Raw genomic sequence first — 57,523 nt, 5'->3', positions numbered from 1 at the left:
GCGGATGCAGGAAGACCGCACCGACGATGATCGCCACGCCCAGGTAGAACCAGGGAGTGACTTCGTGCTGCTCGCGCAGCAGCAGTACCGCCAGCAGCACCGCATACACCGGTTCCAGGTTGGTCACCAGCTGCACGGTGTAGGCGCTGAGGTGGCGCAGCGCGACCAGGGCGAGGGCGAACGGCAGCAGGGTGCAGATACCCGCCAGTACCAGCAGCAGGATGCCGTCGTGCAGGTCCGGCACTACCCACAGCGGGCTGGCCAGGGCCGGCAGCAGGTAGGGCATCAGCGGCGCAAGCAGGGTCAGCGTCAGGGTGCCGGCCCCCAGTTCAAGCGCAGTCACCGTCAACGGATCGGCGTGGCTGACCATGCGCTTGTTGAGCGAGCCGAACACCGCCACCAGCAGTGCAGACAGCGCGCCAACCAGAACCCCCAGCCGCATGCCATCCGGCACGCCCCCCACCACCAGCGCCACGCCCGGCAGAACTGCCAATCCGAAGGCCAGTTCGCGCAGCTGGAACGGACGCTTGGCCACCCACGGCTCGATGATCGAGGTGAACACCGGTGCCAGCGCGATGCAGGTCGCCGCCACCGAGGCATTGGCCAGTTTCACCGCACCATAGAACGTCAGCCAGTGCAGGGCAACCAGCGCACCGATGCCGGCGTATCCGGCCACCACCCGCAACGGCAGCGTGCGCAGGCCGCGCCACACCCGTGGCAGCAGTGCCAGCATCGCCGTCACCAGCAGCATGCGCCACCACACCAGCGGCAGCGCCGGCAAGGTGATCAGCTTGCCCAGGATGGCCGTGACGCCCCACAACAGGACACAGAAGTGGATCTGCCAAAGTGCTTTGCGGGTGTCGGGCGTGCTCATCCGCCTATTGTGCGGCAAGGCGGTGACCGCTGGGCGTCGGCAGCTCGATCCTGGCCGCGTTTACCGCCCCTGAGACCCGAGCAGGTCGTCCAGCCGCCGCTGCAGGGCCATCGCCGCGGCCGGATTGCGTGCCTTGCCGGCACCGATGCAGAGCAGGTACACCTCTCGTGGCGTCGATGGAGCGGATCCGGCAAGGCATGGCAGGTCGTCGACCGGCTCGCCGACGGCCCAGCGCCGGGCGCGTTCGGCCCAGCGCTGCTGCGTGGCGGCAGGCAGCCCCTGCAGCAGACGGGCCTGGCTGCGCTTGATGCGCGCGTAGACGAAGCTGGCGGTGACGTCGCCGTGCAGCGGGGCTTCGTCGCTGTCTTCGATGACCAACGCCACCCCGTGCCTGCGCGCGGCAGTGACCAGGGATGCGCTGTGCACCTGCGGATTGCGGATTTCAACAGCGTGCTGCAGCGCCACGCCATCGAGCTGCTTCGGCAGCTGGGCCATCAGCGCGTCCAGTGCCCCGGCATCGGCAGGATGGCGGGGATCGAACTGCCACAGCAGCGGCCCGAGGCGGTCGCCCAGGGCGATCGCTGCCTGCAGGAACGGCGCGGCGGCCTCGACGGTGCCGGACAGGTCGCGACGCTGCACCAGATAGCGGGGTGCCTTCAGGGAGAAGCGGAAGCCGGCCGGAGTCTGCGACGCCCACTGCGCGCACTGGGCCGGGGTCGGGGTGCGATAGAAGGTGCCGTTGATCTCGATGCAGCGCAGGGCACGGCTGGCGTGCGCCAGTTCCTCACGCTGCGGCAGGCCGGGCGGATAGAACATGCCGCCGCGCCATTCCGGGAACACCCAGCCGCCGATGCCGCAGCGGATGGGGGCGGGTGCCGGCGCGGTCACTGGCGGTGGTCCGCGCGCCAGGGATCGTAGCTGCCGAACCACCACACGTAGCCTTCCGGATCGGCACAGGCGTAGCCACGGCCGCCATACGCCTGGTCGGCAATGTCGATCACGATGCGCGCGCCGGCCGCCTTGGCCCGCGCATAGTGCGCGTCGGCGTCGCTGACGATCACGCAGGCGCTCTGGGTCTGGCGGCCCCCTGTTTCGTCAGGCATCACCGCCAGCTTCGACCACGCGCTGTCGTTGCTGGTCGAACCCAGCATGATCATGCCGTGCCCGAACACCAGCTGCGCGTGGAACACCACGTCGCCATCGGCGTACACCGCCTGCGCCTGGAAGCCGAACGCGCGCTGCAGCCAGTCGATCGCCGCCAGCGCGTCGCGGTAGCGCAGGCATGGAATGATGGTGGATCCACTGCTTGATCGGCCGTTCTCGTCCATGGCACCCCTCCTATGGCACAGGGCACGATGCGCCGGCGACCGTTACCATCCCGCGAAACCCCGGTGATGGCCTGCACATGGCCGCGACCCCTGCTCGGAGATGGTTCTGGATGAATACCTGGATTGGAGGAGCCGTGCTGCTGGCCTGCACGACCATGGCGAATGCTGCAACGCCCCCGCAGCTGCAGGATCTGGATGCGACCGTCGAGCGCGTGCGTGCGCAGTTCGACGTGCCGGGCATCGCCGTTGCCGTGGTCAAGGACGGCAAGGTGGTGCTGGAACGCGGCTGGGGCGTGCGTGAGCAGGGCAGGCCGGATCCTGTGCAGGCCGATACCCTGTTCGCGATCGCCTCCAATACCAAAGCGTTCACCGCCACCTCGCTGAACCTGCTGGCCGAGGACGGCAAGCTGAAGATGGACGACAAGGTGATTGACCACCTGCCGTCGTTCCGCATGTCCGATCCGTTCGTGACCGGGCAGATGACGATCCGTGACCTGCTCTCGCATCGCAGCGGCCTCAGCCTGGGCGCGGGCGACCTGCTGTTCTGGCCGGCCACCGCCTACAGCAATGCCGAAGTGGTGGAGCGGCTGGGCAAGGTGCCGTTGAAAGGGGGATTCCGCGAGAGCTATGCCTACGACAACATCCTGTACGCCGTCGCCCAGCAGGTGATCGAGCACGTTTCCGGCATGAGCTACCAGCAGTTCCTGCAGACCCGCATCTTCGACAAGGTGGGCATGGCGGGCACGCGCTACAACGCCGACCACCTGCGGCCCGGCGACAAGGCGGCCGTCGGACACGCCAAGTACGATTTCAAGGATCTGCGCACCGTCGCACCGCTGACCTGGTCGAACAATGCCGGGGCCGGCGGCATCTATTCCAGCGCGCACGACATGGCGCGCTGGATGCAGGTGCAGCTGGCCGAGGGCGCGCTGGCCGATGGCAGCCCGCTGTTCACCGCGAAGAGCCAGCAGCAGATGTGGCGCATGATCACGCCGCAGTCGATTCCGGCGCCGAGCGTGCCGGAGCTGGCACCGGCGCGGCAGAACTTCGCCGGTTACGGCGAAGGCTGGAGCCTGAGCGATTACCGCGGGCAGAAGCTGGTCTGGCACACCGGTGGCTGGCCGGGCATGGTCTCGCGGCTGACGCTGGTGCCGGGCGAGAAGCTGGGGGTCGTGGTGCTGACCAACCAGGAAGTGGGCGCTGCATTCAACGCGATCACGCTGAGCGTGCTCGATGCCTATCTGGGTGCGGAGAAGCACGACTGGGTGGACGCCTATGCCAAGGCCGTGGCCAAGGGCCAGGACAAGGCCGATGAGGCCTGGGCCAAGCACCAGGCAGCGCGTGTCAGGGGCAGCACTCCCTCGCTGCCGCTGGCCGGTTACACCGGCACCTTCCGCGACCGCTGGTATGGCGACATGCAGATCAGCACGGAAGGCAAGGGGCTGCGCCTGCGCTTCATGAAGACCGCGCAGCTGAGCGGCCGGCTGGAGCACTGGCAGCACGACACCTTCATCGTGCGCTGGGACGACCGTTCGCTCAATGCCGATGCCTTCGTGAACATCAGTCTCGACCCGGATGGCAAGGTGCGCGAGGTGCGCATGCAGCCGATCTCCGACCTGACCGATTTCAGCTTCGACTTCCAGGACCTGCTGTTCACCCCGGTCAACTGACGCCGCATGATCGGTAGCGCCGGGCCATGCCCGGCGAACACGGGCCGGCGCTACCGGCACCGCGCATCGTCGGTTGGCGTACACATCCGGCATGGGATACTCCGTCGGTTGCAAGAGGCGAGGGAATGCGATGTTCCGTTGGTTTGAATCCCTGATTCCGGTGTTCCCGCCCGTGGACGGGCGGATGCCGCCGCGCAGGGTGCTGCCGTTCTACCTGCACTACCTCCGGCCGGTGTGGCCGGTGCTCTTGGCCACGCTGATCGCTGGCCTGCTGCTGGCGCTGGTGGAAGTGGCGATGTTCGATTACCTGGGCCGCATCGTCGACATGGTCGCCGAGCAGCCCGGCGCCGGCTTTTTCAAACGTCACGCCAATGAGCTGGGCTGGATGCTGTTCATCACCGTGATCGCGCGCCCGGTGCTGGTCGGCCTGCACAACCTGCTGGTCAACCAGGCCATCGTGCCAGGCCTGAGCAATCGTTCGCGCTGGTTGATGCACAACTACGTGGTACGGCAGAGCCTGAGCTTCTTCCAGAACGACTTCGCAGGCAGCGTCGCCAACCGGGTGATGCAGACCGGCACGTCGCTGCGCGAATCGGCCGTGCAGATGGTCGACTCGCTCTGGTACATCGTGGTCTATACCGGCACCGCGCTGTATCTGTTCGCACAGGCCGACTGGCGATTGATGATGCCGTTGCTGCTGTGGCTGATCGCCTATGCGGTGATCATGGTCTACTTCGTGCCGCGCGCGAAGGAGCGGGCATGGATCGCCTCGGAAGCACGCTCCAAGGCGATGGGGCGCATCGTCGATGGCTACACCAACATTCCTACGCTGAAGCTGTTCGCCCATGGCGGCCGCGAGCAGGCCTACGTGGCCGAGTCGATCCAGGAGCTGGCGGTCAAGCACCGCGCGCAGACCCGGGTGACGACCGGCATGGACCTGGCCATCGCCATCGTCAACGGCTTCCTGATCGCCGGGACCTGTGGCCTGGCACTGTGGCTGTGGAACGGTGGCCACATCACCGTCGGCGCGATCACCTTGGCGACCGGCCTGGTCATCCGCATCCACAACATGTCGGGCTGGATCATGTGGACCATCAACGGCATCTTCGAGGACATCGGTACGGTGCAGGACGGCATCACCACCATCGCCCAGCCGCTGACCGTGCAGGACCGTGAGGACGCCGTGCCGCTGCAGGTCACCCAGGGCGGCGTGCACTTCCAGGATGTCCATTTCCACTACGGCAAGAAGGGCGGCGTGATCGCCGGCCTGGACCTGGTGGTGAAGCCGGGCGAGAAGATCGGCCTGGTCGGGCCCTCCGGTGCCGGCAAGTCGACCCTGGTCAATGTGCTGCTGCGGCTGTATGACCTGGAAAGCGGCCGCATCCTGATCGACGGCCAGGACATCGCGCATGTCACACAGGAGAGCCTGCGCCAACAGATCGGCGTAGTGACCCAGGACACCTCGCTGCTGCACCGCTCGATCCGCGACAACCTGCTGTACGGGCGCCCGGATGCCACCGATGATCAGTTGCGTGCTGCGGTCGCCAAGGCGCGTGCGGAAGCGTTCATCGACACGCTGGTGGACGGGCAGGGGCGCCGTGGCTACGACGCACATGTCGGCGAGCGTGGGGTGAAGCTGTCCGGCGGCCAGCGCCAGCGAATCGCCATTGCCCGGGTGCTGCTGAAGGACGCGCCGATCCTGGTGCTGGACGAGGCGACGTCGGCGCTGGATTCGGAAGTGGAAGCCGCGATCCAGGACAGCCTGGACGAACTGATGGGAGGCAAGACGGTGATCGCGATCGCGCATCGGCTGTCGACCATCGCGCGCATGGACCGTCTGGTGGTCATGGACCAGGGCCGGATCGTGGAAACCGGCAGCCATGCCGAGCTGATCGCGGCCGGTGGTCTGTATGCGCGGCTGTGGGCACGGCAGACCGGCGGGTTCGTGGCGGCCGACCAGTAGCCGTTTCGGCTGCGGCCGTTCCGCGCAGGGCGTGGATGCGGCGCAAAGAAGAACGGCCCGGTTGCCCGGGCCGTTCATCATCCACATCCAGCGCAGCCGCTTACTCGATCGGCTGGTCCAGCATCAGCTGGCGGGCGAAGCGCACCGGCGGTGCGCCGTAGGACAGCATCTGGTCGTGGTAGGCCTTCAGGTTGAACGTGTCGCCCAGCTTGTCCTGCATTGCCTTGCGGGTGTCGAAGTGCTCCTGCGCGCCCACGAAGTAGGTCGGCAGCTGCGCCGAGGTCAGCTGCGCGCGCACCCACTTGCCGGCCGCTTCGCTCTCCTGCTGGAACGCGTCGTGGGTCATCAGGTGCATCGCCTTCTCGCGATCCCAGTTGTCCACGTGCACGCCCTGGTCGAGGATGGCGTTGGAGATCGTGCGCAGGTAGAACTTCAGCTGCACCAGGTGGAACAGCGGATCGTTGTCGAGGTAACCCTGCTCCTGCATCATGCGCTCGGTGTAGACCGCCCAGCCTTCGGCGAACAGGCCCGACCGCAGTACTGCGCGCAGGGTGGAGGGGAACTTGGCCGAATGCCAGCCTTCCAGGTAATGGCCCGGCGTGCCCTCATGGATGCTCAGCAGGTGGATCATGCGCGAGTTGTACTCACGCAGGAAGGAATCGACCTGCTTGTCGTTCCAGTCGTCGGGAATCGGCGACACCGCGTAGAAGGTCTTCAGGTTCTTGTCCAGCGGGCCCGGCGAATCGCAGTAGGCCACGGCCACGCCACGCTGGAATTCCGGCATCAGGATGATGTCCACCGGCGCATCCGGCAGCGTCATCAGGTCGTGCTCGCGCACGAACGCGGTGGACTGGTCCAGCGCGGCCTTGGCGTCGTCGACCACCTTGTCACGTGCCGGCTTGTCGGCGTAGGCCAGTTCCAGCGCGGCCTCGATGGCCTTCTGCTGCTGCTCGTCGGTCGGCTGCGCCGGCATCTCCGGCGCGCCCGGCTTGTCCTTCAGCACCGTCTGCGCGATGCCGTACATGTCTTCGCGCACGCGCTTGAGCTCGGCACGCGCGCGCTCACCGATCTCCTGCCGCGACAGCGAAGAACTGAGGGCGAACTTGAGCTTCTGGTCGTACTTCTCCGCACCGATGCGGAAATCACCCTTCGCGTTCGGCACGAGGGTCTTGTCCAGCCAGGTCTGCTGCTCGTCCACGGCCTTCTTCAGGCCATCGATGGCGGCCTGCAGGCGCTGCTGGTCGGCCTGCGGCAGTTCGCCGATATGCGGGGTGATGAAGGTATCGACGATGCTGAGAATGCCCTTGTTCTGCTTGGCCACCGTCTCGGCATGGATCTTCGGCACACGCGCCGGATCGAGGTTCTCGCGGGCCTGGGCGAAGATCGCCGGCAGCTTTTCCATGCGCGCGGTGGCCGACTTCAGCCGTTCCGGCAGCGGCGCGAACTCGCGTGCCATCAGGCCGTAGATCGCGCTGCCGGCGATGCCGTTGTACAGCTGCGGATCCCACTTGCCGGACTGCAGCACTTCGGCGTTCCAGATTTCCGACTGCAGCTGGTTGCGCAGGATGGCGGCATCGACCTGGTTCTCCCGGCCCAGCTTGGCCACGTCGATCCTGTCCAGCTCGCCCAGCAATGCCTTGTAGGCGGCGACAGTCTTCTGCTGGCCGGCCGCACTCAGGTCGTCGATCTCGCTGTCGTAGCGGTGGTCGCCGATCTGGGTGGCGCTGACCGGGGACAACTGCATCCAGGTGTCCAGGGCGCGCTTGGACAGATCGGCAAAGGCCGCATCGGCTGCCGCGTCACCGGCCTGCTGGCTGGCGGCGGAGGTGGAACCGGCGGTCGGGGCGTCGGCCTGCTGGCAGCCGGCGAGGGCGGCGACCAGGGCGAGGGCAAGAAGATGCGGGCGCATCGGCATTCCTGTACGGGGTCAAACCCCGAGCATAGGCCGCCAGGGCTGCTTTGTCCCCGTGCCATAGGATTACCATTGGCACCTACACGGACCCGCCAGCGGAGAAAAGGACATGGAATACCAGGGAAGCTGCCATTGCGGCAGGATCGCATTCACGGTGCAGGCCGAGGCCCCGATCAGCGACGTCATCGACTGCAACTGCTCGATGTGCCGCCGCCGCGGCAGCCTGCTGTGGTTTGCGCCACGCGAGGCATTCCAGCTGCAGACCGATCCAGCCGATGTGGCCACCTACCAGTTCAACAGGCACCACATCGACCACCACCATTGCCGCGAGTGCGGCACTGCACCGTACAGCGAGGCCGTGGATCCGCGCAGCGGTGCGGCCATGGTGGCGGTCAACGTACGCTGCCTGCCGCAGGTCGACCTGGCCGGCCTGTCGGTGACCTCCTACGACGGAGCCGCAGCGTGACGGTCCGGCATGGATGGGTGGGCGCATTGACCGTGCCGGCACTCGTGCTGGCCCTGGCGGCCTGCGCGAAGGTGGAGCACGCGGCCGGCGGCGGTGGTGCCACAGCCGAAGCCGTGGCGTCGCCCGAAGGCGCCTTCCTGGCCTATGAACACGACGTACAGGTACAGCTGGACGCGGAAGCGATCGCGCCGCGCATCCAGCAGGTCGCGCAGGCCTGCCAGAGTGCGAAGTTCGGCGACTGTGCGGTGCTGCAGGTGGACCAGCGCAGTGGCGATTCGCCCAGCGGCGAGGTCCGGGTGCGCATCGCGCCGAAGGGCGTGGAGCCCCTGATCGGCCTGGCGGGCGAGGGCGGCACACTGCAGTCGCGCACCACCCGCGCCGAGGATCTTGCACAGCAGGTGGCCGATACCGCGTTGACCAAGGCACGGTTGGAGAAGGAACACGCACGCCTGCTCGCCTACCAGGACCGTGGCGGTCTGAAGATCGAGGATCTGCTGGCGATCAGCACGCGCCTGTCGGAGATCGAGGCGGGGGTGGAGCAGGCCAGCAAGGACGCCGCGCAGCAGCGTCGCCGCATCGATACGCAGCTGCTGACGCTGGACTTCGGTACCACCTCCGGCGAGCGCGGCCGCAGCGAGATCGGCGATGCGCTGAGCGAGTCGGGCAGCATCCTCAGTACCAGTATCGCCTTCCTGATCCGTGCGGCGGCTGCATTGCTGCCGGTCGCGGTACTGGCATTGATCGCAGGATGGGGTGTGAGGGCGGGGTTGCGTCGCCGCCGTCGGACGCCGTAACGCGCGGGTTCGCCGGGCCACGCCCGGCGTGCTCAGCCTTCGTCGGTCTCGTATTCGACGAACACGTCCAGCTCCAGCGCAAGCTCCTGCACCGCGTCACGAACCTTCTGCGCGGTGCTTTCGTTGCCCACCTCCACCTCCAGTTCGTGGATGCCCGGACCGATGTCATCGGACAGTCCTGCCGAACTGGAATCATCGTCGTCCATGTGTGGCATCAGATCGTCGGTTTCCTCGACATGTTCGATGCCTTCCAGGCCCAGCAGCAGGTCGCTGATCGCACGGGCGTCGTCTTCGGTTCCAGTAATGCGCATTCGCAGCAGGGCCATGGCAGATGCAGGTCGTTGTGGAGGTATCCGCAGCGTAGCCAGCGATGGGCAAAGACCGGGTGAGGGCCTGGTCAGCCGGGCGTGGGCGCGCGGCCGAGCAGACTGTCGGGCAGTGCCGGGATCGGTGTGCGGTCGTCCTGTGCCTGGGCCAGCAGCCAATCGATGAACAGGCGTGCGGCCGGGCTGGGCGGCTGGCCTTCGGCATGCACCACGTAATACGCATAGCGGGCCTTCAGGGCGGGCCCAGGCAGCCGCACCACCTCGTAGCGCTGCAGGTAGGGTTGGGCGATGTGGGTGCGCGCCAGCACCGCGCCCATGCCATACACCGCGGCCCGCATCGCATCGGTGCTGTCGGCGAAGGTGTGCATCGGCGGCAGCGGCGAGGGCGGGCGTACGCCCGCATGACGGAACCAGTCGCGCCAGCCCTGCGGCGAGAGATCGGTCAGCAGCGGCAGCTCGGCGATGCGCGCCGGATCGTGCAGGGCTTCCACGCCCGGCAGCGCCGGCGAGGCGACCGGGAACAGGCTGTCGTCCATCAGGTGTTGCGCGTGCAGCCCCGGCCACTGGCCCAGGCCATAGCGGATGCCCACCTCCGGTCCGTTGTCGTCGTAGCGGTCCAGGCCGCTGCCGGTGTGCAGTTCCACCCGGATGTGCGGATGCGCCTGGGTGAAGCGCGGCAGGCGTGGCAGCAGCCAGCAGTACGACAGCGAGCGCAGGGTGGTGATGCGCAGCGGCACGCTGTCCGCATCCGGATGCAGGTTGTGGGCGACGGCGGCGACATCGGTGAACGCCGCACTGGCGGCGTCGGCCAGCTGCCGGCCTTCGGCGGTCAGCCGCACGCCGCGGGCATGGCGCAGGAACAGGCGGGTTTCCAGCACCTCTTCCAGGCGGCGGACATGGTGGCTGACCGCGCTGGCGGTCAGGTGCAGTTCCTGCGCGGCCTGGGCGAAGTTCTGGTGGCGCGCGGCGACCGCGAACACGGCCAGGGCAGGGAGCAGGGAAGGGCGTAGCTGCATGTCCAGCCTCAAACCATATTTGTGGCTGGCAGCGATACTACGCGCTTGTGCGGCGGGCGTCTGCGTCTGATCCTGTTGCACCAACCGAGGAGTGGATGATGGACGGAGGCAGGGCATGAATGCGGTCCCACAGGCGGCCGAGCGCGACTGGCGCACGCCGCTGGAGTTGACCCTGCTGGGCGCCATCTGGGGGTGCTCGTTCCTTTTCATGCGGGTGGCGGTGCCATCGTTCGGCCCGTTCGCCCTGGTCGAGGTGCGTCTGCTGCTGGGGGCACTGGTACTGCTGCCGTTCCTGTGGCGCGCGCGGGCGCAGTTCCCGCCGCGGCGCTGGCTGTGGCTGGCGCCGATCGGCCTGGTCAACTCGGCGTTGCCGTTCGTGCTGTTCGCCTACGCCGCCGAGCACGCACCGGCGGCGATCGGTGCGATCTGCAATGCGATGACGGTCCTGTTCGCCGCGCTCATCGCCTTCCTGTTCTTCGGCGAGAAGATCGGTGTGCGTCGCGCGGGTGCGTTGCTGGTCGGCTTTGCCGGCGTGGTGGTGCTGGCGACGGCCAAGGTCTCGGGCCTGGGCATCGGCACGGCCGTGCTGGCCGGCGCCGCGGCATCGCTGCTGTACGGACTGGGGGTGAACCTGGTGAAGCGGCACATGGCGGGCCTGCCGTCTGCTGCCGCGGCGGCGGCGACGCTGTCCTGCGCCTCGCTGTGGATGCTGCCGATGGCGGTGAGCCATTGGCCGCAGGCCGCGATTCCGCTCAAGGCGTGGGGCGCGGCGATTGCCTTGGGCGTGGCCTGCACCGGGCTGGCGTTCCTGATGTTCTACCGTCTGATCGGCCGCATCGGCCCGTCGCGTGCATCCACGGTGACCTACCTGATTCCACTGTTCGGTGCGGCGTTCGCGTGGTTGTTCCTGGGTGAGCCGGTGACGCTGCAGATGCTGATTGCGGGTGCGTTGATTCTGGGTAGCGTGGCGGTGAGTCAGAAGGGCTGAGCGGTTTCGCGCGTGACGCTTGCTGAAGGTGCTTCACTGTTCATGGGCGTTACTTTTCTTTGTACGCAAAGAAAAGTAACCAAAAGAAACGTTCCGCCGACCGCGAGCCGATGCGCGTTGCGCATCGGTACCCTGCGCTCCTCGGCCCGTCGAGGGACGGCGCGGGAACTCGCTGTGCTCAAACACCCGCGCCTCTTCGCCCTCGCCGGACCTGCGGTGCTCGGCTCGCTCAAGGCGGACCCAAGATCAAAGGCAAAAGCGGTCGCTTCGCTCGCCGGGCCCGGCCCGGCACTACCAAACATCGTCGTGCAGCTGTGGCTCTTGACCTTGAGTCCGCCTTGAGCGAGCCGAGCATCGCAGGGGAATCAGGGGCGAAGAGGTGCCGATGTCTGAGCGGAGCGAGTTCGGCACCGTCCCCTGATTCACCGAGAAGCGCAGGGGACCGACGTGCGAAGCACGGCGGCTCGCGGCTTGGCGGCGCGTTTCTTTTGGTTACTTTTCTTTTCGCGCGAAAAGAAAAGTAACGCCCATGAACAGTGAAGCACCTTCAGCACGCGTCACGTGCAGGAACCCATCACCGCACCGGCACCGGAACATTGCACAGATCGATATGCCCCGCCGGACGCTTGTAGAAATCATCCACGCGATTGCGCCGCGCCTCCACCGTATCGGCGAAAGTCTTCGAATCAGTACGCAACACCTGGATCGGCGTGCGTTCGGCGGCCGCCACGTCGCTGGCACGGCGGATCGAAATGATTGGCGTGCGCAGCTTCGGGTCTTCATAGAAGCCCATCGGCGCCGGGCCGCGCGGGATCGCGCTGAGCAGTTCCATGCCCTTCAGGACGCGACCGACCAGGGTGATGTTGCGGTCCAGCTGACGTGGCGACTGCCCGGTCACCACGTACAGTTCGGCACCGATGCTGCTGTCCTCGTCGTTGTTGCGACCGGCCCCCAGCATGCCGTAGCAGTGCGCCAGCCAGGCCTTGCCGGCCTGCGGATCCTGTCCGACCGGGAAGCCATCGACGAAACCGGTCTGCGCCGCCCAGCCATCGCGGTCCGGCAGCACGCTCACCTTCAGGCCGGCGCTGGCACGCTCGAACTCGGCCGGCAGCTTGCGCGCGGCACTGCCGAACGGCCTGGCCTTGGCCGGGTCATCGGCGTCGGCATCGCCGAACTGCACGACGAAGTTGTCCTGGGAACGGTAGATGCTGGTGCCGTCCCAGAAGTGCTCGTGGGCGAACGTCTGGATGTTGGCGACATGGCGTGGTGCGAACTGGGGCGCCAGTTCGATGATCACCCGGCCGGCAGGCAGATCCATGTACAGCAGGTTGGCCGGGTCGGGGGTGCGCCAATCGCTGGCGGCCGAGGCGTCAAGGATCTGCTGCGGGCTGCGGTAGGGCGTCGCTGCGCTGGCCAGCGAGGGCAACAGGCAGGCCAGGGCGAGGGCGGTCAGGGCAAGGCGACGACGGTGCGGCATGGAAACCCCGGAACATGAACGAGCCCTCGATTCTGCGCGAGCCGCAGGGCCACGCCAACCGGCAGGATGACTAACGACACATTCGCTATACCGAACTTCGCACTACTGTGGACTTCAACGTAGTGGAGGGCCGGGCATGTCGGAAGACGACATCCACCTGAAGAAGTTCCAGAAGGAGCTCAGCGCCGGAACCGTGTCGCTGGCCCTGCTGGCGGTGCTGGCCCGTACCGGCGAGCCGCTGTACGGGTACCTCATCGCCAAGGAGCTGGAGCGCGTGGGCGAGGGCGTGCTGAGTGGCAAGCAGAGCGCGCTGTACCCGGTGCTGCGCAACCTGGAGAGCGGCGGCCTGCTGGAGAGCCATGTCGAGCCCTCCAGCAGCGGGCCGCCCCGGCGCTACTACCGCATCAATGACCGTGGCCGCGAAGTGCTGGCGCAGTGGCGCCAGGCCTGGCAGGCCACCCGTGATTCCGTCGATTCCGTGTTGGAGGGGGTACCGCAATGAACGACCCGAGCCTGGCAGGCCGCGCCCTGCCGACCACCATCCCGCAGTACCTGGCGCAGCTGCGCGAGGCGCTGCAGGGCGCCGATCCGGCGATGGTGCAGGACGCGCTGTATGACGCCGAGGAATACCTGCGTTCCGAGCTGGCCGCCCAGCCCGGTCGCAGCGAGGCGGAGGTGATTGCCGATGTGGCCGGCAGCTACGGTGCGCCGGATGAAGTGGCGGAGATCTACCGCGAAACGGAAGTCACCGTGAACCGCGCATTGCGCACGCCGCGCGCCGACACCGCGCCGGTGCTGCGTGTGGCAGCCGAGGCCAGTGGTGTGGAACCGGCCGCGGCACCGCCGGTGCCGGTGCCGCGCTCGCTGCTGTCTCGCTTCTTTGGCGTGGTGGCCGATCCGCACACCTATGGCGCGCTGTTCTACATGCTGCTGTCGCTGGCCACCGGCATCTTCTTCTTCACCTGGGTGGTGACCGGCCTGTCGCTGTCGCTCGGCCTGCTGATCCTGATCATCGGCGTGCCGTTGACCGTGCTGTTCTTCGGTTCGGTGCGCGGGCTGGCACTGCTGGAGGGGCGCCTGGTCGAGGCGCTGCTGGGCGAGCGCATGCCGCGGCGGCCGCGCTACACCGACCGCAGCCGCAGCTGGCTGCAGCGTATCGGCGACATGTTCACGGACGGCCGCACCTGGCTGACGCTGTTGTACTTCGTGCTGATGCTGCCCTTGGGCATTGTCTACTTCACCATCGCGGTGACGCTGCTGTCGCTGTCGCTGGGACTGATCTGGGCGCCGGTGGCAGCGATCTTCAGCGGGGAAATCCCGGGCGTGTACGTTGATGGCGTGAACGTGCTGCCGATGGCTGCCTCGCCGCTGGTCGGGATCGTGGTCGCCGCGGCGGGTGCCCTGCTGCTGCTGCTGACGCTGCACCTGGCACGCGGCATCGGCAAGCTGCATGGCCTGATCGCCAAGAACCTGCTGGTGCGCCTGTAAGCGACGAGGGGTCGGATCCCTGTTCGCAGAACAGGGCTCTGACTCCGTTCGAGCGGGGTGCCGGGGTCAGAGCCCTTTCTGTTGGAAAGGGATCCGAACCCCGCCGCAGGGTCAGCCCGCCTTGCGGCGCAGCGGGGTGACGTTGCTCTTCTTCTTCGCTTTTGCCGCCGGCGCTTCTGCGTGCGCCGCGAAGAAGTCGCGTACCTTCGGGTACACCACCTCGCGCCAGCGGCGGCCGCTGAAGATGCCGTAATGGCCGGCACCTTCGACGATGAAATGCTCGCGGCGCTCGGCCGGGATGCCCGTACACAGCGCCTGCGCAGCTTCGGTCTGGCCGAGGCCCGCGATATCGTCCAGTTCGCCTTCGATGCTCAGCAGCGCGGTATCGCGGATCGCCGAAGGGTCGACCTTTTCGCCGTTGACCACCCACTCTCCGCGCGGCAGCAGGAAGTCCTGGAAGACCACGCGGATGGTGTCCAGGTAGTACCTGGCAGGCATGTCCAGCACCGCGTTGTACTCATCATAGAAGCGGCGGTGCGCATCGGCGTCTTCCAGATCGCCCTTGACCAGGTCGGCGTAGAAGTCCCAGTGCGAGCTGAAATGGCGGCTGGGATTCATCGACAGGAAACCGGCGTGCTGCAGGAAACCCGGGTACACGCGACGGCCTGCACCGGGGTAGCCGGCCGGCACGCTGTGGATGACGTTGTTCTCGAACCAGGACAGCGGGTTCTGGGTCGCCAGATTGTTCACCGCGGTGGGGCTGCAGCGTGCGTCGATCGGACCGCCCATCATCACCAGCGTGCGCGGGGTGGGCTCGCCACGGCTGGCCATCAGTGACACCGCAGCCAGCACCGGTACGGTCGGCTGGCAGACGCTGACCACGTGCAGGCGCTCGACGCCAAGGTGGCGGATGAACTCCTGGATGTAGGCGATGTAGTCGTCCAGGCCGAAATCACCTTCGCTGGCCGCAACCATGCGCGCATCGACCCAGTCGGTGACGTAGACGCGATGGTCGCGCAGCAGCGTGCGCACGGTATCGCGCAGCAGCGTGGCGTGATGGCCGGACAGTGGCGCCACCACCAGCACAAAGGGCTGGTTGAGCATGGTGTGCAGCTGGTCGGCTTCGTTGCTGTGACGCTTGAAGCGCAGCAGCTTGCAGAACGGCTTGCTCACTTCCTCGTGCACGACGATCGGCACGCGTTCGCCTTCGACCTCGATTTCGTTGATGCCCCACTCGGGCTTCTCGTAATCCTTGCCGATGCGATGGAACAGTTCGTTGACCGCCGCCAGGCGTTCGGCACCCGGCATCTGCGACCACCAGTGGCCGGGATTGGCGAAGAACTTGGCGTTGGCCTGGGCCTGGTGCACCCAGGGGGCGAGCAGGTTGCGGGTCAGTTCGTGCAGTTGATAGAGCATGACGACCGAATATGTATGGTCATATGTTGCCGCGCAGCATATCCCATCCGGGTGTCCCGCAGGTTAAGTTGACTGAAAATAATGAATCCGGATTCACATCCGTTCCAGCGCGGCCGCATCGCCTGCCAGGGCGGGGCCGAGCCAGCAGTGCGACCCTGCCGGCTGCAGGCCGTGCCGGGCCAGCGTCCGGCGATACCAGGCTGCCGGGCGGGACTGGAAGCCCTCATGGTCGCCCTCGAACGCGTCCTCGGCGGCGAAGGTCTCCAGGAAGGCGATGCCGCCGGTCAGCTCGGCCACGCCCGCCAGGCCGGCGCGCAGCTCGCGGTCGGGCACGTAATGCATCACGTCCGAGCAGACCAGCAGGTCCACCGGCGCGCACGGCCGCAGCCAGGCGAAGTCGCCGAAGCGGGCCAGATGCAGGTTGCGGGTCCGGCCATAGCGACGCACAGCGTACTCGCTGCTGTCGAAGCCCAGATACTCGACCTTCGGACGCAGTTTCCGCAACGGCGCGCGCCAGGCCCCCTCGCCGCAGCCGATGTCCAGCACGCTGCGGATCGGCCGCTCCAGGTAGTACTCGGCAGTGGCCACCGCCAATGCCACCTTGCGGGCGAGGCGGGCGCTGCCGCCGATGTCGGCCTGGCGGTACCAGCGCTGGAAGTAGGCGGCGTCGTAGGTCTTGTCCACGCAGAAGGAGGTTTCGTTGAAAACGGCGCCTATCGTACGGCGTTGCCGCTCGCCATGCGTCGATCGGTCGCGCCGACCGCAGCCGGTACACCCGCACGCCATGCGAGAATGGCCGCCACCTACGCCAGCCGCTGGAGCGAGCGCATGCAGAGCTACTACTGGGTCAAGACCTTCCACATCGTGTTCGTGGTGGCGTGGATGGCGACGGTGTTCTATCTGCCGCGCATCCTGGTGAACCTGGCCGAGGCGGCGGGACAACCCGCAGTGGTCGAGCGCCTGCAGCTGATGGGCCTGCGTCTGTACCGTTTCGGCCACTCGATGTTCGGCCTGGCCTTCGTCCTGGGACTGGTGTTGTGGCTGGGCTACCGGGTCATTCCGGACTTCCCCACGATGGTCGCGCCGGGCGGTGCCGGCTGGCTGCATGCCAAGCTCGGCCTGGTGGTGCTGCTGCTGGTCTACTTCGGCTGGACCGGCCGCCTGCTCAAGGGCGTCGCCAAGGGCCGGCCTCTGCCGTCCTCGCGCGCGCTGCGCTGGATCAACGAAATCCCGCTGCTGGCCTTCATTCCGATCGTCTGGCTGGTGCTGGCCAAACCCTTCTGAGCCGGCGCACATCGCGCACCTCCAGATGAATCGCCGCGTAACCTGACAAGCGGCGCGGCGCGCCTTGCAACAAATTGCATGGGCCCCGCCCGTGCGTCTCCAGATACTGCGCGCCTTCGACACAGCGGCTGCCTGCAGCAGTCCCGTCATCGCTCCGCGTGGGCATGGATGGGAATGCCAGGTACTGCACGCACGCTGTGCCGCTCACGTGCCCCCTCTGGAGATCCATCATGAAACATGCCCATCGTTCCGCCGCAGGCGGGCGTTCCCTTGCCCTGCGTCCGCTCTCGCAATGCCTGCTGCTGGCACTGGCCCTGCCGTTGGCCCAGCACGCGTTGGCCGGCAACCTCAACGGCGAGGACCACGAGGTGGTACAGGGTGACCCTACCGAAGCATGGCGGGCGAACAATGGCTCCACTCTTACGGTGTCCAACGCCAGCACCTACGGCATCCAGGTGTTCTATGGCTCCAATGCCTTCCTCACGCGTGCGGATGTGCTGGTCCGCAATGCCCGTGAGAACATTCACGTGCAGTCCGGCTCCCGGCTGGTCGCGCGGGACAGCCGTTTCGATCTGGGCATGACCCAGTTCAACGTTTCGATCGATTCGTCTGCCAGGCTCTACAACACGCAGATCAACTCTGTCGGTGGTGCCATCGCCTTGTACCCGGCAATCTACGGTGGACAGGGCGACGTGTACCTTCTGATGGACAACTCCCACCTGGCGGTGGCACACCGCGACAGCACTGCCTGGAACCACAACGTCGGTCTGAGTATGGGCGCGGGCAGGGCTGACATCGTCAACGGTTCGACGATCCGGGCCAGCCGCAACGGCGCCGTCATGTACTTCGAATATCGGGGTGCGGACAACCTGGTATTGAACGTCGACAATTCCACCCTGGAGTCGCAGACCGGCCCGGCGATCTGGGTCAATCCCGATGTCGACTGGGGCAGTCCCGATGCCGACGTCGACGGCGAATCCGCCGAGATCACCATCCGCAACGGTGCGCGCCTGATTGCCGGCGATGGCACGCTGTTGCTGGTCAAGCATGGCGAGGAGGGGCAGGTCGGCAACGTTGCTGTGCGCTTCAACGTGGAGAACGCGGCGCTGACCGGCGACATCATTGCCGATCGCACCTCCTACACGGGCCAGCTGGATGTCTCGCTGCGCAACCGCGCCACGCTGATCGGCCGCATCGTCGATGCGAGCTCGGTGGCGGTGGGGGAGCAGAGCACCTGGCAGCTGACCGGCGACAGCAGTGTCGGCCGTCTGCAGCTGGATGCGGGCAGCATGGTCAAGCTGGGCGACGGCGCGGGCGGCTTCAACACGCTGTCCCTGGACGAGTTCGTCGGTAACGGCGGCACGCTGGTATTCAACACGGTGCTTGGCGAGGACGACTCGCAGACCGACCGCCTGGTGATCGCCGGTGATGCGACCGGGCAGGCCAATGTGCGGGTGCTCAACGCCAGCGGCCAGGGCGCGCAGACCGACAAGGGCATCGAGCTGATCGAGATCAACGGCGCGTCCGACGCGCAGTTCGACCTGGTCGGCCGTGCGGTCGGCGGGCAGTACGAGTACTTCCTGTTCAAGGATGAGGCCGACGGCAACTGGTACCTGCGTTCGGAACTGCCGGTGACGCCGCCGGATCCCTGTGACCTGGATCCGTCGCTGCCCGACTGCGACCCGACCGGTCCGATCAATCCGGATCCGAAGCCGGTGCTGCGCCCGGAGACCGGCGCGTACCTGGCCAACCAGTACGCCGCAGGGCAGTTGTTCCGCCTGCAGCGCAGTGATCGCGACGGCAATGCGGCCGTTGCCGAGGGTGTGCACGGCTGGGCACGCGTGGACAGCCAGCAGGCGCGCCTGGGGGCCATGCAGGAGCAGCTGGATCTGCGCACGCAGCGCCATGTGGTGCAGGTGGGCGCAGACGTGGGGCTGTTCGATGAAGGGCGTGGCCGCCTGGGCGTGATGCTCGGTAGTGGGCGTGCTGACAGCACCAGCACCTCGGCGCTGACCGGCTTTGCGGCACGCGGCAAGGTCGCCGGCGTGGCCGCAGGGGTGTACGGCAGCTGGAACACTGGTCGTGCCTATGTGGACAGCTGGGTGCAGCACGGCCGCTTCAACAACCGGGTGGAAGGCGATGGCCTGGCCGCGGAGCGCTACGACAGCGACCTGTGGCAGGGTTCGCTGGAGGCGGGTTACCGCTTCGGCGTCGGCACGCTGGGCGACAGCAGGGTCAGCCTGCAGCCGGAGCTGCAGCTGGTCTACACCAACGTCAGCACGGATCGACATACCGAGCAGAACGGCACCGTGGTGCGTGGCCTGGGCGAAAGTGGCCTGTCCGGCCGCCTCGGCCTGCGCCTGGAAGCGGAATCGACCAGCACGCATGGCGCCGTGGTGACCCCGTACCTGACCGCCAACTGGTATCGCGACGCCCGCACGGGTGGCATGGCGTTCGATGACGTGGCCATGGACAGCGACGCGCCGCGCAACCGCTACGCGCTGGGTGCAGGCGCGCGGGTGGAATTCACCAAGGGCTGGACGGGCTGGGGCGGTCTGGACGTGAGCCGCGGTGACTCCGGCTACCGCGAAGTCAGCGCCACGCTGGGCATGTCCTACAACTGGTAAGCAGATCGGCGTACGGCGGGCCCGTACGCGCAGGAACAGGGACGTATCGCCACACGGATGTGGCACTGAAGCCGGGCATTGCCCGGCTTCAGGCGTTACCGTGCAGCGGAAGCAGCGATTACGCCGCCTCGTAGGTGCCGTAGCTGCGCAGGCGCTTGTAGCGCTGCTCCAGCAGTTCCCCGGTGGACAGCTTGTCCAGCGCGTCCAGCTCGTTCAGCAGCACGGCCTTCAGGCGCCGGGCCATCTGCGTCGGGTTGCGGTGGGCGCCGCCGGTCGGCTCGCGCACGACCTTGTCGACCAGGCCCAGGCTCTTCAGGCGCGGGGCGGTCAGGCCCAGCTGTTCGGCCGCGTCCTTGGCCTTGCCGGCGTCCTTCCACAGGATCGAGGCGCAGCCTTCCGGGGTAATGGTCGAATACACCGCGTACTCCAGCATCACGGTGCGGTCGCCCACGCCCAGTGCCAGCGCGCCGCCCGAGCCGCCTTCGCCGATCACGGTGCAGATCACCGGCACCTTCAGTTCGGCCATTTCCATCAGGTTGCGCGCGATCGCTTCGGACTGGCCGCGCGATTCGGCGTCGATGCCCGGCCAGGCGCCGGCGGTGTCGATCAGGGTCAGCACCGGCAGGCCGAAACGCTCGGCCATCTTCATCAGGCGCAGCGCCTTGCGGTAGCCCTCGGGCTTGGGCATGCCGAAGTTGCGCTTGATCTTCTCCTTGGTGTCGCGGCCCTTCTGGTGGCCGATGACCATCACCGCGCGGCCATTGATGCGGGCCAGGCCGCCCATGATGGCCTTGTCGTCGGCAAAGGCGCGATCACCGGCCAGTTCCTGGAACTCATCGAAGATGATGCGGATGTAATCGGCGGTGTAGGGCCGCGACGGGTGGCGGGCCAGCTGCAGCACCTGCCAGGAGGTCAGGTTGCGGAAGATCTGTGCGGTACGCATGCGCAGCTTGTCCTGCAGCGCGTGCACTTCGGCCTCGACATTGACCGCCGGACCGGCACTGGCGTTGCGCAGCTCCTGGATCTTCGCTTCCAGGTCGGCGATGGGTTGCTCGAAGTCGAGGTAGTTCGGATTCATCGGAAGCCGTCGTGTAAAGAAGGAGGAAAGTGTAGCCGAACCCGGTGAAATTCCCCGTACGCCCCTGTCTGGAGCGTACGGAGGGGCTGGCCGGCAGGCAGCGCGCTGCCTTGGCCGCGCCGGCTGGACGCGGGACCTGGCGGGGCGGGATCAGCTGGCCCAGGGCGGGCTGTAGCGCACCTTCAGGGTGCGCACGGCCGGGTCGGCGCGCAGCGCTTCCATCAGCTTCGAGTCGATGCGCACGGCGCTCTGTCCGGACACGTCGAGCATGCCGGCGATACCGCCGTGCGGGCCCTTCAGCAGCAGGTCCAGGCGCAGGGGCGTGCGGCCGGGGCGATGGCGGTCGAGCAGGGCATCGATGCGCTCCCACACCGGCCGCTGCTGGCGCAGGTCCAGCCGCAGCGACAGGCGCGTAGCGTAGTTGGCGCAGACCTCATCGAAATCCCAGCACTGGCGGATGCGCAGGGCGTAGCCACCGTTGAATTCGTCTTCACGCAGGCCGCCCTTGACCACCAGGATGCGGTCCTTGGTCATCAGGTGGCCGAACTCGGCCAGGGTGTCGGAGAACGCGCTGCACTCCACGCGTCCACGCCCGTCCTCGAGCTGGATGAAGATCTGGCTTTCGCCCTTGCGGCGCACGCCGACCACCTGGCCGGCCAGCACGGTCTGCACTTCCGGGCGCCAGCGCTTCTCACCGCCACCACCACCACCGCCGCTGTTGGCGCTCCAGATCTTTTCCACCGCGCCCAGATCGTTGCCGACCAGATCGCGCACGTCGTCGCGCCACGGATCGAATGGATGGCCGCTGAGGTAGAAGCCCAGCGTGTCGCGCTCGCCGTTCAGGCGCTGCAGCAGGGGCCACTCTTCGGCCTCCGGCAGGTCCAGCTGGATCGTCGTCGCGCTCGGGTCCGGCCCACCGAACAGCGAGTTCTGCCCGGAGGCGCGCTCGCGTGCCATCTGCTCGGTGGCCTTGATCACTTCCGGCAGCTGCAGCATCAGCGAGGCGCGGTTGCGGCCCAGCTCATCCAGTGCGCCGCAGTTGATCATCGCTTCCAGGGTGCGCCGGTTGAGCTTGGCCGAGCCGACGCGGGTACAGAAATCGAGCAGGTCGGTGTAGTTTCCACCCCGCAGCCGCTCGTCCACCACCGCTTCGCAGGCACCCTGGCCGACACCCTTGATCGCACCCAGGCCGTACTGGATGGTGTCCGGCGTGGCAGCCTCGAACATGAAGGCGGACTGGTTCACCTTCGGCGGCAGCACGGTCAGGCCGAGGTTGCGCACCTCGTCGAGGAAGCCGACCACCTTGTCGGTGTTGTCCATGTCCGAAGACAGCGTGGCCGCCATGAACTCGGCCGGGTAATGGCGCTTGAGCCACGCGGTCTGGTAACTGACCAGCGCGTAGGCCGCGGCGTGCGACTTGTTGAAGCCGTAGCCGGCGAACTTCTCCATCAGGTCGAAGATCTCGTCGGCCTTGGGGCCGTCGACGCCGCCCTTGGCCGCACCCTCGCGGAAGATCTCGCGGTGCTTGGCCATTTCGGCCGGCACCTTCTTGCCCATCGCACGACGCAGCAGGTCGGCGCCGCCCAGCGAGTAGCCGCCGACGATCTGCGCCATCTGCATCACCTGCTCCTGGTACACCATGATGCCGTAGGTGTCCTTGAGGATGGCTTCGGTGCGCGGATCGGGATAGATGATCTCTTCCTGCCCGTGCTTGCGCGCGTTGAAGGACGGAATCAGGTCCATCGGGCCGGGGCGGTACAGCGACACCAGCGCGATCAGGTCTTCGAAACGGTCGGGGCGTGCGTCCTTCAGCAGGCGGCGCATGCCGGAGGATTCGAACTGGAAGACCGCACCGGTGTTGCCGTTGGCGAAGATGTCCTTGTAGGTCGGCGCGTCGTCCAGCGGGATCGCCGCGATGTCCACCGGCGGAATGCCGGCGCGCGCGTGGCGCTTGTTGATCGCCTTCACTGCCCAGTCGATGATGGTCAGCGTGCGCAGGCCAAGGAAGTCGAACTTCACCAGGCCCACTTCTTCGACGTCGTTCTTGTCGAACTGGGTGACCGGGTTCTTGCCGATGCCGTTCTCGTCGTGTTCGGCGTACAGCGGGCAGAACTCGCTCAGCGGCTCGGGGCCGATCACCACGCCACCGGCGTGCTTGCCGGCGTTGCGGGTGAGGTCTTCCAGCTGCAGCGCCAGATCGATCAGGTCACGGACATCGTCTTCGGTTTCGTAACGCTGGATCAGCTCGGCCGATGCCATCTCCGAGCCCGGGCCTTCCTTGCCCTTGCCGAGCGCATCCTTCAGGTGGATGCCGAGGATGTTCGGGATCAGCTTGGAGACGCCGTCAACCAGGCCATAGGGGAAACCGAGCACACGGCCGGAATCGCGCACCACGGCCTTGGCGGCCATGGTGCCGTAGGTGATGATCTGGCTGACGCGTTCGCGCCCGTATTTGCGCGCGACGTAGTCGATCACTTCGTCGCGGCGGTCCATGCAGAAATCGATGTCGAAGTCGGGCATCGACACGCGTTCCGGATTCAGGAACCGCTCGAACAGCAGGTTGTAGGGCAGCGGATCCAGGTCGGTGATCTTCAGCGCCCACGCCACCAGCGAACCGGCACCGGAACCACGGCCCGGGCCGATCGGGATGCCCTGGTTCTTGCCCCACTGGATGAAGTCGGCCACGATCAGGAAGTAGCCGGGGAAACCCATCTTGATGATGGTATCGAGCTCGAATTCGAGGCGCTCGAAGTACTCCTCGCGGGTCTTGCCCGGCGCCAGCGGATTCTTCTGCAGGCGTTCTTCCAGGCCGTCGCGCGACATCTTCTGGATCCAGGTATCCAGGGTCTCGTCGTCCGGCACCGGGTAGTTGGGCAGGAAGTAGGTGCCCAGCCGCATCTCGATGTTGCAGCGCTCGGCCAGCGCCAGCGTGTTGTCGATCGCATCGGGGATGTCGGCGAACAGCGCGCACATCTCCTCGGCCGACTTCAGGTACTGCTGGTCACTGTACTCGCGCGGCCGCTTGGGATCGTCCAGCACGCGGCCGGTCGAGATGCACACACGTGCCTCATGCGCGCTGAAGTCCGACGGTGCAAGGAAGCGCACATCGTTGCTGGCCACCACCGGCAGGCCGCGCTGGCCGGCGGCCATCAGCGCGAAGCGGTTGAAGGCCTCCTCGCCATCGCGGCCGGTGCGGGTCAGCTCCAGGTGCAGGCCATCGCCGAACACCCGCTGCCAGTCGGCCAGATGCTGCTCGGCAAGGTCGTGCTTGCCGTCCAGCGCCAGGCGCCCGGCCAGGCTCTCGCGCCCGGCCAGCGCGAACAGGTTGGCGTTGCCCGCCTTCAACCAGTCCGGATGCACGGCGACGCCGCCTTCCGGACGATGGCCCTCCATCCAGGCACGGGTCAGCAGCCGTGACAGGCTCAGGTAGCCTTCGCGGTCGCGGCACAGCAGGGTCATCCGCCACGGGTCCTGGCCCTCCTCGGCGATCATCACGTCGGCGCCGGCGATCGGCTTGATGCCCACGCCTTCGGCTGCCTTGTAGAACTTGATCAGGGCGAACAGATTGTTGAGGTCGGTCACCGCCAGCGCGGGCAGGCCCAGCTCGACCGAGCGTGACAGCAGGTTGGCCTGCTTGGCCTTCTTCGGGTCGGCCTGGTCCGGCTTGGCCGGCACACGGATGGTCGAGTCCGCCAGCGAGAACTCGGTGTGGACGTGGAGATGTACGAAACGGGAGTTGGACATGCCGGACCAGGTTGGAGCGCGGGGGCCCCGGGTGCCGACGGGAGTTCGTCGCCGGGGTCGGGAAGCGCTGGAATGCCCGGTCAGGGTAGCGAGGGCAGGGGGAGGCGACAAGCTCTTGACGGCACGTCGATTGCGCGAACAGGCCGCCGGGCATGGCCCGGCGCTACCACGGCAATGTGGGCGCACGATGCCCGGCGGCGGTTGTTCAGGCGATGGCCGCGGCCGCCGGGTTTTCCAGGCATTCACGCACCGGGGCGAAACTGCGCCGGTGCTCGCCACAGGGGCCGTGTTCACGCAGTGCCGCCAGGTGGGCCGGAGTGCCGTAGCCCTTGTGCTGGTCGAAACCGTAGTGCGGATGCCGCACGTGCAGGTCCTGCATGTACCGGTCGCGCGACACCTTGGCCAGGATCGACGCCGCCATGATCGCGCGGTCGATGCCATCGCCACCAACCAGCGCCTGCGCCGGCAGTACCAGCCCCTTCGGAACCACGTTGCCGTCGATGCGGGCGAAGCCGGCCACATGGGCCACGGCCGCCACCACGTCGCGCATGCCCTGCAGGGTGGCCTGGTAGATGTTCAGGCGGTCGATCGCTGCTACGTCCACCAGCACCACATGCCAGGCCAGGGCGCGATCGATGATGCGGTCGTACAGCTGCTCGCGGCGCGCGGCGGTGAGCTGCTTGGAGTCATCCAGGCCGTTGATGCGCGGGCGGGCAGGATCGAATACCCCCGCCGCGACGGCGACCGGCCCGGCCAGCGGGCCACGGCCGGCCTCATCGACACCGGCGACCAGGCGGTCCGGTTCAACCCGCAGTGAACCGTCGAACAGGGCCAGGCTGGCTGCGGCGGCGTGGCGGCGGCTCATGCCTTGTCCAGCTCGCGTACCAGCAGCTCGCCGACAGCGTCGGCGGCGCGTGCCGAGGCATTGCGGCGCAGGCGTTCATGCAGGCGCGAATAGGTTCCCTGCAGGTCGGCGGCCCGTTGCGGATGGTCGAACCACTGCTGGATGGCGGCGGCCAGCTTGTCCGGCGTGCAGTCGTGCTGCATCAGCTCCGGTGCCAGGTCCTGGCCGGCCAGGATGTTGGGCAGGGCGAAGCGGTCGACCTTGATCAGGCCCAGCGCCTTGACCAGGCGGTAGGTCAGTTCGTTGACGCGATAGCCGACCACCATCGGCCGCTTCACCAGCATGGCTTCCAGGGTCGCGGTACCGGAGGCGAGCACCACCACGTCGGCGGCGATCATGGCGTCGCGGGCCTGGCCATCAAGCACATGCGAGTAGGCGACCGGCAGCGCCGAACGCGACAGCTGTTCCTCGATCAGGCGACGGCAGGCGGCATTGGCGGCAGGCACCACGACGTGCAGCCCCGGAATCCGCTCGGAAACCTGCCACGCAGCCTCGAAGAACGGCTCGCCCAGACGCGAGATCTCGCCCAGGCGGCTGCCCGGCAGTACCGCCAGCACCTTGGCCGTGGCCGGCAGGCCCAGCGCGGCACGGGCTTCGTCGCGGTTGCCCTGCAGCGGAATGTCATCGGCCATCGGATGACCGACAAAGCGCGCGTCGATTCCGTGCCGGGCGTAGATGGGGGGTTCCATCGGGAACAGGCACAGCACGAGGTCGGCACTGTTGCCGATCTTCTCGGCGCGCTTCTCGCGCCACGCCCAGACCGAAGGGCTGACGTAATGCACGGTGCGCACGCCACGCTGCTTCAGCCAGCGCTCGATGCCCAGGTTGAAGTCCGGCGCATCGATGCCGATGAACACGTCCGGCTGCCACTCGAGCGCGCGCTGGCGGAAGGCCGAGCGCAGCTTCAGCAGGCGCGGCAGGTGGCGCAGGACTTCGGTCAGCCCCATCACCGCCAGTTCGCTGGCGTCGTGCCAGGTCTGGCAACCGGCATTGCGCATGGCATCGCCGCCGATGCCGGCGAACTCGGCGTTCGGGAAGCGGGCCTTCAACTCGCGCACCAGGCCGGCACCGAGCAGGTCGCCGGAGGCCTCACCGGCCACCAGTGCGATCCGCAGCGGCCGCTCGCTGAGCACCCGCTGTGCAGGCACGCTGCCGGCCAGGGAGGCCAGCGGAATGACAGCGGCGCCGGCCGGCGCCTGGCCGGACGTGCTGCTCATCGCAGCAGGGGCCTCTCTGCGTGTTCGATGAACTCCAGCATGGACTTCACGTCCTCGCTGTCGCGCGCCTGTTCCACCAGCTGCTGCTTGGCTTCGGCCAGCGGCAGGCCGGCCACGTACAGGGTCCGGTAGGCACGCTTGATGGCGGAGATGCGTTCGGCATCGAAACCGCGGCGCTTCAGGCCTTCACTGTTGATGCCGCGCGGACGGCCCAGCGAATCGGAGCCCACCATGGTGAACGGCGGAACATCGCCGTTGGTCAGCGCACCCATGCCGAGGAAGGCGTGGGCGCCGATGCGGCAGAACTGGTGGGCACCGGCGAAGCCGCTGATGATCACGTAGTCGCCGACAGTAACGTGGCCGGCCAGCGTGGTGTTGTTGGAGAACACGCAGGCGTTGCCGACGTGGCAGTCGTGCGCCACATGCGTATAGGCCAGCATCCAGTTGTCGTCACCGATCGTGGTGATGCCACCGCCGCCGCCGGTACCGCGGTTGACGGTGACGAACTCGCGGAACACGTTGCGGTCGCCGATCACCAGTTCGGTGCGTTCACCGGCGAACTTCTTGTCCTGCGGCTCGCCGCCGATGGCTGCGTGGCCGATGAAGCGGTTGTCGCGGCCGATCCGGGTCGGTCCGAGAATGCTGCAGTGTGGGCCGACGACCGTGCCTGCGCCGATGTCCACATCGGCACCGATCAGGGTGAAGGCACCGACCTGCACATCGTCGGCCAGCCGGGCGGACGGGTCGATGACGGCGGTGGGGTGGATCCGTGGGGCGTTGTCAGTCATTCCTGGCTCCGTTATGGCTCAGCCCTTGGCACCGGCGCACATGACCTCGGCAGAGGCCACCACTTCGCCGTTGACCTTGGCTTCGCCGTAGTACCAGCCCATGTTGCGGATCAGCCGCTTCATCTGCACGTCCAGCAGCAGCACATCGCCCGGCACCACCTGCTTGTTGAAGCGGGCGTTCTCCACCTTGACCATGTAGAACAGCTTGGACTGCGCATCGCGGCCGAGCGAGAGCTGGGTCATCACACCGCCGGCCTGCGCCAGTGCCTCGATGATCAGCACGCCGGGCATGATCGGGCGGCCCGGGAAATGGCCCTGGAAGAACGGCTCGTTGATGCTCACGTTCTTCTGGGCAAGGATGCGCTTGGCGTCCACATCCAGCTCGAGGACCTTGTCCACCAGCAGGAACGGGTAGCGGTGCGGGATCAGCTCCTGGATCTGGAGGACATCGATCGGAAGCTGCAGCGTGTCGTTCATTCTTTCTCCTTGCTCACAGCCAGGATGCGCCGGGCCAGCGTATCGAGCTGCTTGAAGCGCGCGGCGTTCTTGCGCCACGTGCGGTTGTCGGTCAACGGGGTGCCGGACGAATACTCGCCCGGCTCATGGATGGAGTTGCGCACCACCGATTTGCCGGTGATCACGACCTTGTCGCAGATCTCCAGGTGGCCGACCACGCCGACGTGGCCGCCGAGCAGGCAGTAACGTCCGATCTTGGCGCTGCCGGCAATGCCGGTGCAGCCAGCGATGGCCGAGTGCGCGCCGATCTGCACGTTGTGTGCGATCTGCACCAGGTTGTCCAGGCGCACGTCTTCGTCCAGCACGGTGTCTTCCAGCGCGCCGCGGTCCACGCAGGTGTTGGCGCCGATTTCGCAGTCGTCGCCGATGCGCACGCCGCCAAGCTGCGGCACCTTGATCCACCTGCCCGCGTCCATCGCCAGGCCGAAGCCATCGGCGCCGAGCACGGCGCCGGGGTGGACGCGCACACGCTTGCCCAGCCGGACGCGGGTGACCAGGGTGACCCGGGCGATCAGTTCGCAGCCGTTGTCCAGGCTGCAATCCTCGCCGATCACGCTGCCGGTGCCGATGATGCAGTTCTCGCCGACTACGCTGCGGGCGCCGATGGACACGAACGGACCGATATGGGCGCTGGCTGCGACCTGGGCAGTGGGATCGATGACGGCGCTGGGATGGATGCCCGGCGGGCGTGTCGGTGCGATGTCGAACAGCGCGGCGATCTTGGCGAAGGTGGTGTACGGGTCCTTGGCCACGAGCGCGGCGCCGGGAGCCGCCTCGGCATCGTCGGCACGCAGTACCACCAGCGAGGCCTGGCTGTCGGCCAGCTGGGTGCGGTAGCGCGGATTGGCGAGGAAGGTCAGCTGGCCAGGGCCGGCATGGGCGAGGGTGGCCACGCCATGGATGGCGGTGGCGGGGTCGCCATGGACCTGCAGGCCGAACTGCTCGGCGAGTTGCTGGGCGGTGTAGGAGGGAGTATTCACGGCGGGAGTTTAACGTGTGACGCCATTGCGGTCATGCGGGGGGCAGAGCGTGGCGCCTGCCTGGTACGGGCGGGAGACGGCGGGTGGCCCTGGCCAGGACACGCAGAAGCCCCTCCATGGTGCTCGATGGCGCCATCCATGGCGCCAACGGTCCTGGCCAGGCCCACCCGCCGCCTCAGGACAGTCTCCCGCGAGCGCGGCCAAGGGCCCGTGCAGTGTGCAGTGTCATCTGCATCAACGAAAACGCCGGGCAGAGCCCGGCGCTTCGTACCCCGTCTGGTGGAGAGCCCCCCTTCTGTTAAGGGGGGCGCGCCAGCGGCGCGGGGGATAGGGGGTAGGTCGGGACCCGCTGCTTGCGCAGCAAGCCGCGGCGCACCTTCGGTGGTCAGTTCTTAGAACTGCCCACCGAAGGTGAATTGCAGGCGCTCGATCTTGTCGTCGTCTTCCTTCTTCAGCGGGAACGCATAGCTGATCGAGATCGGGCCGACCGGGGCGCGCCACAGCAGGGCCACACCGGTGGACACACGCAGTTCGTTGGCCTTGAAGTTGTCGGCGCCGTTGTAGACGTTGCCGAAGTCGACGAAGGCCGACACGCGGGCCGACGGGCTGTCGAACAGACGCGGGAAGTAGGCTTCGATCGAACCGACGGTCTTCAGCGAGCCACCCAGCGGCTGGCCTTCCGGATAGCCGGAAGTGACTTCGCGCGGGCCCAGCGTGTTGTCCTCGAAGCCGCGCACCGAGTTGGTACCGCCGGCGTAGAAGTTCTCGTAGAACGGCAGGCCGCTGGCGGTCACCGTCTTCCTGTAATCCGGTGAGCCCGGGTTGCAGTTGACCGTCTGGGTCGGGTTCGGGTTGGCCTCGGTCGGCGCGGTGTAGCAGAGATCACGCGAGGTGTCCTTGCCATAGCTGTCGCCGTAGCCGATTTCCGCACGCGTGTTGATCACCAGCGACGGCATGATCGGCCAGTACTTGGAGATCTGATAGTTCAGCTTGTAGTACTCGACGGTCGAACCCGGCAGCGTGGTCTCCAGGCCGATGCGCTGGTAGGTACCGCGGGTCGGCATGAAGTAGTCGTTGCGCGAGTCGCGTGCCCAGCCGAGCTCGGTGCGCCAGGCATGGAAGGTGCGGCGGCCGACGGCGTTGATGTAGTCGATGATCGATTGCGGCGTTGCGTTCTGGTACGTCGAGATCTGGTTGCTGTCGATGCCGAACATCAGCGAGACCGAGTCGGTTTCGGTCAGCGGCACGCCGAACACCACCTGCGCGGCACCGTTGGTGCTGTTGTACTGCGCGGTGTTGAAGTCGGAGTAGTCCAGTTCGCGCCAGGACAGGTTGTAGCCCAGCGACACGCCGTCATCGGTGAAGTACGGGTTGGTGTAGCTGAAGCCATAGCGCTGCAGGTAGCTGCTGCGCGAGGCTTCCACCGACACGCGGTTGCCGCCGCCGAGGAAGTTGTTCTGCGACAGCTGCACGGAGGTGGTCATGCCGTAGGACTGCGAGTAGCCCAGGCCGAACACGAAGCTGCCGGAGGTGGTTTCCTTGACGTTGTAGACGACGTCGACCTGGTCGTTGCTGCCGCTGACGGCCGGGGTTTCCACATCCACCGATTCGAAATAGCCCAGGCGCTGCAGGCGGATCTTGGAGCGGTCGATCGCGGCCTGCGAGTACCAGCTGTTCTCGAACTGGCGCATTTCGCGACGCATCACCTCGTCGGAGGTGCGGGTATTGCCGCGGAAGACGATACGACGCACCGACACGCGTGGGCCCGGCACCACCTGCATGTTGATGGCAACGGTCTGGTCAGCACGGTTGGTGGTCGGGATCGGGTTCACCTTGGCGAACGCGTAGCCGATGTTGGACAGCGAGTTGGTGATCGTGTCCGAGCTGAATTCCAGCAGCGCCCGCGAGAAGGTGTCGCCGGACTTCTGGATCACCATGCGCTCCACGTCCTCCTGCGGGAGGATGGTGTCGCCGCTGACCTTGATCTCGGAGATCTTGTACTGCTCACCCTCGGTCACGCCGGCGGTGAGGAACATGTCGCGCTTGTCGGGGCTGATCGACACCTGGGTGGAGTCGATGCTGAAGTCGACGTAGCCCCGGTCGAGGTACCACGAGTTCAGCTTTTCCAGGTCGCCGGACAGCTTTTCCTTGGAGTACTGGTCATCGCGGCGGTACCACGAGGCCCAGTTGTGCTCCTTGGATTCCCAGGTTTCCAGGATGTCCTTGCTGTCGTACTTCTCGGTGCCGACCAGGTTGACATGGCGGATCTTGGCCGCCTTGCCTTCCTTGATCGCGATGGCGATGTCCACACGGTTGCGGTCCAACGGGCTCACCGTCGGGGTGATCTCGACGTTGTACTTGCCGCGGTCGTTGTACTGGCGGCGCAGTTCCTGGGTCACGCGGTCCAGGCTCAGGCGATCGAACGTGCCACCTTCGGTCAGGCCGATGTCGGACAGGCCCTTCAGCAGCTGGTCGGACTTGATGTCCTTGTTGCCGGTCACGGTCAGCTTGTTGATCGCCGGGCGTTCCTTGACCGTCACCACCAGGATGTTGCCCTGGCGGTCCAGCTGCACGTCCTCAAAGAAGCCGGTCTTGTACAGGGCGCGGATGGTTTCGCCGACCTTGCTGTCGGTGACCGTCTCGCCACGCTCCACCGGCAGGTAGGTGAATACCGTACCCGAGCTGATGCGCTGCAGGCCGTCGACGCGGATATCGCTGACAGTGAAGGGCTCGGCTGCCTGGGCCAGGGCGGGAGCGCCGGTGACGGCGGCGAGGGCGAGGGCCAGCAGGCGGCGATTGGGGAGTCGCGTCATGTCACGTCCGGTAGGAAGGTCGATTTCATTGGTGCGGGATGCCGACGCTGTAGACGGCAACAACGTGGAAAAGTTCATCGCGGGACCAGGCCGAGGATGTCGTTGTAGAACGCCAACCCCATCAGCCCGGCCAGCAACGCCAGGCCGATGTATTGGCCGGCGGCGATGGCACGCTCGCTCAGCGGGCTGCCCTTGACCAACTCGATAAGGTAATACAGCAGGTGGCCGCCGTCCAAGATCGGGATCGGCAGCAGATTGATGATGCACAGGCTCAGCGACAGCAGCGCGAGGAACTGCAGGAACCAGTCGAGCCCACGTTTGGCCGATACATTGGCCACACGGGCGATGGTGACCGGGCCGGAAACGTTCTGCAGCGAGGCCTTGCCGGTAACGATGCGGGCCATCATGCCCAGCGAGTCGGCGGCCAGCCGGCCGGTTTCACGCACCGCCACGGTGACCGCGTCCAGTGGCCCGTAACGCAGCAGGGTGTCGTAGGCCGGGCTGTAGGTGGTGGGGAAACCGACGCCGATCTGCCAGACCGGCTCGCCCTTGCCGTCCTTGCCCTGGCGCGGAGTCACTTCCAGTGCCAGCCGCTCGCCGCCACGCAGGACTTCGATCATGCCGGGGCCGCCGGTGCGGCCCAGGGCCTGGATTTCGCCGATCACCTGGTCGACGCTGTCAATGCGCTGCCCGTCGATGGCCACGATGAGGTCGCCCGGCTGCAGCTGGCCCGCAACAACGGAATCCGGTGTGAGCCTGTCGACCAGGGCGGGCTGCAGCCATGACTGCCAGTACAGGCCCGCCAGGATCGGCACCCGCCGTTCATCGAAGCCTGCCGGCAGCTGCGACAGCGGCAGGGTACGGGCATGCACCTGGTCACTGCGGTCGATCACGTCCAGCGTGACATCACGACGGTCCATCGCTGCCGCGGTCAGGGCCATGCTGGCCTCGCCCAGGGTGCTGACCGGGCGGTCGTCCACGCGCAGCACGCGGTCACCACTGTTGAGCCCCGCCGTCGCCGCGATGCCGCTGGTGCGGCCGAGGGTGGGCGAATAGTCCTGCTTGCCGATCACGAACATCGCCCACAGCAGCAGGATGCACAGCAGCAGGTTGGCGACCGGCCCGGCAGCAACGATGGCGATGCGCTGCCAGACCGTCTTGTGGTTGAACGCCTGGCCGCGTTCCTGCGGATGCACCTCGACTTCGCGCTCGTCGAGGAATTTCACATAGCCGCCCAGCGGAATCGCAGCAATGGCGAATTCGGTTCCATGCCGGTCGCGCCGCGACCACAGCGGCCGGCCGAAGCCGACAGAGAAGCGCAGCACCTTGACTCCGCACAGGCGGCCGACCCAGTAATGCCCGAGCTCGTGGAAGGTGACCAGCAGCCCCAGGCTGACAATCATCCACCAGACCGATCCGATGAAGTCAGTCATGCAGGCTCACGTTGGCGGGCAGGGGCGGCGTCGTCATGCAGGGCTGGGCAGGCGGGCGGTTCAGGCGGCGTCGATGGCGTTCAGGGTCAGCAGGCGTGCGCGCTGGTCGGCGGACAACAGGACCTCCAGTGTATCGGCTGGCTCGGTCGGCAGTGTTGAAAGAGCGTTAGCAACCAGCGCCGGGATGGTCAGGAAACCGATCCGGCCCTGAAGAAACGCTGAAACGGCCTCTTCGTTGGCGGCGTTCAGCATCGCCGGGGCGGTGCCACCGGCGCGCATCGCCTGCCAGGCCAGCGCCAGGCAGGGGAAGGCCTCGGTATCGGGCGCCTCGAAATCCAGCCGGCCCTGCGCCAGCAGATCCAGCCCGGCCACGCCCGAGGCGATGCGTTGCGGCCAGCCCAGGCCAACGGCCAGGGTGGTGCGCATGTCCGGCAGGCCCATCTGCGCCAGGGTCGAGCCGTCGACGAATTCGACCAGCGAATGGACCAGGCTCTGCGGATGGACCAGCACCTCGATGCGTTCACCCGGCACGGCGAACAGGTGGTGGGCCTCGATCACTTCCAGGCCCTTGTTCATCAGGGTCGCGGAATCGACCGAGATCTTCGGCCCCATCGACCACTTCGGGTGGGCCACGGCCTGGGCCGGGGTGACCTGCGCCAGTTCGGCGCGGCTGCGGCCACGGAACGGGCCACCGGAGGCGGTGAGCAGGATCCGGCGCACCCCGGCGCCTTCGAGGCTGGCGTCGCGCGAGCGCAGGCACTGGAAGATGGCGCTGTGCTCGCTGTCGATCGGGATGATCTCGGCCCCGGCACGTTCGGCGGTACGGGTCAGCAGTTCGCCCGCCAGTACCAGTGATTCCTTGTTCGCCAGCAGGATGCGCTTGCCCGCGGCGGCGGCGGCCAGGGTCGAGGACAGCCCTGCCGCGCCGACGATGGCGGCCACTACGGTGTCGCAGGCGTCACTGGCGGCCAGCTGGTCAAGCGCTGCCTGGCCGGCGTGGGCCTGGGTCGCCAGGCCGGCCTCGCGCAGACCGTCGCGCAGCGCAGGGTACAGGGCCTCGTCGGCGATCACCGCGTGCAGGGGCTGATGCTGGCGGCACAGCGCAAGCAGCGCCTGCACCTGGCGGCCGGCGGCAAGCACGGTGGCCCGGTAGCGCTGCGGATGGCGCGCGATCACATCCAGGGTGGAGGCACCGATCGATCCGGTGGCGCCGAACACGGCGACCCGGCGCAGGTCTGCTGCTGCATGCATGGTCAGAATCCGAAGATTTCCTTGCCCAGCGCGAACACCGGCACGGCTGCCAGGACGCCGTCGACACGGTCGAGCACGCCACCGTGGCCCGGGATCAGGTTGCCCGAGTCCTTGGCACCGGCATGGCGCTTGATCAGGCTCTCGAACAGATCGCCCAGCACCGAGGCCAGCACGGCGACCACGGACGTGATCAGCAGGCCCGGCAGGTGGGCCAGGTCGATACCGGCCAGCCAGCCCAGGCCGACGGCCACGGCCACGCCGGCCAGCAGGCCGCCGACCAGGCCTTCCCAGGTCTTGTTCGGGCTGATGCGCGGGGCCAGCTTGTGCCTGCCGAAGCGGCGGCCGGCAAAGTAGGCGCCCGAATCGGCGGCCCAGACCAGCGCCAGCGCGGCCAGCAGCCACAGATGCCCCTGCCGGCCGGGCGGGTCGCCGCCGGCGTGGATCAGCACCAGCGCGGCCCAGGCCGGCACGATGGCCAGTGTACCGGCCAGCAGCTTGAGGATGCGCGCGGGGCTGCCCGGCTGTGCACCGAAGTTGAAGAAGCGCAGCCAGACCAGCGCCGCCAGCCACCAGGCGACGCCGACCAGCGTGGTGATCTGGAACAGCACCAGGGTACTGCCGTCGGCCCACACCAGCAGCACCATCAGCAGCAGGTTCAATACCAGCAGCACGGTGCGCGCCAGGGTGTCTTCAACGTCGGCCAGCTTCAGCCATTCCCACAGGCCGATCAGCAGGACGGCGGCGGCCGCGGCGGCCAGCCATTGCGTCGGCAGCAGCAGGATCGCGGCAATGGCGACCGGCGCCATGATCAGCGCGGCGAGGACTCGGGTCTTGGTCATGGGCTGGACGTCTCAGTGGCCAGGGCGGCGATCTGGGCGCTGGTCAGGCCGAAGCGGCGCTCACGGCCCGCATAGGCATCCAGCGCCTGTTGCAGCATCGCGGCGTCGAAGTCCGGCCACAGTGCCTCGGTGAACCACAGCTCGGTGTAGGCCAGCTGCCACAGCAGGAAATTGCTGATGCGGGTGTCGCCACCGGTGCGGATGAACAGGTCCGGTGCCGGCAGGTCGGCCAGGGCCATCTGCCGGCCCAGCAGCGCCTCGTCGATCTGTTCGGGCAGCAGGCGACCGGCCGCCACTTCGGCAGCCAGTGCGCGCGCCGCGCGGGCGATGTCCTGGCGGCCGCCATAGCTGGCGGCGATCGACAGGGTCAGCGTGGTGTTGCCGGCGGTGCGCTGTTCGGCCAGCTGCATGCGGCTGACCAGCGAGGCGCCGAAGCGCTCGCGCTCGCCGATGAAGCGCACGCGCACGCCCCGGCGGTGCAGCTCGTCCACTTCGCGGTCGAGCGCGCCCAGGAACAACTTCATCAACGCATCGACTTCGTCCTGCGGCCGGCCCCAGTTCTCGCTGGAGAAGGCGAACAGGGTCAGCGCCGGGATGCCCAGTTCAAGGCAGCGCTCGATGGTGCGGTTGACCGCGCGCGCGCCGGCACGGTGGCCGATCACGCGCGGGCGGCGGCGCTGCTGTGCCCAGCGTCCGTTGCCATCCATGATGATGGCGACGTGGCGGGGCAGGGCGGCCGGCAGGGGAGGCGGGACTGAAGGCATCGACTTCAGACCGACAACAGTTCCTTTTCCTTGTCCGCGACGACTTTGTCGACATCCTTGATGTTGCTGTCGGTCAGCTTCTGGATATCGTCTTCGCCGCGCTTCTTCTCGTCTTCGCTGATCGCCTTGTCCTTGACCAGCTTGGCGATTTCCTTGTTCGCGTCCTGACGGATGTTGCGGATCGCGATCTTGGCGCCTTCGCCTTCCTTCTGCACCTGCTTGACCAGTTCCTTGCGGCGCTCTTCGGTCGGCGGCGGCATGTTGATGCGGATCGCGGTGCCCAGCGTATTCGGGGTGAACTCGGCGTTGTACAGCCCCTTCTCGATCTCCTTGATCATGCTCTTGTCGAACGGCGTGACCAGCAGCGAGTGGGCGTCGGCGTTGGAGATCGAGGCGACCTGGTTCAGCGGGGTGCTGGCATTGCCGTAGGCATTGACGGTGACGCGGTCCAGCAGGGCCGGAGTGGCACGCCCGGTGCGGATCGAGGTGAGGGTGTGCTTCAGAGCGTCGATGCTCTTGGCCATGCGCGTCTGCGCGTTGTTCTTGATGTCGTTGAGCATCGCCCGGGTCCTGGATGTAACTGGAATCGGGCGATTATAGGCGAATACGGGACGCTGCCGGGCCTGGATCGGCCCGGGCGTCGCCTTGCGCTCAGGCTCAGGCCGGGTCGCGGCCCTGGACCAGGGTGCCGATGTTCTCGCCGCTGAGGATCTTCAGCAGCTCGCCCGGCTGGCCCATGTCGAACACCCGCATCGGCAGATCGCTGTCGCGGGCCAGTGCGAAGGCGGCGGTGTCCATCACTTCCAGGCCGCGGCGGATCACTTCGTCGTAGCTCAGGCTGTCGAAGCGGACCGCGTCGCTGTGCTTGTTCGGATCCTTGTCGTACACGCCATCGACCTTGGTGGCCTTGAGCAGCAGGTCCGCACCGATCTCGATCGCACGCAGGGCTGCGCCGGAATCGGTGGTGAAGAAGGGGCTGCCGACGCCGGCGGCGAAGATCACCAGCCGGCCTTTTTCCAGGTGGCGGATGGCGCGGCGGCGGATGTAGTCCTCGCACACGTCGTTGATCTTGATCGCGCTCATCACGCGGGCCTTGGCGCCCAGCTTCTCCAGGGCGTCCTGCATGGCCAGCGCGTTGATGACGGTGGCCAGCATGCCCATCTGGTCGCCGGTGACCCGGTCCATGCCGCCGGCAGCCAGGCCGGCGCCGCGGAAGATGTTGCCGCCGCCGATCACCAGTGCCACTTCGGCCCCTGCCTGCTGGGCCTCGATCACTTCACGGGCCAGGCGGTTGATGACCTTCGGGTCGATGCCGTAGTCCTCGTCTCCCATCAGCGCCTCCCCGGAGAGTTTCAGCAGGATGCGGCGATAGGCGAGCTTGGACATGGGGACCTCGGGTGCGTGGAAATCGCGGGCGATTCTACGCGCATGCGGCGCCCGGCCAAAGTGTTTTGTGCACTGCGGCGCAAAATCGGCTGGATCGCCCCGCTCATCGGGGCGTCCCGTTCAGCCCGCTTCGAGGCCGGCAGTGGCGGACAGTTCGTCGTGGCCCAGCGCGCCGGGGGAGCGGGCGATCACCCGGTTGCGGCCCAGGTTCTTGGATCGATACAGCACGTCATCGGCGGCGCGCAGCAGGTCCTGCACGTCGGCGAAGCGTTCGTAGCCCCCCTGCGTGGCCACGCCGGCGGAGAAGGTGACGAACAGCGGCCCTCCCTCGAGTTCGGCCATCGGCGTGGCGACGATGTTCGCCAGTACGCGCCGGATCACCTCCAGCGCTACCGATTCGCTGGTATTGGGCAGCAGCGCCACGAACTCCTCGCCACCGAAGCGGGCGACGGTGTCGCTGTTGCGCAGCTGGCCCTGCAGTTTGCCGGCGAAGGCGCGCAGCACCTCGTCGCCGGTCAGATGACCGTGAGCGTCGTTGATCTTCTTGAAGTCGTCCAGGTCGATGAAGGCCACCGAAAGCGGCCAGCCATGCCGGCCGGCGCGCAGGAATTCCTGCTCCAGCACCGCTTCCAGCTGGCGCCGGTTGAGTACGCCGGTCAGCGCGTCACGGTGGGCCTGGTCGGCCAGCCGCTTGGCGCGCGCCTCGAATTCATCGGCGCGTCGCCGTGCCTGGTCGGCATCCTGCAGTTCGCGCAGGTTGCGCAGGGTGGCCAGCTCCTGTGCGTGATCGATCAGTTCGTGCACCCGCGCCGGAGAATTCAGGCCGGCTTCGAACAGGCTGGCGATATCGGGCAGGGCATCGCTGATGCGGGCCAGGACCTGGTCGAAGCGGGCGCTGTCCAGATCCAGGCGGTCATGCACCTGCTGCAGCGCCCGTTCGCGGGCCGCGTCGGCGTCGCCGTCCAGCCAGATGTCGGCGACCGCGCCGGACAGTTGCACGCACGCCTGGAAGGGCGAATCGGCGGCGTCCTCGTCTTCGCTGTGGCTGATGCTCTCCACCAGGTAGCGCGGCAGGCCCCACTGCTCGGCCACCCAGGCGCCGACATCGGCGTGGCTGCAGCCCAGCACGTCGCGCTCGCGGGCAACCAGGTCGAGGTTGTCGCGTGCTTCACGCAGCAGGGGCAGGTAGCGCTCGGCTTCGGCCTGGGCCAGGCACAGCACGCCCATGTCCTGCAGCAGTCCGGCCAGCATCAGTTCTTCCAGGCGGCGCAGCCCGCGCGCCTGGCCAAGCTGGCTGGCGGCCAGTGCACTGAGGATGCTGCGCTTCCAGGCCCGCTGGCGCAGGTCGTGATCGGCACCGCTGCCGGTCAGTCCCTGGGTGACCGTGAAACCCAGCGCCAGACTGATGGTGGCGTTGAGGCCCAGCATGGTCAGTGCCTGGCCGAGATTCTCGATGCGACGCCGGCTGGCATACAGCGGCGAGTTGGCGATGCGCAGCATGCGGGCGCTGAGCGCCATGTCGATGGCGATGATGTCGGCGGCGGTGGCGATGTCCGCTTCCGGATCCTGGGCCAGTTCGATGATGCGCAGGGCAATACCGGGTGGCGAGGGAAGGTTGCGGCAGAGCGCCAGGGCAGCTGTCAGCTCGGGAGGCATGGCGGATCGTTCAATTCCATTAGGGCAAGAATACCTAGGAATTCATCACAGTCTGCGACTTTCTATCCTGCTATGTGACTGAGGATTCCCTGCGCCGAGTATCGGCCTGATTCGCGCGCAACGCAAAGTTCACCGACGGCATAAAAAAAGAGCCGCGGTTCCCCGCGGCTCCTTCTGGTCGCTTCACAGCCGGAAGGCTGGACTCAGACCTGCATCGCCTTGGCAACTTCGGCGGCGTAGTCTTCCACCACCTTCTCGATGCCTTCGCCGACGACCAGCAGCTGGAAACCAGCGACGTCGGCACCGGCGGCCTTGACCACCTGCTCGACGGTCTTGTCGCCGTCCAGCACATAGGCCTGGCCGTACAGCGTCACTTCGCTGACGATCTTGTTGATCTTGCCGCTGATGATCTTTTCCAGGATATCGGCCGGCTTCGACTTGTCCTTCTCGGACATCTTGGCCAGTTCGATTTCCTTTTCCTTCTCGACGAAGTCGGCCGGAACGTCGGCGGCCTTGTTGTGCGGCGGCTTCAGCGCAGCCACGTGCATGGCCAGGCCGCGGGCCAGTTCGGCGTCGCCGCCGACCAGGTCCACCAGGACGCCGACCTTGCCATTGGTGTGGACGTAGGCACCCACGGTGTTGTTGCCGTCGACCTTGGCGATGCGGCGGATCTGGATGTTCTCACCCAGCTTCTGCACGGCCAGGGCGCGGGCTTCTTCGACGGTCTCGCCGGAGGCCAGCTTGGCGGTCTTCAGCGCTTCGACGTCGGCAGCGCCCGATGCCAGGGCGGCAGCGGCAACGGCGTCGACGAAGGTCTTGAAGTTGACGTCGTTGGCGACGAAGTCGGTTTCCGAGTTGACTTCGACCAGCACGGCCTTGCCGCCGTCCTGTGCCAGGCCCAGACGGCCTTCGGCGGCCACGCGGTCAGCCTTCTTGTCGGCCTTGGCAGCGCCGGACTTGCGCAGCAGTTCCGCCGCAGCGTCGATGTCGCCGGCGGCTTCGGTCAGCGCCTTCTTGCATTCCATCATGCCGGCGCCGGTGCGCTCGCGCAGTTCCTTGACCAGGGAAGCAGTGATTTCCACGGGATTACCTCACGAAAGAAAGGGGTTGGGCCGGCATGGTGGCCGGCCCGTATGACATGGTCCTGTCACGCGCCGAGGGCGGCATGCAGGAGGGGTGGGCGCTGGGGCCCACCCCGGGGCCTGGATCAGGCCTGGGCTTCGTCGCCCTTCTTGGCGGTCTTCTTGGCCGGAGCGCGACGGGCCGGCTTCTCTTCGCCTTCAGCGGCGGCTTCAGCGAACTCTTCCTCGCGCACCGAGGCGGCGTGCGGAGCAGCGGCCTTGCCTTCCAGCACGGCGTCGGCGGCGGCACGGGCGTACAGCTGCACGGCGCGGATGGCGTCGTCGTTGCCCGGGATGGCGTAATCGACCAGCTCCGGGTTGTAGTTGGTATCAACCACGGCGATCACCGGGATGCCGAGCTTCTTGGCTTCCTTGATGGCGATGTCTTCGTGGCCGATGTCGATGACGAAGATGGCGTCCGGCAGACGGTTCATGTCCTTGATGCCGCCCAGCGAGGCTTCCAGCTTGTCGCGCTCGCGACGCAGGCCCAGCACTTCGTGCTTGACCAGCTTCTCGAAGGTGCCGTCGGTTTCACCGGCTTCCAGTTCCTTCAGGCGGGCAACCGACTGCTTGACGGTACGGAAGTTGGTCAGGGTGCCGCCCAGCCAACGCTGGTTCATGAACGGCATGCCGCAACGCTCGGCTTCTTCCTTGATGGTTTCGCGGGCGCTGCGCTTGGTGCCCAGGAACAGGACGGTGCCGCGCTTCTGGGCAACCGACGAGATGAAGTTCATCGCGTCGTTGAACAGCGGGACGGTCTTTTCCAGGTTGATGATGTGGATCTTGCCGCGGGCGCCGAAGATGTACGGAGCCATCTTCGGGTTCCAGTAGCGGGTCTGGTGGCCGAAGTGGACGCCGGCTTCCAGCATCTGACGCATGGTGACCTGGGGCATTGCAGTACTCCTGATATGGAACCAGCGATTCCGCCCGCGGTATAGGTATGCGGGACGCGTGGAAGCGCGATCGGTTCCGGGGTTGGGCTTCCCTGTTGCCTCCGTGGCCGAACTCCTTGCGGAGCACCCCGGCACGGATGGGGGCAGCAGGTGTGGATTCACCGGTGACGTCCGGTGTGGACGGGGTCCAGCGCACAGGGCGGCAGGACATCCCGGCGATTATAGCCCGGCGGGCGGGTTCACCGCAATTGACGGGTCCCATGCGTCCAGAACGACCTCCCGGCCGTCCTGCAGGCGGGCCCGGAAGCGGCCGCCGAGATAGCCGTCGCGGCGTGCCGGCAACGTCCAGCGCCTTTCCCGTCCTGCCAGCACATAGCCGGCCAGGCCCGGCAGCAGCACGCTGCGATGGCCGCCGGCGGACTCGAATGAAAGCCCGTCCAGGCGCGCATGCAGGCGGCCCGGGTTGTTCAGTCGCAGATGAGTCTGCGACCCGTTGGATTCGACGCGGGCACGCACGGCCGGGCGCACTGACGGCGCAGCCGTACCCTGGAACAGGGGCAGCGAGTAGCGCGGCAGGCTGCTTCTGCCGGGGGCGAGCACGATACGGTAGGCCTGCTCGGCGGCGACCGGGACGGCGCTGCGGGGCAGCAGCCAGACCCGCTGGCGGGCGCCGGGCGCCAGATCCAGTCGGGTCGGACTGGCCAGGATGCGGTCGCTCGGCTGCAGCCGTTCGGCGTCCAGCTGCTGCTCCCACGCCAGGATCTGCACCTCGCCCTGCCAGCGCTCGGGGCCGGGGTTGTGCAGCCAGAGTTCGGTGCGGCCCCCTTCGGCGGGCAGCTGCAGGGTCGTGGGCAGCAGGTCCAGTGCGGCGGCAGGCAGCCCCGGCAGCAGCAGGAACAGGGCAAGGAGTGCGCGCATCGGCATCAGTAGATGAATGTCGGTTCGGCGGAAGCGTCGTCGGTGGGCGCGGCTGGCGCGGGGGCGAGTTCACGCAGCTGTGCCGGCAACTGCGGGGCATCGCTGCGCTGGTGCGGAACGGCACACGCGCGGCCGCCGGCATCGCCCTGGCAGGCTTCCACTACGACCAGGCGCACCTGCACCGGGGCTGCCGGCTCGGCCCATGCCAGGGGGGCGGCGAGCATCATCGCCAGGATCGGAACTGCGCGAACCACCTGTCATCCACCGTGCCGGGATACCTGCTGGACGCTATCGGCCGGGCGCGCCGGATCTGTAGGGGCAGGTGCTCGCGGCACCGGTCAGTAGGTGATCGTCACCTGCACCACATCGTTGTAGGTACCTGCCGGCGGCTGGCCGGTGACCGGCGGCACCCGGCCGTAGATCGTCAGCTGCTGCGCACTGCCGGTACCGGTTCCGCTGGCGGTATCGACCGTGAGCGTGTTGCCCCAGCGCTGGTTGCGTGCGCTGTCGCGGTACAGTTCATAGGCTAGGTAGTAACTGCTGCCCCCGATGGTGGTGCGCATGCGCCGGGTCGGGGTGGCCGGGGGATTGTTCTGGCCGTTGTCCAGGCCGATCTGGAATGCCGTGTTCTTCAGGCAGGTCAGGGTCAGGGTGGCGGTCCGGTCGATGTTGCTGGTGATGCTGCCGGTGACGTTGCCGAAGTCCAGGGGGGTGGTGAGGTAGCTGCCGCACTGTGGCAGCACGGTCGCGGTCGCGATGAAGCTGAAGGCCGCGCTGGCGCTGTTGGTGCCGGTGGCGCCACCGTTGCAGGTGGCCGGCACGGTCGCGTTGCCCAGCAGCACTTCGTTCCAGGCCCAGGTCAGCACCACGTCGGCGCCGCTGAAGGTGCTGCTGTAGTTGCCCGCGGCCAGCACCTGGTTGGCCGGGATCTGCGCGAACAGCTGGGTGGCCTGCGCGCCGCTGCCGCCTGTCACCAGCGGCACGTTGTAGGTCATGGCCAGCTCCTGCGCCGGGGGTGTACCGCGGGGGACCAGGCCGGTGACCTGGCTGTAGCCGGCATTGTTGTAGAGCTGGAAGTTCAGGGTGTCGGGAGGGCTGCCGGTACTGGTGCGCAGGGTCCGCCAGGTGCTGCTGCTGCCACCGCCGCTGCCGGCACCGATGCCCACGCACACGCGCACGCCGGTAGTGGCCAGCAGGCTCAGCGCCGCCGTCGTGCAGGTGACGGTGATGTTCAGCGTGGCCGAGGTGGGCCCTGGGGCATTGCTGTTGACGTTGCCGAACGGCAGGGTGGGGTTGGCGGTGGCCGTGCACACCGCCGCCGCGTGCGCCGGTGTGGCGGCCAGCAGGCCGAGCACGAGCAGCAGGCCGAGCAGGGGCACCTTCATGGCGCCACCTCGGGAATGCACGGTACCGGTGCCGGGCGGGGCCGGGCGCCGCTGGCAGCCACTTCCGGTGTGGCCGGTACTTTCACCCGGCACTGGCTGCGGCTGGTGGTGATGTACAGCACGCTGCCCGGCGCCACGTCCTCCAGGTACAGCAGGCCGTCGTAGCCGACGGTGGCCTGGCGACCCTGCGGCAGCTGCACTTCGCTGCCCACCTCCAGCGGTTGTCCGGCCATGTCCTGCAGGACCAGGGTCAGTGACGGCCGCGAGCGCAGATGGAACGTCACGCCGGTGCCGGCGCGCTGGCGGGGTGTCACCCAGTCCTCGACGCGGTCGGCGCGCATGTCCGCCGGCAGGTCGAGAGTGTCGATGGAGACCCGGTTGCGCTGCCACGACAGCAGGGGGCTGACCAGCAGCAGGCCACGGTCGTCGGTGACGCCGATCAGGCGGTTTTCCAGCCGTACCGGCACACCGGCGACGCCGCTGGTGCTGACCACCGCGAAGGCGTCGGAGACCTCGCGGGTGGCAAAGGTGTGCCCGTCCATCCACACCAGGCTGCCGCTGGCGCTGGCATAGGCGTAGTCAATGCCGGCCTGGCGCGATGCGCCGAGCGCGTAACGCCCCACGTCGTTGAGGATGCCGACCTCGGCCAGGCCGCCTGTGCCCTCGTCGCCCCCGCGCACCTGCGCGCGCCAGCCGATGCCGCCGGCATTGCCATCGCCGGGGACCGGCTGGGTGATATCGGCCACCCAGGCCTGGCTGTCGCCGTTGCGCTGGCTGGAGAGGCTGGCCTGGCGGTTGTTGCCGAGGCTCGCGCTCACTGACAGGTAGATGTTGCGGTCGTCACTGCTGTCCAGGTTCTGGTTGACCGACAGGTAGGCCGACCAGCGCTGGCTCCAGGTACGCGACCAGAACAGGCTGGCATAGCGGTTGTCGTCGCCATCGGGGTAGCGCAGCCGCAGGTAGCTTGCGCTCAGCGTTCCCAGCCCCAGCAGATCGAGACCGGCAGTGGCCTGTTCGCTGATGCGCGGGGGCAGATTGTCCTGCAGCGCGCCCAGATCGCGGTAGTCGCCGTGGGTGCGTACGCTGCGCACATTGAAGTTGAAGCGGCGGTTGTTCCAGCTGTAGCCCAATGCCCATTGGCCGCCCTGCAGGCCCTGCAGGCGGCTGTGCGCATAGGCGGCATTGAACACGCCGGCCTCGCCCGCCAGCCACCAGCCACCGACGCCGGCCTGCAGCAGGCCGCCACCGCCTTCGGCGTGCGCTTCGCCGGTAAAGGTGTCGCTGATGCCACCACGCCAGCTGGCGCTGGCCACCGTGCGGCTGTCGTACTCGAAGGAGCGTTCGCCGAACGCTTCGCGCAGTTGTCCGGCACCGACCGACCAGTCCGACAGGCCCTTGGCCAGCAGCTGCTGGGTGCCATAGAAGCTGAAATCCAGCGTCTGCATGCGGCCGAAGGCATCGGTCACCACAACCTGCGCGGTGCCGGTGCCGCTGATGCCCGGCTGTGCCGCCAGCTGGAACGGTCCGACCGGCACCTGGCCGCTGTACTGGCGCAACCCGTCGACGTACAGCTCCACCGTTGACGGCACCACCGCCTCGCCCAGGAAGCCGGGCGTCGGTGTCAGCACGCGGTAGGGCTGCAGCCCGTAGTTGCGTCCGACCTGCACGCCGCCCAGGCGCACCGGCCGGGTCCAGTCGACAAAGCCGCTGTAGAAATCACCGATCTCCAGCGTGGTCGCCGACTCGGGAAAATCCAGTGTCCAGTGCGTATCCAGGCGCACGCTTTCGCTGCGCCAGTGACGGTCGTCCGGCTGCTGGTAGCGACGGGTGACCGCCGTGTTCTCGAAGGTGCCGCTGCCGATGCCGAACAGACGCAGTTCCGAGCTCAGGGTAAGGTTACCGAGTGCTTCGATGCGGCTGCCGTACACGTCGTAGTTGAGCAGCAGGCCCGGCGAGGCGCTGCCGGCCGGCGTACGCACCTGCGGGCGGCCGAGCAGGGTGGTGGGCAGGGTCAGCTGGTCCAGCGGCACATCCAGCGCCAGTGTCTGCAGCTGGGCGTCGTAGCGCGCGACCACGCCGCTGATCTGATCCAGAAACACCGGTGCATCGCCGGTGGCGCTGAAGCCGAGCTGGCGCAGCACCTCCGGACTGGCCTGCAGGCGGCCACGTGCTTCAGTGAAGGGCAGCAGGCCGCGCGGCGTGCTGTTCAGCGAGACGTCCAGGTACAGCGTCTGGCCGGCCGTCAGCGGTGTCGGGGGAGGCAGCAGGGCATCGGCGGAGACGCCGGAGATGCCGGACACGTCGGCGGCCGGAGCCGCGGGAACCCACGCGGCAGCGAGCACCGTGCCCACCACCGCCTCAGCGAGCCGGTGGCGGCGATAGCGGTGTCTGCGTCGACTCGCCATTGATCTTGGCCGTGATCTGGTCGTTGTCCCGGTCGACCGCCGTGCGCTCCACGGGCCAGCGCATCACCTGGCCGGGCAGCACATAGCCCAGCAGGCCGGGGTGGACGATACGTGGGCGTTCGACACTGCCCAGCGCCAGGTCGGCGATCTGCGCGTAGCTGTCGCCGGAATTGCCGATCTCGACGCCGCTGCGACCGTCGTCCAGCCGTAGCAGGCGTGCCTGCAGGCGCGGCGCCGGCGTGCCCCCGGCCGGCTGGATGAACACCGGGATCGAATAGCGCAGCACGAACTGCATGCCGCTGGCGCGGGTGGCCAGGTCCGGCACTTCGTCGACGATCAGGCGGTAATGCTGCTGGGAGGCCGGTGCCTCGCTGTCCGTGCGCATCACCCGCACCAGCTGCTGCTGGCCTGCGGCCAGTTCCTGCATCGGTGGAGTTGCCAGCAGCCCATCGGCAGGCAGCAGCTGCTCCCTGCCATCCTGCTGGACCCAGCGGAACACCCGCACCTGCAGCTTCACCGGCGCGGTCCCGCTGTTGGTCAGCCACAGCTCGGCGGCACGCTGGCGGGGCTCCAGCTGCAGGGTGGTGGGCGCGACCTGCAGGCTGGTGGCGGCGGAGGTGGCCATGGCGCTGGCCAGCAGGCAGGCGAGCAACGCCACGCCGGCGGCGCGCCACAGGCGGGGTCGGGACATGGAGGCGTGCTCCATCAATAAGTGATCGTGGCGGTGATCGTGTCCAGGTAGTTGCCGGCGGCCGCGTTGTTGGTGCTCAGGTTCAGGATCTGGCCGTAGACGATGTAGGGGACCGCCAGGCCCGTGCCGATGCCGGCCTGGGTATTGGTGCCGGTCGTCGACCCCCAGACCAGGCTGTGTGCCGCGTCGCGGTACAGCTGGTAACCGACGTAGTTGTTGGCGGTCACCGCCGCGTCGGTGTTCTTCATGCGCCGGGTGGTGACGTCGCCGGCCGTACCGGCGTTCGCACCCGCGTTCAGCGCGATCGTATACGGGGTCAGCGCAGAGCACTGGGCGGTCACCGTGCCCTGGCCCAGGGTAGGTATCGCGGTGGTCGATGCGGCGGTACCGAAGTCGACGTTGGTGGCGGCCGCGGCCGTGATCGTGCAGGCCTTGGTGACCACGAGGGTGACGTTGAAGGTGGTGGTATCGGCCGCCAGCGCCGGGCCGGCCAGCAGCAGCGCGATCATGGCCCCGGCAAGGGAGGAGCGCAGTGGGATTCGCATGGACAACCTCCTTGACCCGAAGGTCCGTTGAACAAGGCGAAGGCGGCACGTTCGGGGCCGCTTCGGCGACGCTGGCGCCAGCTTAGGACCGCCAAGTGTCTGTAATCCGTGATAAACAGGGGCTGCGGAATGTGGGCGCGATCACGCTTTCGCTCGCCTTGCCGGAACTGTGCATGGCCGGGAACGTCCAGTTGGGTGGCGTTCGTTCAGATTGCGGCCGGATCGGCGATAATGGGCGCCATGAGCGTGAATCTGAAAACCCCGCAGGAAATCGAGATGATGCGCATTGCCGGCCGCCTGGCCAGCGAAGTGCTGGACATCGTCACCCCCCACGTCAAGCCCGGTGTCACCACCGAGGAACTGGACCGCATCTGCCATGACCATATCGTCAACGTGCAGGGCGCCATTCCGGCCAACGTCGGCTACCGCGGCTTCCCCAAGACCGTGTGCACCTCGGTCAACAATGTCATCTGCCACGGCATCCCGAGCGAAGGCAAGGTGCTCAAGGACGGCGACATCGTCAACATCGACGTGACCGTCATCAAGGATGGCTGGCACGGCGATACCAGTCGCATGTACTTCGTCGGCACACCGTCGGTGATGGCGCGCCGCTTGGTGGAGACCACCTACGAAGCGATGTGGCGCGGCATCCGCGCGGTACGTCCGGGGGCGACCCTGGGCGACATCGGCCACGCGATCCAGAGCTATGCCGAAGGCGAGCGCTTCAGCGTGGTGCGCGAGTACTGCGGCCACGGCATCGGCAAGGTCTATCACGACGAGCCGCAGGTGGTGCATTACGGTCGCCCGGGGCAGGGCCTGGTGCTGCAGCCGGGCATGACCTTCACCATCGAGCCGATGATCAACGAGGGCACCCGCTACAACAAGGTGCTGCCGGATGGCTGGACCGTGGTGACCAAGGACCGCAAGCTGTCGGCGCAGTGGGAGCACATGATCGCGGTCACCGAGACCGGCGTTGACGTGCTGACCCTGTCGCCGGGCGAATCGCAGGTCTCCTGAGGATGCTGCCGGCGAGTTCGCTGCTGGACACGCCGGCCGCGTCGCTCAACGACCCGGACTGGGCTTCCGCTGCACGGCAGGCCTTGCAGCAGGCCGATGCGCGGCTTTACCGCCGTTTCGACCAGGGCGACAACATCGAGCGCCTGCTGGCACTGCGCGCGCGCGCGGCCGATCACCTGATCCGGCTGGCGTGGCAGCGCTGCCTGCCGTCCGACAGCGGGCTGTCCCTGTTCGCAGTGGGCGGCTACGGCCGTGGGGAGCTGTTCCCACGGTCTGACATCGATCTGCTGGTGTTCGGCGCGCCGCCAGCGCAGCTCGCCCACGAAGCGGGCCTGGCGCGGTTGTTCGCCCTGCTGTGGGATTGCGGATTGGCGGTCAGCCATGCCGTGCGCTCGGCGGCGCAGTGCCGCGAGGCGGCCGCCGACCAGACCGTGCTGACCGCGCTGATCGAAGCGCGCCCGATCCTGGCCGACGATGCGGCGCGCCGGGCGCTGCGCGAAGCAACCGACGACGACAGCGGACTGTGGCCGGCGCGCACCTTCTTCCTGGCCAAGCTGGAGGAACTGCGCAACCGCCACCAGCGTTTCGGCGATACCGCCGACAACCTCGAGCCCGATCTGAAGGATGGCCCCGGCGGGCTGCGTGATCTCAATACGCTGGGGTGGATGGCGCTGCGCGCGTTCGGCGTTCGCGACCTTGAGGCGCTGGTCGGGCTGGGCCATCTGGGTGCCGACGAAGCCGCGGCGCTCCAGCGGGAGCGCGCGGTGCTGGCGCGCCTGCGCTTCGGCCTGCACCTGGTGGCACGGCGGCCGGAGGAGCGCCTCCGCTTCGATTACCAGAAGACACTGGCCGCGCGGCTGGGTTTTGAGGACGACGCCGAGAACCTGGGCGTCGAGAAGATGATGCAGGGGTTCTATCGCGCCGCTTCGGTGGTGCGCCGGATCAGCGACCGCCTGCTGCAACGCTTCGAGGAGCAGTTCGACGGCGAAGCGCTGCCGGAACCGCTGACCGTGGGTTTCTCGCTGCGCCGCGGCTATCTGGCGGCGAACGAGGCGGCGTGGCCGCGCGGCGACATCGGCCAGGTGTTCGCCCTGTTCGCCGGCTGGGCCAACAACCCGCAGGTGCGTGGCCTGCATTCGCTGACCGCGCGCGCACTGGCCGAGTCGCTGCCGCTGCTGCCCGCCTATGACCAGGCCGATGCCGATGCGCGTGAGCAGTTCATGGCGCTGCTGCGTGGCCAGCGCCCGGTCGACACGCTCTCGCGGATGGCCCGGCTGGGTGTGCTGGGCCAGTGGATTCCCGCGTTCGCCCAGGTCAGCGGGCGCATGCAGTTCGACCTGTTCCACGTCTACACCGTCGATCAGCACACGCTGATGGTTCTGCGCAATATCGGCCAGTTCGCCAGCAGCCGTGCCGACGAGCGCTTCTCGATCGCGCATGAAGTGTGGCCGCGGCTGCGCAAGCCGGAACTGCTGCTGCTGGCCGGGCTGTTCCATGACATTGCCAAGGGCCGCGGCGGCGATCATTCCGAGCTGGGAGCGGTGGATGCGCGCGCGTTCTGCCAGGCGCATGCGCTCAGTGCCTCGGATACCGAACTGGTGGCGTGGCTGGTCGAACAGCACCTGCGCATGTCGGTGACAGCGCAGAAGCAGGACATCGCCGATCCGGCCGTGATCCATCGTTTCGCAACCCTGGTCGGCAGCCGCGACCGCCTCGACTACCTGTACCTGCTGACCTGCGCCGACATCGCCGGCACCAGCCCCAAGCTGTGGAACGCCTGGAAGGACCGGCTGCTGGCCGATCTGTACTTCGCCACGCGGCGCGCACTGCGCGAGGGCCTGGAGCATCCGGTGCCGGCCGCCGAGCGCGTTGCCGAGGCGCGTGACAGCGTGCGCGCGCTGGTACGCGAACAGGGCTATGACGACGCCACGATCGACCGCCAGTTCGCTGTCATGCCTGATGAAGGCTTCATCCGCCTGCGTCCGGAGCAGCTGGCCTGGCAGGCCGCTGCGCTGGTGCCGGTGAAGCAGGGCCAGGCGCTGGTGAAGGTGCGCCGCATCAGCGTCGACGACCCCGCGCTGGAAGTGTTCGTGCATTCGCCGGACCGCGACGGCCTGTTTGCTGCCATCGTGATGACGCTGGACCGCAAGGGCTACGGCATCCATCGCGCACGGGTACTGGACGGCCCCGCGGGCACCATCTTCGATACCTTTGAGGTCAGCCCCGCCGATACCTTCGCCGATGGCAGCAGCGCCAACCTGGAAGCTGCGCTGCGCGAGGCGCTGGCCGGTGACCTGGGCCGTCTGCGCCCGTCGCGGCGGGTGGTGCCGCGGCAGCTGCGTCACTTCCGCTTCGTGCCGCGCATCGAGTTCCGCGATGAGCCCGGCGCAACCCGATTCGCCCTGGTCGCACCCGACCGCCCCGGCCTGCTGGCCGACGTGGCGTTCGTGCTGCGCAACCAGGGCCTGCGCGTGCATGACGCGCGCATTGCCACGTTCGGCGAACGCGCCGAAGACACCTTCGTGATCAGTGACGAACACGACCTCCCCCTGACCGAACCCGCCCGGCAGCAGCTGCATGACGCGATGCTGGCCTGCCTGGACCCTGATCGAAACGCCGGAGACCCCACCTGATGGCCACCAAGCCTGCAAAGAAGACCGCCGCGACCGCCAAGAGCGCGGCGGCCCGAAAGACCACTGCCGCGACGGCCGCAAAGAAGACCGTTGCCCCGGTGAAGAAGGTGGCTGCCGCGAAGAAGCCGGCGCCGAAGAAGGCCCCGGCCAAGAGCGCGGAAGCCGCGCGCGCCGAGACCATCGCCCGCAAGTCGCTGCGCAGGCCGGCCGCGCCGGGCGTGGAAGAACTGAAGTTCGGCATCGAAAGCGCCTTCGAGCGCCGCGCGACGCTGACCCTGCATGAACTGGAGGGCTCGACCCGGGTGCTGGTCAACCGCGTGATCGACGGCCTGGAAAGCGGCGAGTTCCGTGTCGCCGAGCCGGACGGGCAGGGGGGCTGGAAAGTCAACGAATGGCTGAAGAAGGCGGTGCTGCTGTACTTCCGTGTCAATGACATGGCAGTGGTCGACGCCCGTCCGGCCCCGTTCTGGGACAAGGTCGAATCGCGCTTTGCCGGGTACGACGAAGCGAAGTTCCGTCGTGCCGGGGTACGCGTGGTGCCGGGCGCGATCGCGCGCCGGGGTACCTACTTCGGCAAGGATGTGGTGCTGATGCCGAGCTTCACCAACATCGGCGCCCATGTCGGCGAGGGCACCATGGTCGATACCTGGGCCACCGTCGGTTCCTGTGCGCAGATCGGCCAGCATTGCCACCTGTCCGGTGGCGCCGGCATCGGCGGCGTGCTCGAACCGCTGCAGGCCAGCCCGACCATCATCGAAGACCATTGCTTCATCGGCGCGCGTTCGGAAGTGGTGGAGGGCGTAGTGGTCGGCCACCACAGCGTGATCGGCATGGGCGTGTTCCTCAGCCAGAGCACCCGCATCTACAACCGCGCCACCGGCGAGATCACCTACGGCTACATCCCGCCGTACAGCGTGGTGGTGTCGGGCTCGCTGCCGAGCAAGGACGGCACGCACTCGCTGTACTGCGCGGTGATCGTCAAGCAGGTCGATGCCCGCACCCGCAGCAAGACCAGCGTCAACGATCTTCTGCGCGGCCTGGCGGACTGACGATGACTGCGCCGGACGACCTGGCGCAGTCCGCGATCTACCGGCATCCGTTCGACAACGTGTTCGCGCGGATGCTGCCGCGCCTGCTGCACGCACCGCGCTGGACCCGGCTGCGCCGCGCGCTGTCGCGGCGCTGGCCGATGCCGGCGCTGGCCAGCGATGTGCGCGATGTGATCTACGCCAGCTGGTGGGTCGATGTGCGCCATGCGCCGTCACCGCCACCTGGCCATCACTACGTGGTCCATGCCGGTCGTACGCCTTACACCATCCTCAGCTATCGCCACGGTCACTTCGGGCCGGCCCTGGCCGGCCCTCTGCGGGCGCTGATGCCATCGCCGCAGCAGAGCAACTGGCGCTGGTACCTGCGCCGCGACGACGATCCGGACGGCACCCCGGTCGTGCTGTTCGACCGCAACGTGATGGATCAGCTGGCCTTCGTCGCCGGTGCGCGTGCCTTCAGCGATGCCATGCAACCTCATCTCTCCCTGCGCTTCGCACATGTGCTTGGGGCCGATGGCGGCGGCCATACCCTGATCGAAGGTGGGCACGGCAGCGCGCCGGCGCTTCGACTGCGGTGGCAGGTTGCCGCAGGCTGGGACGATGCCACGTGGTCGGCGGCCTTTGGCGGCCATCACGCCCTGCTGCGTTTCCTGACCTGCCAGGACGAGGCCATCGCCCGTACCTGTGACGGGCACTGGGCCAGCACCCGCATCGACCTGCCGGTGGAGCTGACCCATCTGCGGCCGTTGCACCTGCAGGGTACGCTGCAGTGTCCACGCCTGCAGGCGATGGGCGTTGCGCTGCCCGACGGGCTGGCCTTCCACCTGCCACGCGTGCCGTTCCGGGTCGTGTCCGAGCGTCTGTTGTGAGATTCTGACCCTCTGTTTTCCAGCATTGCCGATGGCCATGAGCACCACTGTCTACGGATTGAAGAACTGCGATACCTGCAAGAAGGCGACCAAGTGGCTGGACCGCTTCGGCGTGCCATACACCTTCGTCGACTACCGCGAGACCAAGCCCGGCCCGGAAACGCTGGTCGAGTGGGCCGCGCAGCTGGGCGGCCTGTCCGCGATGGTCAACCGGTCATCGACCACCTGGCGGCAACTGCCGGACAACCGCAAGGCGGCCGCCTCCGATGCCGAGTGGAAGCTGCTGCTGCGCGAGTACCCGCAGCTGATCAAGCGCCCGCTGGTGGTGACGTCCGACGGCAAGGTCAGCCAGGGATTCAGCGACAACGGGTTCAAGGCGCGCTTCGGCGTGGGTGGCGCGTGAGCGCGGTGCTGGACCTGGCCTGCGAGCTGATCGCACGGCCATCGGTCACGCCGGACGATGCCGGCTGCCAGGCGCTGCTTGCGGCGCGGCTGCAGCGTGCAGGGTTCGACTGCGAGCACCTGCGCCTGGGCGACGTCGACAACCTCTGGGCGACCCATGGCAGCGGTGCGCCGGTGCTGGTCCTGCTGGGCCACACCGACGTGGTGCCACCGGGACCGCGCGAGGCCTGGCAGAGCGATCCGTTCGTCCCGAAGATCCGCGATGGCGTGCTTTACGGCCGTGGCGCGGCCGACATGAAGGGCAGCGTAGCCGCGTTCGTGATCGCGGCCGAGCAGTTCGCCGCAGCCCACCCTCATCATGCGGGAACGCTGGCGGTGCTGCTGACCAGTGACGAGGAGGGCGATGCGATCGACGGCGTGCGCCATGTCGCGCGCCTGTTCGCAGAGCGTGGCCAGCGCATCGACTGGTGCATCACCGGCGAACCCTCGTCGACCGCAACGCTGGGCGATCTGCTCCGCGTCGGCCGCCGCGGCAGCCTGTCGGCGAAGTTGCGCGTGCAGGGTGTGCAGGGCCATGTGGCCTACCCGGAGAAGGCACGCAACCCGATCCACCAGGCGGCGCCGGCGTTGGCCGAACTGAGTGCGCGGCGCTGGGACGAGGGTTACGAGAGCTTTCCGCCGACCAGCCTGCAGATCTCCAACATCCATGCCGGCACCGGTGCCAACAACGTGATTCCGGGCGAGCTGGAAGTGGATTTCAACGTCCGCTACAACCCGCATTGGGATGCGCCGAAACTGGAAGCGGAGATCACCGCGCTGCTGGACCGTCACGGCCTGCAGTACACGCTGAAGTGGCACCGCAGCGGCGAGCCGTTCTACACGCCCGAAGGCAGGCTGCGTGCCGCCGCGCGCGCCGTGCTGGCCGACCACATCGGCGGTGCGCCGGAAGAAAGCACCGGTGGCGGAACGTCCGACGCCCGCTTCATCGCGCCCTTGGGCGCGCAGTGCATCGAAGTGGGACCGGTCAACGCTAGCATTCACCAGGTGGACGAGAACGTGCGTGTGGACGAGCTTGAGGCCCTGCCGGGCCTGTACCTGCGGCTGGTCGAGCGCCTGCTGGTGTGAGGCACGACGCCGGGCATGGCCCGGCGCCGCCCTTGGCCGACGGTAGCGCCGGGCCATGCCCGGCGTACGACGCACCTGGTTGCCAACGCAACTGTTGCGCGGCCCCGGAAACCGGGTTAGGGTCGGGTCATGTCGATCCGCCTGGCCACCGCCGTCAACAACAACCGCAATAATCTGCGCGCGAATAATCGTGCGCGGCCGATGCGGGACTGCGCCCTGGGTAGATAGACAGCAACACACGCCCGGACAACAGAAAACCCGCATCGGCCGATGCGGGTTTTTTTGTGCCCGGGCGCAGCGCTACCCGGGCCTGGATGGCCGGTCGAACACCTTGCCCCTCGTAGAACCGACAACAGGAGTTCCCCCATGTGTTCGATCTTCGCAATCTTCGGCCTGCAGGCCGGTGATGATCTTCCCGCCCTGCGCCGGCATGCGTTGGAGCTGTCGCAGCGGCAGCGTCATCGTGGCCCGGACTGGAGCGGCGTCTACCTTGATGAAGGTGCACTGCTGGTGCACGAGCGGCTGGCCATCGTCGATCCGGCGGGTGGCTCGCAGCCGCTGTTGTCGGCGGACGGTCAGCTGGCGCTGGCGGTCAACGGCGAAATCTACAACCATCAGCTGCTCAAGGCCGCGCTGGCCCACCCCTACGACTTCCAGACCGGCTCGGACTGCGAGGTGATCAACGCGCTGTACCGGCAGGGAGGCTCGCCGTCCCGCTGGCTGGAGCAGCTCAACGGCATCTTCGCCTTCGCGCTGTGGGACCGCGATGCCGGTCGCGTACTGGTGGCGCGCGATCCGGTCGGCGTGGTGCCGCTGTACTGGGGGCACGACGCGCAGGGGCGCCTGCGGGTGGCCTCGGAGATGAAAGCGTTGGTGGATACCTGTGCCGACGTTGCCCAGTTCCCGCCGGGTCATTACTACGACAGTGCCAGTGGCGAACTGGTGCGCTACTACCAGCAGCCCTGGCGCGAGTATGCGGACGTTGAAGGGCGCCAGGCCGATCTGGCCGAGCTGCGACAGGCCTTTGAACATGCGGTGGAACGCCAGCTGATGAGCGACGTGCCGTACGGCGTGCTGCTGTCCGGTGGACTGGATTCGTCGCTGGTGGCCGCCGTCGCCGCCCGCTATGCCCGCCGCCGCATCGAGGATGGCGGCCAGAGCGAAGCCTGGTGGCCGCGCCTGCATTCGTTCGCGATCGGGCTGAAGGGATCGCCCGATCTGGCCGCCGCCGCCGTTGCCGCCGAAGCGCTGGGCACCGTGCACCACGGTTTCGAGTACACCTTCGAGGAAGGCCTCGACGTGCTCCCCGAGGTGATCCGCCATATCGAAACCTACGATGTCACCACCATCCGCGCGTCCACGCCGATGTTCCTGCTGGCCCGGCGGATCAAGGCGATGGGGGTGAAGATGGTGTTGTCCGGCGAAGGCAGCGACGAGATCTTCGGCGGCTACCTGTACTTCCACAAGGCACCGGACGCGCGCGAATTCCACCAGGAGCTGGTGCGCAAGCTCGATGCCCTGCACAACTACGATTGCCTGCGTGCCAACAAGTCAATGATGGCCTGGGGCGTGGAGCCTCGCGTGCCGTTCCTGGACCGCGACTTCCTCGATGTGGCGATGCGCATCGACGCCGCGCACAAGATGGTCGGCAGCGGCTTCGGCGGTCGCCGTATCGAGAAGGCGGTGTTGCGTGAAGCGTTCGATGGCTATCTGCCGGACAGCATCCTGTGGCGCCAGAAGGAGCAGTTCAGCGATGGCGTCGGCTATGGCTGGATCGATGGATTGAAGGCGCACGCCGAGGCGCAGGTCAGCGACCGGGTACTGGCCGCCGCCGACAAGCGCTTCCCGCACAACCCGCCGCAGACCAAGGAAGCGTACTACTATCGCCACCTGTTCGAACAGTTCTTCCCGAGCAGGGCCGCGGCCGAAACGGTCCCGGGTGGAAAATCGATCGCCTGTTCCTCGCCGGCCGCGATTGCCTGGGACGCGAGTTTCGCCGCAGCGGCCGATCCGTCCGGCCGGGCGATTGCCGGGGTACACGAGCAGGCCCTGGCGTGACCGGCAGCGCCAGGCCACGCCCGGTGGGCGCGCAGCGTCGGCGCAGGCAAGGACGTATCATCGCCCCCCTGCACATTGGGGAATGTTCATGGACGTACAGAGCGAGGGCCGGGCGCCGCCGATGAAGTGGGGGTGGCGCTACGTGGCCTGGGCCGGACTGCCGTTGCTGGCCGGCCTGCTGCTGGCGCGGTATGCCGGGCCGGCGGCGCCTGAAGCGGTCGCACGCGCCACGGTTGCCGACGAAGGCAGCTGGGCCCGGCATCTGTCATCGCCGCTGGGCCTGTTCCTGCTGCAGCTGCTGGTCCTGCTGCTGGTGGCCAAGGGCGCGGGAGCGCTGCTCAAGCGCTTCGGCCAGCCGGCGGTGATCGGCGAAATGGCGGCAGGCCTGATGATGGGCCCGTTGGTGCTGGGCAGCCTGTTGCCGCAGTTGCATGGCGCGCTGTTCCCGGCGGCGTCGCTGGCGCCGTTGGGCCTGCTCAGCCAGCTGGGTGTGCTGATGTTTCTGCTGGTGGCCGGTGCCGAACTCGACCTGGCCGCACTGCGCGGACGACGGCGGTTCGCGTTCACCGTCAGCCACGCCGGTATCGCCGTGCCGTTCGTGCTGGGCGTGGCCCTGGCCATCTGGCTGTACCCGCAGCACGGTCCGCAGGGCGTGGGCTTCACGTCCTTCGCGCTGTTCGTCGGGATATCGATGAGCATCACGGCATTCCCGGTGCTGCTGCGGATCCTCGCCGATCGCGGCATCACCCATACGCCGCTGGGACAGACCGCCATTGCCTGCGCGGCACTCGGCGACGCCACGGCCTGGTGCCTGCTGGCGCTGATCGTGGCGGCTGCACAGGCCGGTGGCTGGCTGCCGGCAAGCCTCAACCTGCTGGGCGTGGTGGCCTTCGTGGCGCTGATGCTTGGCCTGGTGAGACCGTGGTTTGCCCGCCAGCAGGTCGTGGCAGGACGCGAAGGACGGTGGTTGCTGGGCATCCTGCTGTTGTCGCTGGCCAGTGCGCTGGTGACCGAGATGCTGGGCATCCATGCGTTGTTCGGTGCATTCGCTGCGGGCGTGGCGGTGTCATCCAATGCGCCGCTGCGCGCACTGCTGATGGCCCGCGTCGAGCCGTTCGCGGTGACCCTGCTGCTGCCCCTGTTCTTCGCCATGACCGGCCTGCGCATGCGCGCCGACGCACTGCACGCCGGCGACATCGTGCTGTGCCTGGTGGTGATCGCGGTGGCCACGGCCGGCAAGCTGCTGGGCACATTCAGTGCCGCCCGCAGCACCGGCCTGCCGGCCCGCGAGGCATGGCGGCTGGGAGCGCTGATGAACACGCGCGGCCTGATGGAACTGATCGTGCTCAACCTGGGCTATGAGCTGGGCCTGCTCGGGGATCGCCTGTTCGCGGTGCTGGTGATCATGGCACTG

Annotated in this window: 48 protein-coding genes and 1 pseudogene (1 of these 49 cut by a window edge); 17 read left to right on the top strand and 32 right to left on the bottom strand. The window is 67.5% G+C overall.

Translation table 11 applies throughout. The annotated features are described in order from the left end of the window. The 3 genes from QMZ25_RS11830 to QMZ25_RS11820 form a co-directional block, all read right to left on the bottom strand. Positions 1-874, bottom strand: the 5' portion of a protein-coding gene (locus tag QMZ25_RS11830) for a DMT family transporter (protein WP_283219677.1). Its footprint begins 74 nt before the window's first position; 874 of the gene's 948 nt are visible here — the first part of the coding sequence; it begins with the start codon at positions 872-874; the stop codon falls past the left edge of the window. A gap of 60 nt (positions 875-934) precedes the next feature. Continuing rightward, the gene (locus QMZ25_RS11825) at positions 935-1,690 is read right to left on the bottom strand and encodes a DUF72 domain-containing protein (RefSeq protein ID WP_258391145.1); all 756 of its coding nucleotides are present in this window, start codon (positions 1,688-1,690) and stop codon (positions 935-937) included. Between the two features lie 68 nt (positions 1,691-1,758). Then, positions 1,759-2,202: a VOC family protein gene (locus QMZ25_RS11820; RefSeq protein WP_128990037.1), complete on the bottom strand. Its 444-nt coding sequence runs from the start codon at positions 2,200-2,202 to the stop codon at positions 1,759-1,761. 110 nt (positions 2,203-2,312) lie between these two features. Here QMZ25_RS11820 and QMZ25_RS11815 point away from each other — a divergent pair, with 110 nt between their 5' ends. Both QMZ25_RS11815 and smrA read left to right on the top strand, forming a co-directional pair. Then, a complete protein-coding gene (locus QMZ25_RS11815; protein WP_283219676.1) occupies positions 2,313-3,872 on the top strand; it encodes a serine hydrolase in 1,560 nt (519 codons plus the stop codon). Between the two features lie 130 nt (positions 3,873-4,002). Next, positions 4,003-5,835 (top strand): multidrug efflux ABC transporter SmrA, encoded by a 1,833-nt coding sequence (smrA, locus tag QMZ25_RS11810; protein WP_128990033.1) that lies wholly within the window; start codon positions 4,003-4,005, stop codon positions 5,833-5,835. Positions 5,836-5,935: 100 nt separating this feature from the next. Here smrA and QMZ25_RS11805 read toward each other — a convergent pair whose 3' ends face one another. Next, positions 5,936-7,744, bottom strand: coding sequence for a DUF885 domain-containing protein (locus QMZ25_RS11805; protein WP_111185803.1), 1,809 nt, complete (start codon positions 7,742-7,744; stop codon positions 5,936-5,938). Between the two features lie 112 nt (positions 7,745-7,856). On the opposite strand from QMZ25_RS11805, the gene QMZ25_RS11800 reads away from it, so the two are divergent. Both QMZ25_RS11800 and QMZ25_RS11795 read left to right on the top strand, forming a co-directional pair. Further along, complete coding sequence (locus QMZ25_RS11800) at positions 7,857-8,213, top strand: GFA family protein (RefSeq protein ID WP_053518787.1); 357 nt, start codon at positions 7,857-7,859, stop codon at positions 8,211-8,213. Then, complete coding sequence (locus QMZ25_RS11795) at positions 8,210-9,007, top strand: DUF4349 domain-containing protein (protein ID WP_283219675.1); 798 nt, start codon at positions 8,210-8,212, stop codon at positions 9,005-9,007. The genes QMZ25_RS11800 and QMZ25_RS11795 overlap by 4 nt, the downstream gene beginning before the upstream one ends. 32 nt (positions 9,008-9,039) lie before the next feature. Here QMZ25_RS11795 and QMZ25_RS11790 read toward each other — a convergent pair whose 3' ends face one another. Together QMZ25_RS11790 and QMZ25_RS11785 are read right to left on the bottom strand one after the other, a co-directional pair. Beyond that, a complete protein-coding gene (locus tag QMZ25_RS11790) occupies positions 9,040-9,333 on the bottom strand; it encodes a hypothetical protein (RefSeq protein ID WP_053518791.1) in 294 nt (97 codons plus the stop codon). A 71-nt stretch (positions 9,334-9,404) separates the two neighbouring features. Further along, entirely contained in the window at positions 9,405-10,349 is a 945-nt protein-coding gene (locus QMZ25_RS11785; RefSeq protein WP_053518793.1) for a LysR substrate-binding domain-containing protein, read from the bottom strand. A 115-nt stretch (positions 10,350-10,464) separates the two neighbouring features. On the opposite strand from QMZ25_RS11785, the gene QMZ25_RS11780 reads away from it, so the two are divergent. Continuing rightward, on the top strand, positions 10,465-11,337 hold the full coding sequence (locus QMZ25_RS11780; RefSeq protein ID WP_065174688.1) for a DMT family transporter: 873 nt from the start codon (positions 10,465-10,467) through the stop codon (positions 11,335-11,337). A gap of 574 nt (positions 11,338-11,911) precedes the next feature. Here QMZ25_RS11780 and QMZ25_RS11775 read toward each other — a convergent pair. Further along, positions 11,912-12,814 carry a peptidylprolyl isomerase gene (locus QMZ25_RS11775; RefSeq protein ID WP_111185799.1) on the bottom strand — a complete coding sequence of 301 codons (903 nt, stop codon included), beginning with the start codon at positions 12,812-12,814 and terminating at the stop codon, positions 11,912-11,914. 136 nt (positions 12,815-12,950) lie between these two features. Here QMZ25_RS11775 and QMZ25_RS11770 point away from each other — a divergent pair, with 136 nt between their 5' ends. Both QMZ25_RS11770 and QMZ25_RS11765 read left to right on the top strand, forming a co-directional pair. Continuing rightward, the gene (locus QMZ25_RS11770) at positions 12,951-13,316 is read left to right on the top strand and encodes a PadR family transcriptional regulator (RefSeq protein ID WP_111185797.1); all 366 of its coding nucleotides are present in this window, start codon (positions 12,951-12,953) and stop codon (positions 13,314-13,316) included. Beyond that, complete coding sequence (locus QMZ25_RS11765) at positions 13,313-14,302, top strand: sensor domain-containing protein (RefSeq protein ID WP_053519901.1); 990 nt, start codon at positions 13,313-13,315, stop codon at positions 14,300-14,302. Before QMZ25_RS11770 ends, QMZ25_RS11765 begins: the two co-directional genes overlap by 4 nt. 111 nt (positions 14,303-14,413) lie before the next feature. On the opposite strand, the gene phaZ is transcribed toward QMZ25_RS11765, so the two are convergent. Both phaZ and QMZ25_RS11755 read right to left on the bottom strand, forming a co-directional pair. Further along, positions 14,414-15,718: a polyhydroxyalkanoate depolymerase gene (gene phaZ, locus QMZ25_RS11760; RefSeq protein WP_053519900.1), complete on the bottom strand. Its 1,305-nt coding sequence runs from the start codon at positions 15,716-15,718 to the stop codon at positions 14,414-14,416. Between the two features lie 93 nt (positions 15,719-15,811). Next, on the bottom strand, positions 15,812-16,402 hold the full coding sequence (locus tag QMZ25_RS11755; protein WP_065174691.1) for a class I SAM-dependent methyltransferase: 591 nt from the start codon (positions 16,400-16,402) through the stop codon (positions 15,812-15,814). A gap of 144 nt (positions 16,403-16,546) precedes the next feature. Between QMZ25_RS11755 and QMZ25_RS11750 the strand changes: the two genes are divergently transcribed. Beyond that, positions 16,547-17,002, top strand: a complete 456-nt coding sequence (locus tag QMZ25_RS11750) for a CopD family protein (protein WP_053519905.1) — start codon at positions 16,547-16,549, stop codon at positions 17,000-17,002. Positions 17,003-17,232: 230 nt separating this feature from the next. Then, a complete protein-coding gene (locus QMZ25_RS11745) occupies positions 17,233-19,629 on the top strand; it encodes an autotransporter outer membrane beta-barrel domain-containing protein (protein WP_283219674.1) in 2,397 nt (798 codons plus the stop codon). 118 nt (positions 19,630-19,747) lie between these two features. Here the strand turns inward: QMZ25_RS11745 and QMZ25_RS11740 are convergent, their stop codons facing one another. The 23 genes and pseudogenes from QMZ25_RS11740 to QMZ25_RS11630 all read right to left on the bottom strand — a co-directional run bounded on the left by QMZ25_RS11740 (position 19,748) and on the right by QMZ25_RS11630 (position 46,956). After that, positions 19,748-20,707, bottom strand: a complete 960-nt coding sequence (locus QMZ25_RS11740) for an acetyl-CoA carboxylase carboxyltransferase subunit alpha (protein WP_053519898.1) — start codon at positions 20,705-20,707, stop codon at positions 19,748-19,750. Positions 20,708-20,857: 150 nt separating this feature from the next. After that, a complete protein-coding gene (dnaE, locus tag QMZ25_RS11735; RefSeq protein ID WP_128990023.1) occupies positions 20,858-24,451 on the bottom strand; it encodes a DNA polymerase III subunit alpha in 3,594 nt (1,197 codons plus the stop codon). Between the two features lie 205 nt (positions 24,452-24,656). Next, positions 24,657-25,316: a ribonuclease HII gene (locus tag QMZ25_RS11730; RefSeq protein WP_283219672.1), complete on the bottom strand. Its 660-nt coding sequence runs from the start codon at positions 25,314-25,316 to the stop codon at positions 24,657-24,659. Then, positions 25,313-26,476: pseudogene (lpxB, locus tag QMZ25_RS11725) on the bottom strand (lipid-A-disaccharide synthase); the annotation flags it as partial. The gene QMZ25_RS11730 and the pseudogene lpxB, both read right to left, overlap by 4 nt. Before the next feature lie 92 nt (positions 26,477-26,568). Then, positions 26,569-27,360 carry an acyl-ACP--UDP-N-acetylglucosamine O-acyltransferase gene (lpxA, locus tag QMZ25_RS11720; RefSeq protein WP_053519894.1) on the bottom strand — a complete coding sequence of 264 codons (792 nt, stop codon included), beginning with the start codon at positions 27,358-27,360 and terminating at the stop codon, positions 26,569-26,571. Between the two features lie 18 nt (positions 27,361-27,378). Then, positions 27,379-27,837, bottom strand: a complete 459-nt coding sequence (fabZ, locus tag QMZ25_RS11715) for a 3-hydroxyacyl-ACP dehydratase FabZ (protein WP_053519893.1) — start codon at positions 27,835-27,837, stop codon at positions 27,379-27,381. Then, positions 27,834-28,856: a UDP-3-O-(3-hydroxymyristoyl)glucosamine N-acyltransferase gene (gene lpxD / locus QMZ25_RS11710; protein WP_053519892.1), complete on the bottom strand. Its 1,023-nt coding sequence runs from the start codon at positions 28,854-28,856 to the stop codon at positions 27,834-27,836. Before lpxD ends, fabZ begins: the two co-directional genes overlap by 4 nt. Before the next feature lie 392 nt (positions 28,857-29,248). Then, entirely contained in the window at positions 29,249-31,669 is a 2,421-nt protein-coding gene (gene bamA / locus QMZ25_RS11705; protein WP_180875671.1) for an outer membrane protein assembly factor BamA, read from the bottom strand. Between the two features lie 74 nt (positions 31,670-31,743). Next, positions 31,744-33,102 (bottom strand): RIP metalloprotease RseP, encoded by a 1,359-nt coding sequence (gene rseP, locus QMZ25_RS11700; RefSeq protein WP_053518305.1) that lies wholly within the window; start codon positions 33,100-33,102, stop codon positions 31,744-31,746. A 60-nt stretch (positions 33,103-33,162) separates the two neighbouring features. Then, positions 33,163-34,353: a 1-deoxy-D-xylulose-5-phosphate reductoisomerase gene (dxr, locus tag QMZ25_RS11695; protein WP_065174697.1), complete on the bottom strand. Its 1,191-nt coding sequence runs from the start codon at positions 34,351-34,353 to the stop codon at positions 33,163-33,165. A gap of 2 nt (positions 34,354-34,355) precedes the next feature. Next, entirely contained in the window at positions 34,356-35,192 is an 837-nt protein-coding gene (locus QMZ25_RS11690; RefSeq protein ID WP_053518308.1) for a phosphatidate cytidylyltransferase, read from the bottom strand. Beyond that, positions 35,189-35,956 carry a polyprenyl diphosphate synthase gene (uppS, locus tag QMZ25_RS11685; protein WP_065174698.1) on the bottom strand — a complete coding sequence of 256 codons (768 nt, stop codon included), beginning with the start codon at positions 35,954-35,956 and terminating at the stop codon, positions 35,189-35,191. The genes QMZ25_RS11690 and uppS overlap by 4 nt, the downstream gene beginning before the upstream one ends. A 5-nt stretch (positions 35,957-35,961) precedes the next feature. Further along, positions 35,962-36,516, bottom strand: a complete 555-nt coding sequence (gene frr / locus QMZ25_RS11680) for a ribosome recycling factor (protein ID WP_053518312.1) — start codon at positions 36,514-36,516, stop codon at positions 35,962-35,964. A gap of 97 nt (positions 36,517-36,613) precedes the next feature. Next, a complete protein-coding gene (pyrH, locus tag QMZ25_RS11675; protein ID WP_053518314.1) occupies positions 36,614-37,342 on the bottom strand; it encodes a UMP kinase in 729 nt (242 codons plus the stop codon). A 120-nt stretch (positions 37,343-37,462) separates the two neighbouring features. Beyond that, entirely contained in the window at positions 37,463-38,998 is a 1,536-nt protein-coding gene (locus QMZ25_RS11670; RefSeq protein WP_053518316.1) for a GGDEF domain-containing protein, read from the bottom strand. 203 nt (positions 38,999-39,201) lie between these two features. Next, positions 39,202-40,080: a translation elongation factor Ts gene (tsf, locus tag QMZ25_RS11665; protein ID WP_053518318.1), complete on the bottom strand. Its 879-nt coding sequence runs from the start codon at positions 40,078-40,080 to the stop codon at positions 39,202-39,204. Between the two features lie 125 nt (positions 40,081-40,205). Then, a complete protein-coding gene (gene rpsB / locus QMZ25_RS11660) occupies positions 40,206-41,012 on the bottom strand; it encodes a 30S ribosomal protein S2 (RefSeq protein ID WP_053518321.1) in 807 nt (268 codons plus the stop codon). 219 nt (positions 41,013-41,231) lie between these two features. Beyond that, positions 41,232-41,930 (bottom strand): molecular chaperone, encoded by a 699-nt coding sequence (locus tag QMZ25_RS11655; RefSeq protein WP_283219671.1) that lies wholly within the window; start codon positions 41,928-41,930, stop codon positions 41,232-41,234. A gap of 5 nt (positions 41,931-41,935) precedes the next feature. After that, a complete protein-coding gene (locus QMZ25_RS11650; protein ID WP_283219670.1) occupies positions 41,936-42,184 on the bottom strand; it encodes a hypothetical protein in 249 nt (82 codons plus the stop codon). A gap of 84 nt (positions 42,185-42,268) precedes the next feature. After that, on the bottom strand, positions 42,269-43,315 hold the full coding sequence (locus QMZ25_RS11645; RefSeq protein ID WP_164150805.1) for a spore coat protein U domain-containing protein: 1,047 nt from the start codon (positions 43,313-43,315) through the stop codon (positions 42,269-42,271). Continuing rightward, positions 43,312-45,666 carry a fimbria/pilus outer membrane usher protein gene (locus QMZ25_RS11640; RefSeq protein ID WP_283219683.1) on the bottom strand — a complete coding sequence of 785 codons (2,355 nt, stop codon included), beginning with the start codon at positions 45,664-45,666 and terminating at the stop codon, positions 43,312-43,314. The genes QMZ25_RS11645 and QMZ25_RS11640 overlap by 4 nt, the downstream gene beginning before the upstream one ends. Positions 45,667-45,673: 7 nt before the next feature. Further along, positions 45,674-46,426, bottom strand: coding sequence for a molecular chaperone (locus tag QMZ25_RS11635; protein ID WP_053518327.1), 753 nt, complete (start codon positions 46,424-46,426; stop codon positions 45,674-45,676). Continuing rightward, entirely contained in the window at positions 46,426-46,956 is a 531-nt protein-coding gene (locus QMZ25_RS11630; RefSeq protein WP_263177864.1) for a spore coat U domain-containing protein, read from the bottom strand. Before QMZ25_RS11630 ends, QMZ25_RS11635 begins: the two co-directional genes overlap by 1 nt. Positions 46,957-47,196: 240 nt before the next feature. On the opposite strand from QMZ25_RS11630, the gene map reads away from it, so the two are divergent. The 8 genes from map to QMZ25_RS11590 form a co-directional block, all read left to right on the top strand. Next, a complete protein-coding gene (gene map, locus QMZ25_RS11625) occupies positions 47,197-47,973 on the top strand; it encodes a type I methionyl aminopeptidase (protein WP_111185881.1) in 777 nt (258 codons plus the stop codon). A gap of 2 nt (positions 47,974-47,975) precedes the next feature. Next, positions 47,976-50,606: a [protein-PII] uridylyltransferase gene (locus QMZ25_RS11620; protein ID WP_053518331.1), complete on the top strand. Its 2,631-nt coding sequence runs from the start codon at positions 47,976-47,978 to the stop codon at positions 50,604-50,606. Beyond that, complete coding sequence (dapD, locus tag QMZ25_RS11615) at positions 50,606-51,655, top strand: 2,3,4,5-tetrahydropyridine-2,6-dicarboxylate N-succinyltransferase (RefSeq protein ID WP_053518332.1); 1,050 nt, start codon at positions 50,606-50,608, stop codon at positions 51,653-51,655. The genes QMZ25_RS11620 and dapD overlap by 1 nt, the downstream gene beginning before the upstream one ends. 2 nt (positions 51,656-51,657) lie before the next feature. Then, positions 51,658-52,524, top strand: a complete 867-nt coding sequence (locus QMZ25_RS11610; RefSeq protein WP_283219669.1) for a hypothetical protein — start codon at positions 51,658-51,660, stop codon at positions 52,522-52,524. A gap of 31 nt (positions 52,525-52,555) precedes the next feature. After that, positions 52,556-52,927: an arsenate reductase gene (locus QMZ25_RS11605; RefSeq protein ID WP_180875666.1), complete on the top strand. Its 372-nt coding sequence runs from the start codon at positions 52,556-52,558 to the stop codon at positions 52,925-52,927. After that, complete coding sequence (gene dapE / locus QMZ25_RS11600) at positions 52,924-54,051, top strand: succinyl-diaminopimelate desuccinylase (RefSeq protein WP_180875665.1); 1,128 nt, start codon at positions 52,924-52,926, stop codon at positions 54,049-54,051. Before QMZ25_RS11605 ends, dapE begins: the two co-directional genes overlap by 4 nt. Positions 54,052-54,417: 366 nt before the next feature. Continuing rightward, positions 54,418-56,109 (top strand): asparagine synthase B, encoded by a 1,692-nt coding sequence (gene asnB / locus QMZ25_RS11595; protein ID WP_053518338.1) that lies wholly within the window; start codon positions 54,418-54,420, stop codon positions 56,107-56,109. Between the two features lie 82 nt (positions 56,110-56,191). Then, positions 56,192-57,523, top strand: a 1,332-nt coding sequence (locus tag QMZ25_RS11590; protein WP_283219668.1) for a cation:proton antiporter, incomplete at its 3' end; no start/stop codon positions are given.

The sequence above is a fragment of the Stenotrophomonas sp. RS-48 genome, assembly GCF_030053245.1.
GTDB lineage: Bacteria > Pseudomonadota > Gammaproteobacteria > Xanthomonadales > Xanthomonadaceae > Stenotrophomonas > Stenotrophomonas maltophilia_P.
The sequence above is the reverse complement of the archived record's forward strand: the minus strand, read 5'-3'. Positions and strand labels throughout refer to the sequence as shown.

Bases quoted from the DNA above. Each gene is read 5' to 3' on its own strand.
- QMZ25_RS11825 (WP_258391145.1), bottom strand. From the start codon at position 1,690: ATGTTCTATCCGCCCGGCCTGCCGCAGCGTGAGGAACTGGCGCACGCC.
- QMZ25_RS11820 (WP_128990037.1), bottom strand. From the start codon at position 2,202: ATGGACGAGAACGGCCGATCAAGCAGTGGATCCACCATCATTCCATGC.
- QMZ25_RS11815 (WP_283219676.1), top strand. From the start codon at position 2,313: ATGAATACCTGGATTGGAGGAGCCGTGCTGCTGGCCTGCACGACCATG.
- smrA (WP_128990033.1), top strand. From the start codon at position 4,003: ATGTTCCGTTGGTTTGAATCCCTGATTCCGGTGTTCCCGCCCGTGGAC.
- QMZ25_RS11805 (WP_111185803.1), bottom strand. From the start codon at position 7,744: ATGCGCCCGCATCTTCTTGCCCTCGCCCTGGTCGCCGCCCTCGCCGGC.
- QMZ25_RS11800 (WP_053518787.1), top strand. From the start codon at position 7,857: ATGGAATACCAGGGAAGCTGCCATTGCGGCAGGATCGCATTCACGGTG.
- QMZ25_RS11790 (WP_053518791.1), bottom strand. From the start codon at position 9,333: ATGGCCCTGCTGCGAATGCGCATTACTGGAACCGAAGACGACGCCCGT.
- QMZ25_RS11785 (WP_053518793.1), bottom strand. From the start codon at position 10,349: ATGCAGCTACGCCCTTCCCTGCTCCCTGCCCTGGCCGTGTTCGCGGTC.
- QMZ25_RS11780 (WP_065174688.1), top strand. From the start codon at position 10,465: ATGAATGCGGTCCCACAGGCGGCCGAGCGCGACTGGCGCACGCCGCTG.
- QMZ25_RS11775 (WP_111185799.1), bottom strand. From the start codon at position 12,814: ATGCCGCACCGTCGTCGCCTTGCCCTGACCGCCCTCGCCCTGGCCTGC.
- QMZ25_RS11770 (WP_111185797.1), top strand. From the start codon at position 12,951: ATGTCGGAAGACGACATCCACCTGAAGAAGTTCCAGAAGGAGCTCAGC.
- QMZ25_RS11765 (WP_053519901.1), top strand. From the start codon at position 13,313: ATGAACGACCCGAGCCTGGCAGGCCGCGCCCTGCCGACCACCATCCCG.
- phaZ (WP_053519900.1), bottom strand. From the start codon at position 15,718: ATGCTCTATCAACTGCACGAACTGACCCGCAACCTGCTCGCCCCCTGG.
- QMZ25_RS11750 (WP_053519905.1), top strand. From the start codon at position 16,547: ATGCAGAGCTACTACTGGGTCAAGACCTTCCACATCGTGTTCGTGGTG.
- QMZ25_RS11745 (WP_283219674.1), top strand. From the start codon at position 17,233: ATGAAACATGCCCATCGTTCCGCCGCAGGCGGGCGTTCCCTTGCCCTG.
- QMZ25_RS11740 (WP_053519898.1), bottom strand. From the start codon at position 20,707: ATGAATCCGAACTACCTCGACTTCGAGCAACCCATCGCCGACCTGGAA.
- dnaE (WP_128990023.1), bottom strand. From the start codon at position 24,451: ATGTCCAACTCCCGTTTCGTACATCTCCACGTCCACACCGAGTTCTCG.
- QMZ25_RS11730 (WP_283219672.1), bottom strand. From the start codon at position 25,316: ATGAGCCGCCGCCACGCCGCCGCAGCCAGCCTGGCCCTGTTCGACGGT.
- lpxA (WP_053519894.1), bottom strand. From the start codon at position 27,360: ATGACTGACAACGCCCCACGGATCCACCCCACCGCCGTCATCGACCCG.
- fabZ (WP_053519893.1), bottom strand. From the start codon at position 27,837: ATGAACGACACGCTGCAGCTTCCGATCGATGTCCTCCAGATCCAGGAG.
- bamA (WP_180875671.1), bottom strand. From the start codon at position 31,669: ATGACGCGACTCCCCAATCGCCGCCTGCTGGCCCTCGCCCTCGCCGCC.
- rseP (WP_053518305.1), bottom strand. From the start codon at position 33,102: ATGACTGACTTCATCGGATCGGTCTGGTGGATGATTGTCAGCCTGGGG.
- dxr (WP_065174697.1), bottom strand. From the start codon at position 34,353: ATGCATGCAGCAGCAGACCTGCGCCGGGTCGCCGTGTTCGGCGCCACC.
- QMZ25_RS11690 (WP_053518308.1), bottom strand. From the start codon at position 35,192: ATGACCAAGACCCGAGTCCTCGCCGCGCTGATCATGGCGCCGGTCGCC.
- uppS (WP_065174698.1), bottom strand. From the start codon at position 35,956: ATGCCTTCAGTCCCGCCTCCCCTGCCGGCCGCCCTGCCCCGCCACGTC.
- frr (WP_053518312.1), bottom strand. From the start codon at position 36,516: ATGCTCAACGACATCAAGAACAACGCGCAGACGCGCATGGCCAAGAGC.
- pyrH (WP_053518314.1), bottom strand. From the start codon at position 37,342: ATGTCCAAGCTCGCCTATCGCCGCATCCTGCTGAAACTCTCCGGGGAG.
- QMZ25_RS11670 (WP_053518316.1), bottom strand. From the start codon at position 38,998: ATGCCTCCCGAGCTGACAGCTGCCCTGGCGCTCTGCCGCAACCTTCCC.
- rpsB (WP_053518321.1), bottom strand. From the start codon at position 41,012: ATGCCCCAGGTCACCATGCGTCAGATGCTGGAAGCCGGCGTCCACTTC.
- QMZ25_RS11655 (WP_283219671.1), bottom strand. From the start codon at position 41,930: ATGCGCGCACTCCTTGCCCTGTTCCTGCTGCTGCCGGGGCTGCCTGCC.
- QMZ25_RS11645 (WP_164150805.1), bottom strand. From the start codon at position 43,315: ATGAAGGTGCCCCTGCTCGGCCTGCTGCTCGTGCTCGGCCTGCTGGCC.
- QMZ25_RS11635 (WP_053518327.1), bottom strand. From the start codon at position 46,426: ATGGAGCACGCCTCCATGTCCCGACCCCGCCTGTGGCGCGCCGCCGGC.
- QMZ25_RS11630 (WP_263177864.1), bottom strand. From the start codon at position 46,956: ATGCGAATCCCACTGCGCTCCTCCCTTGCCGGGGCCATGATCGCGCTG.
- map (WP_111185881.1), top strand. From the start codon at position 47,197: ATGAGCGTGAATCTGAAAACCCCGCAGGAAATCGAGATGATGCGCATT.
- QMZ25_RS11620 (WP_053518331.1), top strand. From the start codon at position 47,976: ATGCTGCCGGCGAGTTCGCTGCTGGACACGCCGGCCGCGTCGCTCAAC.
- dapD (WP_053518332.1), top strand. From the start codon at position 50,606: ATGGCCACCAAGCCTGCAAAGAAGACCGCCGCGACCGCCAAGAGCGCG.
- QMZ25_RS11610 (WP_283219669.1), top strand. From the start codon at position 51,658: ATGACTGCGCCGGACGACCTGGCGCAGTCCGCGATCTACCGGCATCCG.
- QMZ25_RS11605 (WP_180875666.1), top strand. From the start codon at position 52,556: ATGGCCATGAGCACCACTGTCTACGGATTGAAGAACTGCGATACCTGC.
- asnB (WP_053518338.1), top strand. From the start codon at position 54,418: ATGTGTTCGATCTTCGCAATCTTCGGCCTGCAGGCCGGTGATGATCTT.